Source organism: Nonomuraea sp. N2-4H (genome assembly GCF_045291505.1).
Lineage (GTDB): Bacteria > Actinomycetota > Actinomycetes > Streptosporangiales > Streptosporangiaceae > Nonomuraea > Nonomuraea fastidiosa.
In genome coordinates this window covers 2,112,791-2,170,141 of sequence record NZ_CP147987.1, presented here as the reverse complement: position 1 = coordinate 2,170,141, position 57,351 = coordinate 2,112,791, and the positions used below count along the sequence as shown (strand labels likewise).

Genomic DNA, 57,351 nt, shown 5'->3' with positions numbered 1-57,351 from the left:
CGATGCCGCCGGCCGAGCGGGGGAAGTACCTGTTCAGGATCGCGCGGATCATCCAGGAGCGCTCCCGCGAGCTGGCCGTGCTGGAGTCGCTCGACAACGGCAAGCCGATCAAGGAGACGCGCGACATCGACCTGCCGCTCGTCGCGCAGCACTTCTTCTATTACGCGGGCTGGGCCGACAAGCTCCGGCACGCCGGGTTCGGCACCCGTCCGCTGGGCGTGGCCGCGCAGGTCATCCCGTGGAACTTCCCGCTGCTCATGCTGGCGTGGAAGGTCGCGCCCGCGCTGGCGACCGGCAACACGGTGGTGCTCAAACCGGCCGAGACGACGCCGCTGACCGCGCTGGTCTTCGCCGAGATCTGCCAGGAGGCGGGGCTGCCGCCCGGCGTGGTGAACATCGTGACCGGCGCCGGCGACACCGGCGCGGCCGTGGTCGCCCATCCGGGCGGCGACAAGGTGGCCTTCACCGGCTCGACCGAGGTGGGGCGGCAGATCGCCCGCGCCGTGGCGGGCACCCGCAAGCGGCTCACGCTGGAGCTGGGGGGTAAGGGCGCCAACATCGTCTACGACGACGCGGCCATCGACCAGGCCGTCGAGGGCATCGTGTCCGGCATCTTCTTCAACCAGGGGCACGTGTGCTGCGCGGGCTCCCGGCTGCTGGTGCAGGAGTCCATCGCCGAGGAGCTGCTGGCGCGGCTGCGTGCCCGCATCGAGCTGCTGCGGCTCGGCGACCCGCTGGACAAGAACACCGACATCGGGGCGATCAACTCGGCGGCGCAGCTCGCCAGGATCCGCGAGCTGGCCGCCGCCGGCGAGGCGGAGGGCGCCACCTCGTGGTCGCCCGCGTGCCCGCTGCCCGAGCGGGGCTACTGGTTCCGCCCGACCGTGTTCACCGGGGTCACGCAGGCGCACCGGATCGCCAGGGAGGAGATCTTCGGCCCGGTGCTGTCGGTGCTCACGTTCCGCACGCCGGAGGAGGCCGTCGCCAAGGCGAACAACACGCCGTACGGTCTGTCGGCCGGTGTCTGGACGGAGAAGGGCTCCCTGATGCTGTGGACCGCGAGCCGGCTGCGCGCCGGCGTCGTGTGGTCCAACACCTTCAACGTGTTCGATCCCGCCAGTCCCTTCGGCGGTTACAAGGAGTCCGGTTACGGCCGCGAGGGCGGGCTGCTCGGACTGGAGGCGTACCTTGGCTGACATCCCGCCGCGCATCGCGGTGCTCAGGACGTACAAGCTCTATGTCGGCGGCGCGTTCCCGCGCTCGGAATCAGGGAGGTCCTACCCCGTGACGTCGGCGGACGGGTCCCACCTCGCCAACGCCGCGCTGGCCTCGCGCAAGGACGTGCGCGACGCCGTGGTGGCGGCGCGCAAGGCGTTCCCCGGCTGGTCGGGCCGCACCGCCTACAACCGCGGGCAGATCCTCTACCGGGTCGCGGAGATGATGGAGGGGCGGCGCGACCAGTTCGCCGCCGAGGTGGCCGCGGCCGAGGGCGTGAGCGCCGGCCGGGCGCAGGCGCTGGTGTCGGCGGCCGTGGACCGGTGGGTCTACTACGCCGGCTGGGCCGACAAGATCGCCCAGGTGCTGGGCGGCGCGAACCCGGTGGCGGGGCCGTTCTTCAACCTGTCGGAGCCGGAGCCGACCGGCGTGGTCGGCGTTTTCGCGCCCGCCGGGTCCTCGCTGCTCGGCCTCGTGTCCGTGCTCGCCCCCGTGATCACGGCGGGGAACACGGCCGTGGTGATCGCCGACGAGCGGGCGCCGCTGCCGGCGATCACGCTCGCCGAGGCGCTCGCCACCTCCGACCTGCCGGGCGGGGTCGCCAACGTGCTCACCGGCAGGACCGCTGAACTGGGCCCGCCGCTGGCCGGGCACGCCGATGTGAACGCACTCGACCTGGCGGGGCCGGCGAGCTGGCGGCCGAGCTTGAGGAGCTGGCGGCGACCACGCTCAAGCGCGTGCTACGGCCTCGGCCCGAGGACGACTGGGAGGAGCCGGATCCGGGGTTGGAGCGCATCCGGCCCTTCGTGGAGACGAAGACGGTCTGGCATCCGATCGGCCGCTGACCGCTCATCCGGCCGCTTCTGCGGCCGATCGTCCCGTCGCTTTCCGGCCGCGCCGGGTCTCCTGCCCGGCCGCGCCGGTCTCCTTCTCCCAGTCGAGGGCCGGGCGTCGTGCTCGGCCCGCGGCCGGGCTCTTTCCGGCCGCGCCGGGTTTGCGCTGCGGGCACCGGCGCGCGTCGACGTCCGGCATGACACGTGACGTCCGACTCTTTGACACAGACATGTCACAAATGGCTGGATGCCAGGGCTGTAACCGCTGATCTGCTGTTATGGTCGCGAACGTGGCCCCGGCCGCATGGCGCTGATGCGTCATGGACCGGTGATCCCCGGCAGGGACGTGCGTGATGGCGGCAGCCGCCCCGTTCCCTCCCCTGCGGCGGCGGCGCGCCCTTCCTGGTGTCGCGCCCGTTCCCTCCGGGGTCGCCCTGGCCCTACCAAGACCGCCCTTCCGGCAGGTCGCCCAGGCCGGGGGCGGACAGGTGCAGCACCTCGTACCGTTCGGTGCCGTCCGCGTCCTGCGCGGGATCGTCCGCCCACAGCGTGAAGCGTACGAGCCGCCAGTGGTGGGGATCGACGGCGAGCACGGTGGTGTGCACGCCGTCGTGGCGGGACAGCTCGCGCAGGTGCTCGGCCTCCTCCTCGATCAGCGCCGCGAGACTCGTTCCCGTGCCGTCCCGATCGTCGGGTACGGGGGTGAGCCGGCGCGTCGCGGCCAGCGGGGTCGCGCCGCGTGCGGGACCGGCGTGGCAGGCGACGCCCGTCCAATGGTGGACGACGGGGCGGCCGAAGTCGCGGACGATGTTCTGGAACCCGCCGCCTCCGACGAGGAAGTGGGCCATCGCTCTGGCGTCGTTCCACAGGTAGAAGGGGGCGTACTGGTTGACCGGCGAGCCTTCGACGCCGCGCTCGCGGATGACGTACGCCTTCATGCCCAGCCCGGCGCGGTCGTCGAAGACGTGACCGGCGCCGGCGACCCGCTTGCGGATGATCTCCATGTCGTAGTCGGCGGGCAGGGTGATCTCGTACTGCTTGGCGTACACGTGAGGGCTGCCTTCCTGGAAGACTGACGGGCCCTTACATACTAGTAGGTACAGACGCGTCGCAAGCCTCCCGCCGCCGGGCGGTTCGAGCGGTGGGGCGGCAGGTTGGGAAACCGCCGGATATTGACGCTCTTTTCCCCGTTCTTTCCAGGTGCGGGACATTCAGGTGCGGCGTGGCGCTCTCATCTGACTCGCGCCGACTGTGAGCATCGTACGGGCCTGGCCAGCGTGAGTGCTTCTCCGAGAGGAACGGTAGATGTTCACCCCGATACGTGAACTGGCGCGACCTGCCGCCCATGCCCTCCTCACGGTGGCGCTGCCTGGCGGAGAGCGAGGTGCGCGGCGGGCTCACCCCTCACGCGCGGAGCTGGTCGCTGGACTCGTACGAGCAGGTCGAGCCGTGGCTGCGCGCCGAGGTCGAGGCGCGGCACCCCCTCTACCGCAGCGCACCGTCCGAGCCGGGGCCGAGCCAGAACTCCTGGACGTCCTTCCACGCCGAGCAGCTCGGCGGCGGCGCCATCACGTGGGCGGACTGGTGCGCCGTGAACGGCCGCTGACGCATCGGCACACAGCCTTCGGATGCTCAGCGGCGGCGGCAGATCATCAGCTCGGTCGTGGGGCTCTCGCGCAGGACGCGGACCAGCCGCCGCTCCGCCAGCGCGAGCAGCCCGCCCGCGATCTCGCCGGTGGTCTCCGTGAGGGTGACGGCCCGCAGCAGGCCGCCCCAGAGCTTACGCCACACGGGGTTGGCGTCCACCTGAGCGTTCATGAGGACGAGCATCGGCACGCGGCGTACGACGTCGAACCCGGCGTCGCCGAGCGCGCCGGTGATCCAGGTGAGCGTGTGGTTGACCTGATGGTCGCCGCGCTGCTCCGGCCGGTGCAGGAAATTCTCCGACAGCACGAACGTACCGCCGGGCCGCAGGGCGCGGGCGATGGAACGCAGCGCGGAGCGGTACCGCTCGTCGTCGGTGATGTGGAACAGCATGTCCATGGCCGAGACCGCGTCGAACGAGCCGGGTTCGAGCGTTTCGCCGGGATCGGCGATGTCGAGCCGGAGGATCTCGGTGCCGGGGAAGCGGTCGCGCAGGCGTTCGGCGGCGGCGGCGGTCAGGTCGGATCCGGTGACCGACTTCGCGCCGAGCGCGCGCCACTGCCGCAGGTAGAAGCCGGTGCCCGAGCCCACGTCGAGCACGCGGGACGACGACAGGTCGAGGCCGAGCGCCCCCACCTCGCGGCGGAACACCTCGCCGCGCACCCGGTACATCCACGTGTTGAACGCCAGCCCCAGCCGCTGGTAGCCGACCCCGCTCTCCGTCCAGTCGGCGTGCAGGCGCTGCTCCCAGAAGTCCTTCAGTTCGGCGTGCTGTTTCATGCGGCGACGCTCCCGGGTGACGGGGGTTACTGGCGGATCGGCCCGTACGGTGAGTCCACACCGGCGCGCGTACGGTGAGCTGGATCGACGCATACGGCGAGTCCGGATCGGCCGCGTACGGTGAGTAGCGTCATGCCCCCGTACGCCCCGGCCCGAAACGTGCGACCCTCCCGCCCGCCGCTTTCCCTGTGCTTTCCCCTCAGCTTTTCGCGTCATCCGGTAAGCGCGCCGTCCAGATTCTTCTCGAAATGCACGGTCATCCCGTCTCCGCGATGCCGGTGAATCTCCACGAGATCGGTCAGCGCGTACATCAACATCAGGCCGCGCCCGCCCTCCGCGTCCAGCGGCACACTGGGCAGCGCGTCGGGCATGACGAAACCCGCACCGTGATCGGTCACTTCGACGACGCACCGATTGTGGCGCAGAGCCGCGTCCACCTGATATTCACGCTTCGTGTCCGAATGGCGGACGGCGTTCGTGCAGGCCTCCGTCAGCGCCAGCCCGATATCCTGACGAGCGTCCGGCGAGACGCCGCAGCGCCGCAGCGCGACATCGACCACATTTCGGGTCAGGGTTACGGACGCCTTCTCCATGGGAATCGACAGGGCAATTCCCAGTTCCATCCTGGTCACCTCCAGTTCATTACTCACCTGTGCCCGAGGCGACCTCTGACAAACCGTCTTCTACTCATTTATTCGCCGATTTTTCAGGACATGAGGTGCGGGCGTACCGCGCCGGCGCAGGGCCGCCACCTCAGCCGCGCCCGCCCTGCGCCCCCGCTTTTCTCCCGTTTTCACTCTCCCCCGAGACAGGCCGGTCGTCGCCCCCGTCAGCTCGTGATCGTCACGTCGCGCAGCAGGAAGTAGCTGACCGAGTCCGCCTGCATGTAGAGGTGGAAATCGTCGGCCTTCGCCTTGGCGGTCTTGTCGGCGGTGACGATGGTGACCACCACGTACTTCTTGGCCGGGTTCGTTCTGACCTTGCCGTACTCGAAGGTCGGCAGGGCCATGTCCCTGCGGATGTTGACGGTGTCGGTCTTGGACTCGGCCATCTGAGTGGCCGCCGTCGTGGCCGCCTTGACCGACGGGAACTCCAGCATCACCTGCACCGCCTTGAGGTGGCCCCGGTAGGCGGAGTAGGCGAGCTGGACGGCGCGCCGGCAGTCGTTCTTCTCCAGCAGGCCCTGGGCGTCCACCGGCTCGCACGTGTCGTACGTCCAGCCGCCGACCTTGTTCGCGTCGAACGTGACGCCCGAGACGGTGAACTTCCAGTCGTCGAACTCGGTGTGGGCGATGGGCGAGCCGGGCTGGGCGGCCGAGGAGGACGGTGACGGCCTCGTGGCGGGGCCGGTCGGCTCGCCCGACGGCACCTCTTCCGCTGACGGCCTTCCGGACGGTTCCCCTGCCGCCGACGGCTCGCCCTTCGGTGAAGCGCCGGCCGAGGGCGGAAGGCCGCCGCCCGCGTCGGCCTCGGCCGGCTCGTCCGACGGCCACGGCGCGGTCGTCGGTGGCGAGGTGCCGCCGCCGCTCGGCAGGGCCGCGGGTGTGCCGTTCGAGGACTTGACGTACGAGACCGCGCCGACCGTGCCGCCGCCGAGGAGCAGCACGCCGAGGGCGGCCGAGAGCGCGATGACCATGGTCTTGCCGCGCTTTCGAGGCGGGTCGAGCGTGGCGGGTGTCAGGTGGTCGTACCCTGCCTGGTGGCGCTGGTGGGTGTACGGGTCGTAGTGGCCGTTGCCGCCTCCGTGCAGGTACGGAGGGCTCAGGGGACCATGGTCGTCCTGGCGGCCGCCATAGGAGGCGTGGAGACCGTTGTACGGGTCCTGCTCGCCGTAGACGTCCCGGTCGCCGTAGACGTTCCGATCGGCGTAGGCGGCCTGCTCTGCGCAGGCGCTCCTGTCGCCGTAGGCGTCCTGTTCGCGGTGGGCGGTCTGGTCGCCGTACGAGGGGCCGTATGCGGGCAGACGACCGTACGGCTCCGGAGGGTCGTAAGACGCGTGAGGCCCGGACCCGGGGGTGTACGAGTCCTGCGGACTGTAGGGGTAGCCGTCGTCCGGTGGGCCGGGCTGGCTGTGGCGGCCCCGCCGTGCTCCGAAGCCGGGTGGCGGGCTGCCCTGGCTCGCGTGGGGGCCGTTGCCGGCGGGTGCCGGTCCCTGGACGCCGTGATCGGTGGTCCCTAACTCGTGGTCACCGTAACCTGCGTGGTCCGTGCCCGGGTGGCGCTGGGTGGGCGTGGCCGGGCGCCCGTACGGAGGGCGGCCGTGCTCGCGCCGTCCCGGCTCCGGCTGCCCAGGCGCTCGCGGACCCCACGGGTCCGGTGGTGAAGGGTGAGTCATTGCCCCATCATGTGGCGAGATTTCGGCGTTTCCGCCGGTACACCGCCATACGGCATGAGAGTGAACCGGCCTCGCGCACCAGCACGTACCAGTGCTAAGGCTCCCCCCGCCGGGACCCCGGCCATCGCCGTGGAACGGTACATGGGCGGCGCGGCCACCCCGACGTCGTTGTCGCGGTGGCCGCGCCGCCCGGTCATCGCCGCGCCCGGCTCACAACCGGCCGTGAACGATGACCCTTATCGGCACCTCGTCTCGACGGCACCGGCCGGAGGCGTTCGTCTCCCCTCCATGGCGGACGGTCCGTTGTCCCGGTGCGCCGGGGCCGGGCCCGTATAAGGGGCTCACTTCGACAGGTAAAGGGTCTTCCAGGTGCCGCCGTACCGGCAGTTCGCCGAAGGGCGGGAGGCGCGGGGCTCGGAGCAGACCTTGAGCTCGATCTGGTACACGTCGCTCTGGCGGAACGAGAAGCGGGTGGGGCTGCCGTAGGTGCAGTCGCGCACCCAGCGCTCGCGGAACGGAAGCTGGTCGCCGTCGCGGTACGTGATGCGGAAGAGGGCCCAGCCGCACGAGGAGCGGCGGGTGTTGTCGTACACCTTGCCGGAGATCCGGACGAAGTCGGCCGTGGGCAGGGTGGCGTGGTCCTCGCCGGTGATGGTCAGCGTGCCCAGCGCCTTGGCGGCGCGCCGGGGAGCGTAGTAGGCGCCCCAGGACTTGGCCGAGGTGCCGGCCGAGGCGGTGATCTCCGTGGCGGTCCCGGCCGTGGTGGCGGCGGTGGCGGGAGCGAACGCGGCCGCGGTGGCGTTGGCGGCGGGAGCGAACGCGGCCGCGGTGGCGGCGGTGGCGAGAGCGACTGTGGTCAGTGCGAGGGTCCGGGCGAGCGTCATGGCGGCGATCCTTTTCGGCTGGGGGCGTTCGTGAGATGGCATTACTGTGCATTGAGGCGATTTCAAGCGGCTTACGGGGGACGTCGGCTGATTTCAGGCGACTTGCGGGGTCGCTTCAGGCCGCTTGACGGACCGTGTCGCCCCCGATTCCCTCCGATAACCGGCCTACCGGGATCCGGCGATTTGGCCGGGCGGGTTCGATGCACTAAGAACCTGAGAGCAGGCTTTCACCGCGCTGCCCTGGGATCCACGCGCGTTGCCTGGCCGGCGGGGGTTCCGGCATCGACATATACGCAATCAAGGGGAAATGTGACGTGAGTGATTCACGTGAGGACGCATCCGCCGCGGCGGCGTCCGCAGCCAACGCCACCATCGCCGTAGCACAGGCCGCTACTGTGACGTGGTCCCCCGCGGCTGCCGTCCGTGCCGCCGATGTGGATGCGGCAGCCGGGCGGCTGGCGGGGATCGTGGCGACGACGCCGCTCGAGCGGAACCCGCGCCTGTCCCAGATGACCGGGGCCGAGATCTGGCTCAAGCGCGAGGATCTGCAGACCGTGCGCTCGTACAAGGTGCGCGGGGCGTTCAACCTGATCGCGCAGCTCGGCGAGGCGGCGCGGGCGGCCGGGGTGGTCGCGGCCAGCGCGGGCAACCACGCCCAGGGGGTCGCGTACGCCTGCTCGGCGCTGGGCGTGCGCGGCCGGGTCTACCTGCCGCGCCTGACGCCCAGGCAGAAGCGGGACCGCATCGCCGCGCTCGGCGGCGACATGATCGAGATCGTGCTGGGCGGCGAGACGTACGACGAGGCGTCCGCGGCGGCGAAGGCCGACGCCGCGGCGACGGGGGCGACGCTGGTTCCGGCGTTCGACGACGTACGCACGATCGCGGGGCAGGGCACGGTGCTGCGCGAGGCGGTCGAGCAGCTCGGCAGGACGCCGGACGTCGTCGTGGTCCCGGTGGGCGGTGGCGGGCTGCTGGCCGGTTCGCTGGCCTGGCTGCGCGAGCGGCATCCCGGCACCCGGGTGATCGGCGTCGAGCCGGCCGGGGCCGCCTGCGTGGCCGCCGCCGTCGCGGCCGGAGGTCCGGTCACGCTGGACGCGATCGACACGTTCGTCGACGGCGCCGCCGTGCGCCGGGTAGGCGACGTCACGTACCCGATCATCGTGAGCTCCGGCGTGGACCTCGTGTCGGTCCCCGAGGGTCAGGTGTGCAGCGAGATGCTGGCGCTGTACCAGACCGACGGCATCATCGCCGAGCCCGCGGGCGCGCTGGCCACCGCCGTGCTGCGCACGCCCGCGCTGACCGGCATCCCGGCGGGCGCCACGGTGATCTGCGTGCTGTCCGGCGGCAACAACGACGTCAGCCGGTACGCCGAGGTCGTCGAGCGCGCTCTCGTCCACGAGGAGCGCAAGCACTACTTCCTGGTCGAGTTCCCGCAGGAGCCGGGGGCGCTGCGCCGCTTCCTCGACGAGGTGCTCGGCCCCAACGACGACATCACGCTGTTCGAGTACGTCAAGCGCAACAACCGCGAGACCGGCCCCGCGCTGGTGGGCATCGAGCTGTCCAGCCCCGACGACCTGCCGGCGCTGCTGAAGCGCATGGAGGCCGCGCCGCACCGCATCGAGCAGATCGATCCGTCCAGCCCGCTGTTCCGGTTCGTCACCTGACGCTCCACCGCACAAGCGGCCGCACGTCAGGGGGGGCGGGTGGCGCATCAGGCGGTGGCGGGTGGCGCATCAGGCGGTGGCCCGTCAGGCGGCCGCGCGTCAGGCGGTGGCGCGGTCGAGGTATTCGAGCAGGTGATGGTACGTCCTGCCAGTGGCGCGGGTCATGCCGAGCTCGCACGTGCGGTTGACCGAGGCGTGCGCGGTGCAGCCTGAGGCCTGGACGGCGACGGCCTCCGCGCGGGTGGCCGAGGCGGTCAGCTCGGGGTGGAGCAGGCCGCGGTCGCCGGCGAAGGCGCAGCACTGCCAGCCCTCCGGCACGACCACCTTCTCGGCGATCGCCTCGGCGAGCCGCGTGATGGCGGCGTCGAGGCCGAGGCGGGTGGACGAGCAGGTGGGGTGCAGGGCCAGGTTCGGCAGGCGGCGCTTGACGGTCAGGCGGGGCAGGAGGTGCTCGGCGGTGTAGGCGACCGCGTCGAGCACCTCGACGCCGGGGAGCAGGTGGCGGAAGCCCTCCGTACAGGAGGCGGCGTCGCTGACGACCGGGATGCGCTCCCCGCCCGCGGCGCCCAGAGCCGGAGCGCCCGGAGCCGTGTCACCGGCCGGGCCACCGTCCTGCGCCGCGTCACCGGCCGAACCTCCGTCCGGCACGGTGTCCCCGGCCAAGCCCAGGCGGCCGAGGGCCGTGCGGACCTGCTCCGCCATCGTGGCGTGGCCGTCGCCGTACCCCTTGGACGACCACGGCGTGCCGCAGCACAGGCTCGCGATCCCCTCCGGGACGAGCAGCTCGACTCCGGCGCGGGCGGCGAGCCGCTGGAACGCGGTCATCACGCCGGGCCCACCGGCGGCGGGCGCGAACATCGTGTTCAGGCAGGACGGCAGGTAGATCGCGGCGGGCCGGCGCGACGGGCGGGGACGGCGGCGGGCGCCGCCCTTGGGCAGGTCGCGCGACCACTGCGGCACCGCGTCCGCTCCGGCCACCCGCCGCGCGGCACGGGCGGCGGCCTCGGACAGCGGGGCGGGGGCGACGGCGGCGGTGTCGAGTGCGAGGTTCATGGCCCGGGTGACGCCGTCCCAGTGGCGGGCGGCCGACGCCCAGCCCTTGTTCGCGAGGCGGCCGTGCCGCTCGGCGCGCAGCCGCTTGGTGAGGTCGCCGGTGTTGATGAGGACGGGGCAGGCGGTGGCGCACATGCCGTCCACGGCGCAGGTGTCGACGGCGTCGTAGCCGTACTCGGACTCCAGCTCGCGGGCGAGCGCGTGGTCGCCGGCGGCGCGGGCGGCGGCCAGCTCGCGGCGCAGCACGATGCGCTGCCGGGGCGTGGTGGTCAGGTCGCGGCTGGGGCAGACGGGCTCGCAGTAGCCGCACTCGACGCAGCGGTCCACCTCGGGCTCGACGCTGACGACCCGTTTGAGGTCGCGCAGGTGGGCCTCGTCGTCATCGGTGAGCACGACGCCGGGGTTGAGCGTGCCGGCCGGGTCGCACAGGCGCTTGACCTCGCGCATCACCTCGTACAGCTCGTCGCCGTACTGGCGGCGGACGAACGGGGCCATGACGCGGCCGGTGCCGTGCTCGGCCTTGAGCGTGCCGCCACGATCGAGCACGGCCGCCACCATGTCCTCGGTGAAGGCGGCGTAGCGGTCGAGCTCGGTGCCGAACCGCTCGTTGATCATGAAGTGCAGGTTGCCGTCCTTGGCGTGGCCGAAGATGACGCTGCGTTCGTAGCGGTGGGCGGCGAACAGGGCGGTGAGGTCGTCGCACAGGTCGGCCAGTGCGGCCACGGGGACGGCGACGTCTTCGAGCAGGGCGGTGGTGCCGCTGGGGCGGGCTCCGGCGACGGCGGCGTACAGGCCCTTGCGGATGTGCCAGAGCCCGGCCCGGCCGCCGGGGTCGCGGCTGAGCCTGGCGGGCACGGCGAGGCGCAGCTCGGCGAACGCCCGCTCGGCGGCGCGCTCGCGCTCGGCGAGCAGGTCGGCGTCGGACTCCTGCCACTCGATGAGCAGCGCGGCGTGGTCCTGGACGGCGAGCGTGCGCAGCACGTCGTCGGCCTTGGGGTCGGTCTGGGCGACGCGCAGGGACTCGGCGTCGAGCAGCTCGACGGCGGCGGGCTCGGCGGCGACCAGCGCGGGCATGGCGGCCATGGCCTCGCGCAGCGCGGGGAAGACGAGCAGGCCGGTGGCGGCCAGGCGGTGCGCGGGCACGGTGCGGAAGACGGCCTCGGCGACGAACCCGAGCGTGCCCTCGCTGCCGATGACCAGGTGGGCGAGGATCTGGGCGGGCGTGTCGTGGTCGAGGAAGCTGTTGAGGCCGTAGCCCATGGTGTTCTTCAGCGAGAACTGGGCCTGGATGCGGCGCACGGACTCGGGGTTGCCGCGCACGCGGTCGCGCAGGCGGGCCAGGCCCTCGAAGAGCGCGGGTTCGAGCGCGCGCAGCCGCTCGTCGGCGTCGGGCGCGCCGGTGTCGATGACGGTGCCGCTGGGCAGCACGAGCGTCATGGATGCGAGCGTCCGGTACGTGTTGGCGTGCGTGCCGCAGGTCATGCCGCTGGAGTTGTTGGCGACGACGCCGCCGATGGTGCAGGCCGACTCGCTGGCGGGGTCGGGGCCGAGCTTGCGGCCGTAGGGGGCGAGTCTGGCGTTGACCTGCCGGAGCACGGCGCCGGGCTGGACGCGTACGCGGGCGCCGTCGTCGAGCACCTCGATGCCGCGGAAGTGACGGCGGGTGTCGACCAGCAGCTTGTCGCTGACGCCCTGCCCGCTGAGGCTGGTGCCGCCGGAGCGGAACGTGATCGGCAGCCCGGCCTTGAGCAGCGCGGCGACCTGGGCGGTGTCCCGCGGCACCAGGACGGCCTGCGGGGTGAGCAGGTAGTGGGAGGCGTCGTGGGCCAGGCCGAGCCGGTCGCTCGCCCTCGTCCGGGCGATCCCCGGCACGGCGGCCTCGACCGCGGCGAGGAGTGCGGGGTCCGGCTGGTCGATCACGATGGGTGCTTCCTTAGCGTCGCGGGTCGATGTGGATCTTGGGTCCTGGGCCTTCGGGGCGGCGCCCGGCCAGCGCCTCGGCGGTCTCGGCGAGCCCGATCGTGGCGGCGACCAGCGGCCGGGCGTCCACCGAGCCGTCGGCGTAGGCCGCGGCGGCCCCGTCGAGTCCGGCTGAACCGCCGAGAATACCGACTGCCGTCACGTCCTTCAGCACCAGGTCACGGGTGTCGACCGTGGACGGGTCCGGTGCGAGGCCGATGTAGACGGCGCGGCCGCCCGGCTCGACCAGGTCGAGGGCGAGCCCGGGCAGCTCGGGCGCGGTGGAGGCGTCGATGACCGCGTGCCAGGGCAGGCCGGGCAGCTCGGCGCGGGTCCAGACGCCGGAGAAGCCGAGATCGGTGGCCAGGCCGAGCTGGGCGGGGTCGCGGCCGAGCAGGTGGACCTCGACGCTCTGGGCGCGCGCGAACAGCGCGGCGAGCAGGCCGATGGTGCCGGTGCCGAGGACGAGCAGCCGCTCCCCCGAGCCGAGCGCGGCGGCGCGTACGGCGCGCAGCGCGTTGCCGCCCGGCTCGACCAGCGCGCCGAGCGCGGGGTCCAGGTCGTCGGGCAGGGCGTGCAGCGCGGCGGCCGGTACGGGGAGCCGCTCGGCGAGCGCGCCGGGGCGGCCCCTGCTGATGCCGATCTCGGCGAGGTCGGCGCACACGTGGTGCCGCCCGGCCAGGCAGCGCGCGCACCGGCCGCAGCCGAGCATGGTGTCGCCGGTGACGCGGCGGCCGAGCCAGGCGGGGTCCACGCCGTCGCCGACGGCGCTGACCCGGCCGCACCACTCGTGGCCCGGCCGCAGCGGGTACCAGGCGCGCCCGGTGCTCAGGTAGCTCATCCGGCCGGTGAACAGCTCGACGTCGGTGCCGCACACGCCGGCCCGCTCGACGTCCACCACGACCTCGCCGGGCGCGGCGTGCGGCGGCTCGACGTCTTGGACCTCGGCCTTGCCCGGCCCGGTGAGCACCAGGGCGCGCATCTAGCGGGGTCCGACGACGGTCTGCCGCTGGCTGCCCAGGCCGTCGATGCCCAGCTCCATGACGTCGCCGGGCTGGAGCCAGATCTGCGGGTCGTGGCCCATGCCGACGCCGGGCGGGGTGCCGGTGTCGATGAGGTCGCCGGGCTCCAGGACCATGAACTGGCTCAGGTGGTGCACGATCACGTACGGGTCGAAGATCATGGTCTTGGTGTTGCCGGTCTGGCGGCGCACGCCGTTGACGTTCAGCCACATGCCGAGGTCGCGCACGTCGGGGATCTCGTCGGGGGTGACCAGCCAGGGCCCTGCCGGGTTGAACGTCTCGGCCGACTTGCCCTTGCTCCACTGCCCGCCGCGCTCCATCTGGAAGGAGCGCTCGCTGACGTCGTTGACCACGCAGTAGCCGGCGATCGCGTCCCTGGCCTCCTCGACCGAGTCGAGGTAGGAGGTGCGGCGGCCGATGACGATGCCCAGCTCCACCTCCCAGTCGGTCTTGGTGGCGCCGCGCGGGATGCGCACGTCGTCGTACGGGCCGACGAGCGTGTTGGGCGACTTGGTGAACAGGATCGGCTCCTTCGGCACCGCCTGTCCGGTCTCGGCGGCGTGGTCGCTGTAGTTGAGCCCGATGCACAGGATCTGGTGCGGCCGGGCGATGGGCGCGCCGACGCGTTCGCCGGCGAACTCGCGTACGTCGCCGCGGGCGATGCGCTCATCGACCACGGAGGCGATGGATGCGGGGCCGCCCGCCGCGAAGAAGCGCTCGTCGAAGTCGGGGGTGACGTCGGAGACGTCGACGTAGCGGGTGTCGTCGACGCGGACGACGGGCTTCTCGGCGCCGGGGGCTCCGATGCGCATGAGGTACAAGGCGGCTCGCCTCCAGGTCTCTGCTGACGACGGCGGTGCGACGGTTTTCCCCATTATGAGAGGCTGTCGTCCCGCGGTGGCCAGTGGTAGGCGGGTGCGGACCGCAGCGCGCCGAGCGCGTCGGGCACCGCTCCGGGAGGCGGGCGGCCCGCAGAGTCCGCTCTAGCCGTTCAGCGCCGGGCCGAGCCTGCGCCACTCATCGCGCGGGAAGCCCTTGGGGTCGTCGGTGAGCACCTGGACGGTCACGTGGTCGGCGCCTGCCGCGCGGTGCTCGTCCACCCGGCGCTTGACGGCCTCCTCGTCGCCCCAGGCGATGAGCGCGTCGAACAGCCGGTCGCTGACGGTCTCCAGGTCCTCCTGGGAGAAGCCGAGCCGCAGCAGGTTGTTGGCGTAGTTGGGCAGGGACAGGTAGCCGCGCAGCCAGTCGGTGCCGATGGCGCGCGCCTCGTCGCGGCTGGAGCACAGGATCGCGGTCTGCTCGGGCAGCAGCAGCGGGCCCGCGCCCAGCGCCTCGCGGGCCTGGCGGGTGTGGTCGACGGTGACGAGGTACGGGTGGGCGCCGCGCGAACGCTCCTTGGCCAGCTCCAGCATCTTGGGACCGAGCGCGGCGAGCACCCGGTCGCCGGGCCGTACGGGCCGCTCGGCGGTGTCGAGCCCGTCGAGGAAGGCCGACATGGCGGCGAGCGGGCGGCGGTAGCGGCCGGGCTCGGTCGAGTCGATGAGCGGGGCGTGGCTGACCCCGATGCCGAGCAGGAACCGGTCGCCGTGCGCGGCCGACAGCGACGCATGCGAGGCGGCGGTCTCCTCGGCGGTGTGCATCCACAGGTTCAGGATGCCGGTGGCGATCGTCGCCTGCCGGGTGGCCGACAGCAGCCGCTCGACCGCCTCGAACACCGGCCCTCCGACGTCGGGTATCCACAAGGCGGTGAACCCGAGTTCCTCCAGCTCGGCGGCCGCTTCGGCGGCCTCTCCCGGGTCACCGTGCCTCAGTTGCGTGCTCCAGATGCCCGCGCCCGCAAGATTCTTCATGATTCTCGTGATACCACGGCGGCCCGAAGGAGCGGCCGTACGCCACGCCTCCTCAGCGGGCCGGCGCGACGACGTACCGCATGGTCGCCCAGGCCGCGTACAGCAGCGGGGAGGCCAGCAGGAGCAGGCCGGCCACCGGCTTGACCAGGACGACCGCGACGGCGAGGCCGAGCACGACGAGGGTCGCCGCCGCCAGGTACCAGCGGCGGGCGACCAGGAACAGGCAGGGCAGCACCAGGGAGCGCAGCCGCGTGCCGGGCTCGCCGGCCAGCGTCAGCAGCGCGAACGCCACCGAGATCACCAGCGCGGCGGCGGTGCAGAAGAACGGCACCAGGGCCGGGCCCCAGCCGGTGCCCGCCACGGCCGCCGCGTCCACCGCGAGCACCGCGACCGCCGTCCCCGCCGCCGCCCACACGGCCAGGGCGCGCCGCCAGGCCCGCCGGTAGGCGCCCCAGAACGCGCGCAGCACGCCGGTGCCGCCCTCGTCCAGCGCCTCGAAGCAGCCGAACGCGCCCGTCAGCGCCGGCGCGCACAGCAGCGACAGCACGCCGAAGAACGGCCACGAAGCCAGCGGGTCGCGCACGACGGCCAGCGCGAACAGCAGCGGCGCGCAGGAGATCGCCAGCAGCACGTTCGTCATGAGGCCGACGTAGACGGTGGAGAACACCTTCTCGTAGGTCTCCTGGCGGGCGGGGCGCAGCAGCCGCCGTGCGACCCCGCCGCCCTCGGAGACGTTCCGCGGCGCGCTCATCCCTTGAGCCCGCTCGTCGCGATGCCGCGGATGAAGTACCGCTGGCCGAACAGGAAGATCACCAGGATCGGCAGCACCGACAGCACCGAGCCGGTCATGATCATCGCGTACTCGGCCTCGTACTGGCCGACGAACGAGCGCAGGCCGAGCTGCACCGTCCACAGCTCGTTGCTGGTCAGGTAGATGAACGGCCCCATGTAGTCGTTCCAGGTGTTGACGAACGTCAGCAGCGCCAGGCTGGCCAGCGCCGGTTTCGACAGCGGCAGCATGATGCGGCGGTAGATGCCGTACTCGCTGAGCCCGTCGATGCGCGCCGCCTCGCACAGGTCGTCGGGGATCGACATGTAGTACTGCCGCATGAGGAAGACGCCGAACGCGCTGAACGCCTGGAGCAGAATGATCGACAAGAACGTGTCGGTCAGCTCGGCCCGCTGCATCATGATGTACTGCGGCACCATGTACGCCTGCCACGGCACCGCGATGGTCGCGATGTAGGCGAGGAACAACCCGTCCCTGCCGGGAAAGCGCACCTTGGAGAAGCCGTAGGCGGCGAAGCTGCCGGTCAGCACCTGCAGCGCGGTGATCGTGACGGACAGGAACGCCGAGTTGCCGAGGTAGGTGAGCAGCGGGATGCGTTCCCAGATCTCCACGAAGTTCTGCCAGCGCAGCTCGTCGGGGATCCACTGGATCGGCACCGAGAAGACCTGGTTGTCGCGTTTGAGGGAGGACGACACCATCCACGCGAACGGCACCAGCACCAGCGCCGCGATCACGATCAGGCCGATGTAGGCGGGGACGGTGCGGAGCAGCCGCCGCGCGCGGCTGCGCCCGCCGCCGGCGCCCGCCTCGGTGGCGGCTCCTGGCAGCGCGGTCATGACGTGCTCCTGCGCTCGTTGAGTCGGAACTGAAGGACGGTCACCGTCAGCACGATGAGGAACAGCACCAGCGCGATGGCCGATGAGTAGCCGAACTGGCCCTCGCGGATGCCTTCGCGGTAGACGAGCTGGGCCAGCACGAGCGTGCTGCGCCCGGGGCCGCCGTCGGTCATCACCACGATCAGGTCCAGCACCTTGAAGCTCTGGATCGTCAGCATGACCAGGACGAAGAACGTGGTGGGCCGCAGGCAGGGCAGCGTGACGTTCCAGAAGCGCTGCCAGGCGCCGGCGCCGTCCACCCTGGCGGCCTCGTAGTACTCGCGCGGGATGGTCTGCAGGCCGGCCAGGTAGAGCACCATGTAGTAGCCCATGTCCCGCCACACGCTGGTGATGATGACGGCGGGCATCGCCCAGTCGGTACTGGCCACCCAGCGCGGCGGATCGGAGATGCCGATCGCCTCCAGGAACTGGTTGATCGGGCCCGCGGTCGGGTTGAACAGCATGTTCCACACGACCGCGACGGCGACCAGCGAGGTGATGTACGGGAAGAACGCGGCGGTGCGGAAGAACTGCACGCCGCGGATCTTCCTGTCGAGGACGATGGCCAGGCCGAGCGCGACGGCCAGCGTCAGCGGGATGTGCCCGGCCGCGTAGAAGAGCGTGTTGCGCAGCGCGACGTGGAAGTTCTGGTCGCGCCACAGCCGCTCGAAGTTCTCCAGCCCGACCCATTCGGGGGTGCTGTAGGAGTCCCAGTCGAGGAACGCCAGCGCGAACGCGGCCAGCATCGGCACGAGCGTGAACAGGGCGAAGCCGATGAAGTTCGGGAGGATGAAGCTCCAGCCGACGAGGATGTTGTGCCAGGAGCGTCGGCGGCGGGGCGGTGCGGCCGGCGGCAGCGGTCGCGTCATTGCCTGTGTCATGGTGTCCTTCGGAACTCTCCGTGAGGCGCCGGAGGGCCCGGACGGCGGCCCGGGCCCGCGACCGCCCTAGTTGAGTACTTCGCTCTTGACGCGCTCGTTCATGGAGCGGATGCCGTCGGCGATCGACTTGTCGCCGACCATGATCAGCTCGTGTTCCTCGTTGAGGATCGTGTCGATGTCGGAGGTGTGCTCGCTGACCGGCATCTCCAGCACGACCTTGTCGGGCTCGAACGCCTTCTTCGACAGCTCGTCCTCCGGCATGCCCTTGAGCCCGAAGTACGCCTCGGTGATCTCGGGCGTCTGCAGCGCCGGCACCACGCCGACCTTCGTGATCGCCTCGGCGCCGGCCTTGCTCGCGGCGAACTCGACGAACTTCTTGGCGGCGTCGGCGTGTTCGGAGCGCTTGTTGACGGCGAACGCGGTCGGCGAGCCGAACGTGGTGACGCCGGTGGCGCCGGGCCGCTGCGGCATGGGCGCAAGGCCCCACTCGACGTCGGTGGCGCCCTTCTCCTTGGCCTCGAGGATGCCGGAGATGTACCAGGTGCCCATGGGCATCATCGCGGTCTTGCCGCTCTCGAACTGGGTGCGGTAGTCGGCCTGCTGCGACTTGGCGGTGCCGAAGTCGAGCACGGCGCCGGCGTCCTGGAGGCCCTTGGCCACGTTGTACTGGTCGGTAAAGAACGTGTAGTCGCCGCCGAGCTGATCGCCGCCGGTCTGCGCGGCGGAGACGGCCTGCACGACCGAGCGCCAGGTGTGGTGGTAGGCGCCGTAGACCTTGTCGCCGCCCTCGCCCGACGTGAGCTGCTTGGCGATCTTGACGTAGTCGTCCCAGGTCATCGGCTCGGGCAGCTTGACGCCCGCCTTGTCGAGCAGCGTCTTGTTGTAGTAGAGCAGCCAGAAGTCCTGCCGGTACGGCAGCGCGTAGTACTTGCCGCCGACGTCGAAGGCGTCCAGGCCGGCGAGCTTGCTCGTGTCGGTCGACTTCACCATGTCGGTGAGGTCGAGGAGCTGGTTGCGGCTGGAGTAGCGGGAGTAGTCGGTGACGTTCTTCATCGTGATCACGTCGGTCTTGTCACCGCCCGCCAGCATGGTGGTGACCTTCTCCGGATAGTCATCGGCGAGGATGTCGACCGGCTTGATGGTGATGTTCGGGTTGGCCTGCTGGAAGGCGTCGAACAGCGCCTTGAACTCGGGCGTCTTGGCCAGGTTCCACACCGTGACGCTCAGCGTGATCTTGCCGTTGGGGTCGGCCGGCTGGGGTCGCCCGAGCCGCAGGCCGCGAGGGTGAGCGAGAGCGCGCCCGCCAGGGCCAGGCCCTTGACCGCCTGCCGCCGCGCACCGCCCTTGCCTGACGTGATCATTGATCCGGTCTCCTCTCCGTCGCAGGGGGGTTGGTCAGGCGCTGACGGCGAACTCGTCCGGCGTGACGGCCGTGCGCAGCGGCAGGCCGGCCAGGTGGCGTTCGAGTTCGTCGAGAGCGCTGTCGCTCATGCGCCGGGTCTCGCTGCCCAGCGAGCCGGCGATGTGGGGGGTGATCATGACGTTGGGCAGCTCGTACAGCACCGACTCGGCGGGCAGCGGCTCGGGGTCGGTGACGTCGAGGATGGCGTCGAGCCGCCCGGAGGCGCACTCGCGCTCCAGCGCGGCGGTGTCGAGCACGGCGCCGCGCGCGGTGTTGATGACGGTCGCGCCGTCGCGCAGCATGGCCAGCTCGGCGGCGCCGATGAGGTGCCGGGTGGCGGGCAGCGAGGGCACGTGCAGGGTGAGCACGTGGCAGCGGCGCAGCAGCTCGGGCAGCTCGACCAGGCGGCCGCCCGCGGCGCTCACCTCTTCCTGCGCCGCGTACGGGTCCGAGACCAGCACGTCCACCTCCAGGCTGCGCAGCCGTTCGACGACCCGGCGGCCCACCCGCGAGAAGCCGACCACGCCGACCGTGCGGCCGCGGTTGCTCAGCTCGCCGCGCTGTGAGGCGTAGGACCAGTCGTCGCGGTGCTTGCGCGCGTCCTGGGCGAGGAACGGCGCCTTCTTGCCGGCGAAGATGACCGCGGCGAGCGTGAACTCGGCGACCGGGATGGCGTTGGCGTCGGCGGCGCTGGTCACCACGATGCCGCGGCGCCACACCTCGTCGGTGACGAACGGGCGCACGGTGCCGGCGCAGTGGAAGATGGCGCGCAGGCGAGGGGCGTCGGCCAGCCGTTCCGTGGTCAGCGGCGGGCAGCCCCAGGAGGTCAGCAGCACCTCGCTCTCCCGCAGGCGGCGCCGTGCGGAGGGGGTGTCCAGGTCGTCGACGCAGATCGGGTCGCCCAGCTCGGCCATCTCGCGCAGCCGGTGCAGCTGCCGCTGCCCGAACTGCAGCCGGTAGGTGTCCGGGTTCATGACCAGCAGGGCCTGGGGTCGCGTCATCGGGACGCGCCCATGTGCCCGTTCGGCCGGCCGGCGACGCGGAATCTGCTGTTCAACCTGATGCTCCTTGTTACGCGATGACGTCAGGGGTGTCTCGGCACGCGCGCATGACGGCACGGCGAGAGAAGGGCGCCTGGATGGATCCGATCGGCAAACGATCAGCTTCGTTCATCTGTGATCGGTCGGCGTTGCCATGGAGTTAAGCGCGAGCATGTCGAAACAGTCAAGAGGCAATCCAATCGATCCGATCATCAACGTTCGGCTTAGATCACAACTGCTCAACAAAGCGGCCGGATGGGCTCGTGACCGCTTGACGGGCAACCGGGGCGCTGTAACCATCGCGTGAATCGATGGTTACGTAAACATCGTTCCGGCACGAAGGGACTCGTGAATGCCGCCCCTGGACGACCCGCGGCTGTCACCGTTCACCGGGTGGACGCGCGCACACTGGGCAGATCTGGCCGACCGCATGCTGCTGGCGGCCCGCCGCCACACCTCGCCGGGGCGCGCCAGGGTCTCCTTCCCCGGCCGGCCCGGCGGCTACGGCCCCGACGTGGACGCGCTCGAAGGCTTCGCCCGCACGTTCCTCGCCGCCGGCTTCCGCGTCACGGGCGAGAACGGCGAAGACCCGCTCAACCTCATGGAGTGGTACGCCGACGGCATCGCCGCCGGGACCGACCCGCACTCCCCCGAGCGCTGGGTCCGGCTCGACGAGCACGACCAGGCCAAGGTCGAGGCCGCCTCGCTCGCGCTCGTCCTGCACCTGACCAGGCCCTGGCTGTGGGACCGGCTCGATCCCGTCGTGCAGGAGCAGGTCGTCGACTACCTCAAGCCCGCCATCGGCTCGTGGTATCCGCCGATCAACTGGGTGTGGTTCCAGATCGTCGTCGAGCAGTTCCTCAAGTCGGTCGGCGGGCCGTACTCGGCGGAGGACATCGAGGCGGGGCTGGCGCTGACCGACGGCTTCGCCCGCCAGGACGGCTGGTACGCCGACGGCGAGGAGCGCTCCTACGACCACTACGCCGGGTGGGCGCTGCAGTTCTACCCGCTGCTCTGGGCCGAGATGGCCGCGGGCAGCCCCGAGGCGGAGTCCCGCCGCCCCGTCTACCTGCGGCGGCTCGAACGCTACCTGCAGGACGCGGTGCACCTCGTCGGCGCCGACGGCTCGCCGCTCATCCAGGGGCGCAGCCTCACCTACCGGTTCGCCGCGGCCGTGCCGTTCTGGACCGGCGCCAGGTACGGTCTCGACACGCCCTCGCCCGGGCTGCTGCGGCGGGCCGCGTCCGGAATCGCCCGCCACTTCGTCTCCCACGGCGCCCCCGGCGATGACGGGCTGCTGACGCTGGGCTGGCACGGGCCGTGGCGGCCGATCGCGCAGTCGTACTCGGGGCCCGGGTCGCCGTACTGGGCGTCCAAGGGGCTCTTCGGCCTGACCCTGCCCGCCGACCACCCGGTGTGGACGGCGGTGGAGGAGCCGCTGCCGGTCGAGCGCGGCGACTACGGCCGCGTCCTGCCCGCCCCGGGCTGGCTGGTCAGCGGGACGCGGGCCGACGGCGTCGTACGCGTCGTCAACCACGGCACCGACCACTCGCATCCCGGCTCGCATCTGACGGACTCGCCGCTGTACGCCCGCCTGGGCTACTCGACCGCCACCTCTCCCCTGCTCGCCGGCCCGCACGCCGCCCGGCCCCTGGACCAGTCGGTCACGCTGCTGTCGGAGGACGGCGAGCCGAGCCACAGGACCGGCTTCGACACGCTCCGCCTGGAACGGCTCGCCACCGGGACCGTCGTCGGCGGGTCGCGGTGGCGGGCGCACTGGGTGAAGCCCGACGAGGACGCCCCCGATCACGGCTCCGGGCGCTCCGGCGAGGTGCGGCCGGGGCCGTGGCTGGAGGTGCTGTCGGTGCTGCGCGGGGCGTGGGAGGTGCGGCTGGTCCGCGTACAGCCCGATCCCTCCGGTGATGGGGCGGCTTCTCAGGGGACGGCGCGGTTGCGGGTCGGCGGCTGGCCGCTGCCGGCGGACGGCCCGCACGAGGACAGCCCGCACGAGGACAGCAGGGCTTCCCAGGTGAGCAACGGCAAGACCTGCTCCGGGGTGTGGGACGCGGCCGGGCTGGACGCCGGCGGGGTCACCTCGGCGGACGACGCCTCGCCGCTCGCCCACTGGACGCTGGTGCCGTGGCGGGCGACGCGCGGCCCCGCCCGTACGGGCGTCTGGTACGCGGCGGCGATCCACCTCGGCGCGTCCGAGCCCGGCGAGCCGCCCGCCGTGGCGTGGGACGGCCCGCGCTGCCTGGTGACCTGGCCGGACGGCACGAGCGACGCCTTCGACCCCGCTCCCCTGCCGTCCTGACCCGCTCCCCTTGACCCGCCTGCCCCCGAGGTAGGCGGGTCAGGACGACGACTGGCGGACGATGAGCTGCGGCCCGACCACGACGCGGTGCGCGGGCCTGTCGGGGTTGCGCAGGCGTTCGAGGAGCAGCGTGAACGCGGCGCGCCCGATGTCGGTCTTCGGCGGCCGGATCGCGGTGAGCGGCGGGTCGCACAGCTCGGCCACCTCGTCGTCGTACGTGACCACCGCCAGGTCCTCCGGCACCCGGATGCCGCGGTCCTGGCACCGCTCGACCAGCGAGATGGCCTCGGGGTCCGAGTGCACGAGCAGCGCCCTGGTGCGAGAGGCAAGGCAGGCGTCGAGCACGTCGTCGAGCGCCTGTGCCCAGCCGGGGTCGCGGCGGTCCACCGTACGGGCCTGGGGCGTGCCCTCCATCTCCAGCCCCAGCTCCTCGCAGGCCAGCCGCCACCCGGCGCGGACGTGCGGGGCCGTGGGGCTGCTGATCGTGGTGATCAGGCCGACCCGGCGGTGACCGAGCACGGCCAGGTGGCGTACGGCCATCGCCGCGCCGAGCGCGTGGTCGCTGACCACGGACTCCATCGCCTCCCGGTAGGGGCCGACGGCCGCGGCCCGCTCGATCAGCACCACCGGCACACCGGCCGAGTGCAGCCAGCGGACCAGCTCCTCGCCCTCGTCGCTCTCGGTGGTGGGCGCGACCAGCAGTCCGTCCACGCCGACGGACTCGATGAGCGAGGCGAGCTGGCGCCGCTCGTCGGCCACCTGGTACGTGGCCCCGCGCAGCACCACCCGCACCCCGGCGGCGGCCGCCGCCTCGCGGACGCCGCGGATCACGTCGGGGTAGTAGTAGTCGAGCGAGGGGACGACCATGCCCACCGTGAGCGGGCCGCCCTGCTGCGCGGGGGCCTCCGACGGCTCGCGGGCGGGCTGCGGCTCGGGCGCGGGCGGCTCGGTGAGTGCGGCGCCGCCGCGTACCCGGCGGATGACGCCCTCCTCGGCGAGGAGCGTGATGTCACGTCTGATGGTGATCGCCGACACCGCCAGCTCGGTGGCCAGGTCGTGCACGCGCATGATGCCGCGCCGCCGCAACAGCTCCACCAGCCGGTTGCGGCGCTCGTCCGGCAGCCTGCCCGCCGCGTCGGAGCCGGCGCGCGCCGGCGGCTCGGCCGTTCTGCTGCTCGGCCTGGTCTTCGGCAGGTGATGCGCCCGTGGCCACGTTGGTCATACTCCTCCTTGCCGACGGCCATAGTACCGATCGAAACTGATCAAAGGTGAATTAACAAGTAACAGACATGATTCGTTTGTGACGACCCCTGGACGGCGATAGGGCCGCACCGATAGGCAAGATCGGCCGGCGCGTTGCCCCGCCTACCGTAGTGCGCGCTGATCGCCGTGACAGCCGGGAACGCCGTCGCCGACACGTCCGGCGTGGCCGGTGAGGCGAGGCGAGCACTCCCCCGCGCTGACCTCCGGAACGGCGCCGGCGCGTCCGGCAGGCGCCCAGGACCAGGCCGGCGCGGGCCCCGCCGCCACCTCCAGAGCGAGATCGCCCCCGTCCCACCCACGAGAGGAAACGCCGTGCTTACGGCGTACGGCCAGGGGTAGGCGGCCCGGAAGCGACGTCATGTGAAGGGGGGACCCATGACCTCTGGTGATTACTGGCACTACGGCTATGGCCCCATGGACGAATTGCTGGCCAGGTTCTTCGGGTTCGGGCCGCCGCCGTACAACCGGCGGGTCGATCTCGAACGGCTGCTCAGCGAGGACGCCATCGAGTTGCTGCGCACCGCCGCCCAGAAGGCGGCATCCTGGGGCGCCGCCTATCTCGACACCGAGCACCTGCTGTGGGCCGCCACCCAGGTGGCGGCGACCCGGGCGATGCTGGAGAACGCCGGGGCCGATCCGGAGGCGCTGGCCAGAGAGGTGGAGCAGAACGCCGACAAGCGTGAGCCGCGCGAGGGCCCGGTGCGCCTGGCGCCCGCCGCCAAGCGCGCCCTGCTGGACGCGCGGCAGGCCGCCAGGGCCACCGCGGCGTCGTACATCGGGGCGCAGCACCTGGTGCTCGCGCTGTCGGCCAACCCGCTGTCGGCGGCGGGACGGCTGCTGCGCCATGCCCGGCTCACCCCCGAGTCGTTCATCCAGGAGGGCAGGAGCGCCGCCGAGCCGATGCAGCACCAGCCGCCGCAGCCGAGCACCACGCCGACGCTCGACCAGTTCGGCATCGACCTGACGGCCGCCGCCGACGAGGGCGGCATCGACCCCGTGATCGGCAGGGACGACGAGATCACGCAGGCGGTCGAGGTGCTGTCGCGGCGTACCAAGAACAACCCGGCGCTGCTCGGCGAGCCCGGCGTCGGCAAGACCGCCATCGTGGAGGGCCTCGCGCAGCGCATCGTCAGCGGCGAGGTGCCCGACACGCTGCGCGGCAAGCGGGTGGTGCAGCTCGACGTGGCCGGCCTGGTCGCGGGCACCAAGTACCGCGGCGAGTTCGAGGAGCGGCTGAGCAAGCTGATGGAGGAGATCCGCGCCCACAGCGAGGAGCTGATCATCTTCATCGACGAGCTGCACACGATCGTCGGCGCCGGCGGCGCGGAGGGCGCGATCGACGCCTCCAACATGCTCAAGCCCGCGCTCGCCCGCGGTGAGCTGCACGTCATCGGCGCGACCACGCTCGACGAGTACCGCAAGTACATCGAGAAGGACGCCGCGCTCGAACGCCGCTTCCAGCCCATCCTGGTGCCCGAGCCGACCGTCGAGGACACCATCGAGATCATGCGCGGCCTGCGCGACCGGTACGAGGCGCACCACCAGGTCAAGTTCACCGACGACGCGCTGGTGGCCGCGGTGGAGCTGTCCGACCGCTACATCCCCGACCGGTTCCTGCCCGACAAGGCCATCGACCTCATGGACCAGGCGGGCGCCAGGGTGGCGCTGCAGACCGGGACCACCCCGGCGGGCACCCGCGAGCTGGAGGAGGACCTGGAGCACCGGCAGCGCGAGAAGGACCAGGCGGTCGAACGCGAGGACTACGACCGCGCCCGCGAGCTGCGCGACGAGATCCTTGAGCTCAAGGCCCGCATCGAGCAGGCCAGGAGCAACCGCTGCGGCTTCGCCGAGGTCACCCCTGAGGACATCGCCGAGGTCGTCTCCCGCGCCACCGGCATCCCCGTCGCCCAGCTCACCCAGGAGGAGCGCGAACGGCTGCTCGGCCTCGAAGAGCACCTGCACCGGCGGGTCATCGGCCAGGACGAGGCGGTACGGGCGGTGGCCGAGGCCGTGCGCCGCTCCCGCGCCGGGATGAGCGACCCCAACCGGCCCATCGGATCGTTCCTGTTCCTCGGGCCGACCGGCGTCGGCAAGACCGAGCTGGCCCGTGCCCTGGCCGAGGCGCTCTTCGGCGAGCAGGACCGGATGATCCGGCTCGACATGAGCGAGTTCCAGGAGCGGCACACGGTCTCCCGTCTCGTCGGCGCGCCGCCCGGCTACGTCGGCTACGAGGAGGCGGGACAGCTCACCGAGCAGGTGCGGCGCAGGCCGTACTCGGTGATCCTGCTCGACGAGATCGAGAAGGCGCACACCGACGTGTACAACCTGCTGCTGCAGGTGATGGACGACGGGCGGCTGACCGACTCGCAGGGCCGCACGGTCGACTTCAGGAACAGCGTGCTGATCATGACGTCGAACATCGGCGCGGACCTCATCATGTCCCATCCCGGCGAGGCCTCCCGTGAGCTGCGGGGCCAGCTCATGCGGCTGCTGCAGCAGCGGTTCAGGCCCGAGTTCCTGAACCGGATCGACGAGATCATCATGTTCCGCGGCCTGGACGCCGAGCAGCTCCGCGAGATCACCTCGCTGCTGCTGGAGGAGACCAGGCGGCGGCTGCACGCGCAGGGCGTGGAGCTGGAGATGGAGCCCGCCGCGATCGACTGGCTGGCCCGCGAGGGCTACCAGCCGGCCTTCGGCGCCCGGCCGCTGCGCCGGATGATCCAGCGCACGCTGGACAACACGTTCTCCCGGCTGCTGCTCAACGGGACGCTCCGCGAGGGGCAGCGCGCGCACGTCGCGGTCCGGGACGACGACCTCACCATCACCGTCCTCGACCCGGGCGCCGAGGCCGGCCCGGAGACCCGCCCGAACGCGGTCGCCAAGGCGACACCGCGCACGCCGCAGGAACGGCGCGAAGAGAACATCGGCCACTACCTCTGACCGCGAGCCCGAGCCCTGGTTGCCGGCTCGGCCTTCGACGTCGGGCTCGGCCTCGGATCCGGGCTCAGGCTCAAGTTCGGAGGCTCCAGCGCGCAGGCTTGGCCGCGCAGGCTCGAGCGCGCAGGCTCGGGCGCGGCCTGGGAAGGCGGGGCATGCCTTTTCCCACTTCCTGGGCTATGGTCGGCCGTATGACGGGACCAGGGATCACCTCACGGAGGTTCATCTCGCCGCGCGACGGCGTGATGGGCCTGGTCCTGCTGTCCCTGCTGGTGGCCGGCGCGTTCTCCGTCGCCTGGTACGGCGGCGGGCCGGCGGGCCTGTCCGGCACGTCCGCCGGGCAGGTGTGGCTCGCGGGCGCGTACAAGGACAAGCTGTCCAGCCTGCCGCCGCAGGCGGGCAACGCCCGTGAGCACCACACGCTGTCGCTGTGGCCGCCGTTGCGCGGCACGCGCAACGGCGAGGCCGCCCACCTGGCGCTCCTGCCCTCGCCCGGCTCCGACGGCCCGGCGATCCGCGACCCGCAGCAGGTCGGCCACCGCACCGCGGGCTCCCGCAGCCCGCCGCTTTCCTGACCCCTCCTCCCTTCGCGACCCGCGACATCCTCGGCCCGGCCCAGCCACGCTCTGACAGGCCCGGAACGCGCATGCCCGGACCGGAGCAGGCGTGACACGCCGTGCCCTCGCCGTTCGTGACTCGGCGAGACCGGCGCCGGCACGTCTCGGCGAAGCTGGGCGTTCGGCGTGCTCCGGCTGTGCTGGAGCGCGGGACTGACCGGCACTAGGGGATGTGGCGCTTCGGCTGACCGTCCCGCAGGTGCTCCCGGGCAACCGGCGCCTCACCGGCCCGGAGGTCCGGCGCTCACCCCTGCGCGCACTGGTTGCGGCCGATCGCCAGAAGCTCCGATCGGCACGCTCCCGACGTCTGGCCGCGTGACCGGCCGGTGATCCGGCGCGTGCAGGAACGCCCTGCGCGCAGAGCATGCCAGTCCGGCCGTGGCCCGGACGGCTCGCCCGTGTCCGGCCGGTGAGCGGCTCCGCGAGCCGGCGTCCGGCCTGCCGGCCGGCGTCGGGCCGGGAGCGCGATGACCGGGCCGGCGGGCCGGACGCCCTGCCCTTGGGCCGGACGCTCGCGCGCTGGACGTCGAGGGCCGTGGTGCGGCCGGCGCGGGATGCCGGGGCCGCCCCTGCGCGGGTTCGCGGTGGGAAGGAGGGGCGGGCGGTCGAGTTCGTGGGGCGGCGATCGTGCCGTTCCCCGTCGTTTCGCTACAGCAAGGAGCCAGTCAGTCATGGCCGTGATCAGGTCATTGCAACAACGGACCAGCGGAGTCCGGTGGGATCGACGTCGCGCAGGAGGCGGGGCATGAGCCCGGCGCAGGAGTCCGCGAAATACGGGGGCGGCTTCGTGGCGTTGGACCTCGGTACGGCGTGGACCCGCACCTCGCGCGGAGCCGCCATCGCCGGCCGTCCGTCGGAGGTGCTCGCCGCCTCGTCCCAGGACCCCGAGGCCCGGGTACGCCCGCTTCGCCACGGCATGGTCGCCGACCCGGCCGCATGCCTCCGGCTGGTACGCGAGGCGCTCCAGGACGCAAGACCTCCCGACGACGAACCCGTGGAACGGGTGCTGGTCGGCGTCCCGCTGGCGGCGACCCAGAGCGACCGCCGCGCCGTGCACGCCGCCGTCATCGAGGCCGTCACGGGCCGCCCCGCCACCACGCCGATTCCCGCCACCGTCGGCGGGAGAGCGGGCGGGATCGGTGGCCCGGCAGCCGGCGATCCCGCCCGTCACCCGGCGGCCTCCCCTGCCGGTACCTCTCCCGGTGACTCGGCCGTGGACTCCGAGGACGTGAGCGGCGTCGCGGGTGGGGTGGCGGTGTGGCTGGTGGATGAGCCGGTGGCCGCCGCCGTCGGGGCCGGGCTGGACGTTTCAGGGCCGCAGCCGTTCCTGCTGCTCGACGTGGGCGCGGGGATCGTGGAGGCCGTGGCGGTGTGCGGCGGCTCCGTGTGCGACGCGGCCGCGCTGCAGCTCGGCGCCACGACGAGTGCGGGGCTGCTGCCGTACGCGCTGGACGGGGTCGTGGAGATGACCGCGGCGCTGGTGCGGCGGCTGCCCGACGACGTACGCCGGGCCGTGCCGTCCTTGACCGTCACGGGAGGCGGTGCCCGGCAGCAGCGGCTGCTGCAGCGCCTGCAGCCGGCCCTGCGCATGCCGGTCCACGCGGCGCCGGAGCCCGAGCACGCGACCATCCGCGGCCTGTCCCTCATCGGCCGGCGGCCGGACCTTCTGCCGGAGATCACCCGGTACGGCCGATGAACGCACCGCGGCACGACCCGCCGTGCTCCTCCCGGTGCTCCCACAAGCCAGTCCCCCCAACCAGTCCTCTAGAAAGGGGAATCGTCATGACCGACTCTCACCTCAGCAGCGTGCAGCTTCAGGAACTGCGCGAGGAGCTGCAGCAGCAGCTCGAACGGCGCAGCCGGCAGCTGCTCGGCCTGCAGGCCGAGGCGGAGGGCGGCACGGGCGCCGACGCCCAGTACCAGGAGCTGATGGTGAACCTGGCCGCCGCCGACCGCGCGATCGCCGAACTCTCGCAGGCGCTGGAGCGGGTCAAGGACGGCACGTACGGCCGGTGCTCGGGCTGTGAGGCGGGCATCCCGTACGAGCGGTTGAAGATCCGGCCGCTGGCCAAGTTCTGCATCACCTGCCAGCGTCGGTACGAAGCAGCCTAAAGCGGGCAGATTCGCGTGGCGGGACGGCGGCAGCAAGCCGTCCCGCCACCCTCGCACACGCGACGAGCAGGAGGTCGAACGCCCGTGGTCAGACTGGACCGCCTGGTCAACGTGCTGGGCGGGTACGGCGTGCGCCTGGCCGGCAGGACGGACGCCCGCACGGTGCAGCTGCGCAGCGTGGCGATGCCGGACCCCACGGACGAGCGCCGGGTGGTGGGCGACGTGCTGCTGGCGGTGGGCGCGGCCTCGGTCGCCGAGGCGATCGCGTGGGCGCGGGAGGCCCGTGCCACGGCGGTGCTGGTGCGCGCGGGCGATGAGGCGGCGCGCGAGGTGCCGCAGGACGCCGGGGTGGCGGTGCTGCTGGTGGATCCGGCGGTGTCGTGGAGCCAGCTCGCGGGGATCGTGTTCGGGCTGGTGCTGGAGGGCAGGGAGACCGAGTCGGGGCGGGGCCCGACGGACCTGTTCGCGCTGGCCGACAGCCTGGCGGACGTGGTCGGGGCGGCGGTGACGATCGAGGACCGGCTGTCGCGGGTGCTGGCGTATTCGCGCTCGCAGCAGGCGGGCGACCCGGCGCGGCTCGAGACGATCCTGGCCCGGCAGGTGCCCGAGCGGTTGCGTGAGCTGTTCGAGGCGCGCGGGGTGCTGAGCCGGCTGGCCGCGTCCGACGAGCCGATCTTCGTGGAGCCGGACCCCGAGCACGGGCTGACGGGGCGGATGGCGGTGGCGGCGCGGGCCGGGCGCGAGGTGCTGGGCACGGTGTGGGCGACGTGCGACCGGCCGCTGACGGGCCGGCGGCTGACCGCGCTGTCCGACGGAGCCCGTACGGTGGCGCTGCACCTGCTGCGCTCGCGTGCGAGCGCGGACCTGGAGCGGCAGGTGGAGTCGGATCTGGTGATCCGGCTGCTGGAGGGCAGCGCCGACGCGGTGACCGCGCTGAGCCAGCTCGGGCTTGCGCCGGGGCCGATGCGGGTGATCGCGGTACGCGCGGGCGCCGCGAGAGACCGGGCGGCCGCTTTGCTGCTGGCGTTCGACCGGGCCACCACGGGGTTCGGCTGGTCGCGGCCGGGCCGCAGCACGCTGCTCGGCAACACGCTGTACACGATCCTGCCGGGCGAGGAGGCGCAGGGGGCGCTGGCGTGGGTGGCGGCGCTGCAGGCGGCGCTGCCCGCGGAGGTGGAGCTGGTGGCCGGGATCGGCGCGCCGGCCGGGGCGGCGGAGCTGCCGGCCGGGCGGCAGGAGGCGGACGAGTGCCTGGCGCTGCACGAGAGCGCGGGCGGCGCACCGCCGGTGTACGACGAGTCGTGGGGTGACATCCTGCTGCAGCGGCTGCGGGCCGCCGCGCGTACCGGACGGACCCCGGCGCGCGGCCCGGTCGGCGAGTTGCGGCGGCACGACGCCCGGCACGGCACCCGCTATGTGGCGACGCTACGGGCCTGGCTGGAGGCGCAGGGCGACCCGGTCGCGGCGGCGGAGCGGCTCGGCGTGCATCCCAACACGGTCAGGAACCGGCTGCGCAAGATCGGCGAGATCACCCCGCTCGACCTGGACGACGCCCGCCAGCGCCTCGCCATGATCATCCAGCTCGCCGCGCTCGGCGAATGACCCGGTTGTGGGAAGCGCACAATCGGCGCGGCTGAATTGTCCTGATCGCACAGCGCTCACCCGCCCGCGGACGGTCATCCTGTCACCGTAAGAAGCGAGTCTTCCGAAAGCTGGAAGGAGACGGCGCCATGGTCGACGGCACCAGCGGCTGGCCGCGCAAGGTGATCGTGGTGGGCGCGGGCATCGTCGGCCTGTCGACGGCGTGGTTCCTGCAGGAACGCGGGGTCGAGGTCGAGGTGGTCGACCGCAAGGGCGTGGCGGCCGGTGCGTCCTGGGGCAACGCCGGGTGGATCTCCCCCGGGCTGGCCATCCCGCTCAACGAGCCCTCCGTGCTGCGGTACGGGCTGCGCTCGCTGCTGAACCCCTCCGCTCCGCTGCACGTTCCGGTCACCCTCGACCCTGGGCTGTGGTCGTTCCTGCTGAAGTTCGCCGCCAACTGCCGGTGGCCGTCGTGGACCCGGGCCGTGCGCGCCAACCTGCCGCTCAACGAGGAGAGCATCGAGGCGTTCGACGTGCTCACGTACAACGGCGTACGTGCGCCGCTCGTGCACGCCCCGATCACGGCGGCGTTCCGCACGCCGAAGCAGGCGCGGGCGCTGCTCAACGAGCTGCGCCGCATCTCCGCCGCCGGGCAGCAGGTCGCGCACGTCCCGCTCGGCAGGGAACGGCTGGTCGAGCACGTGCCGCTCGCGTCCGATGCGCTGACCGCCGGCGTGCGGCTCGACGGCGAGCGGTACGTCGATCCCGGCGCGTTCGTGCACGCGCTCGGCGACTCGGTGATGAAGCGGGGCGCCACCGTGTACGCCTTCGAGGTCACCGACGTGCGCAGCGACGGCAGGCAGGTCACCGTGAGCTCGGCCAAGGGCACGACGCTGACGGCGGACGCGGTGGTCGTGGCGACCGGCGCGTGGCTGCCTCGCCTGGCCGCGAAGTGGGGCGTGCGCACGCCGGTCCGCGCGGGCCGCGGCTACTCCTTCACGGTGCCGGTCGATCGTCCCGTTCCCGGGCCGATCTACCTGCCGGAGGTCCGGGTGGCGTGCACGCCGTACCAGGGCAAGCTGCGGGTGGCCGGGACGATGGAGTTCCGCTCCCCCGACGCGCCGCTGGTGCCGGCCCGGCTTGAGGCGATCATCGCCTCGGCGCGGCCGCTGCTCGACGGTGTCCGGTGGGAGGAGCGCACGGACGTCTGGGTGGGTCCGCGGCCGGTCACGCCGGACGGGCGCCCGCTGGTCGGCGCGACCCGGCTGCCCGGCGTGTACGTCGCGGGCGGGCACGGCATGTGGGGCATGACCCACGGCCCGGCCACCGGGCGGCTGCTGGCCGAGCAGATCACCACGGGCAAGCAGCCCGCCGCGCTGCGCGAGTTCGACCCCCTGCGCTGAGCCCGGCCCCGCAAAGCTCCGCCCCGAGGTGGGTCCGGCGCGGTGTGACGCATCGCGCCCTCGGGGCGGCCTGTCTCCGCCGCGCGACGGCTTTCCCCGACTTCTGGGGTGACCCACCGTGATCGGATGCTAGCGTCCGGTTATGCACGATGACGACATGTCAGGGAGGCCGCCGCTGGGCCGCCGCGTGCTGGTCGTGGCGGGGGCGGTGCTGCTGACGCTCGCGTACGTGCTCATGGGCGCCGCCTCGTTCGCGCTGATCACACGTGAACTCGGCTGAGACCGCCGCACCTCCGACCGGCCCGGCCTACGACGCCGGGCGCTCCAGCCGGACGATGACCGACTTCGAGGTCGGGGTGTTGCTGCCGTCGGCCACGCTGTCGAGCGGCACCAGGACGTTCGTCTCCGGGTAGTAGGCGGCGGCCGAGCCGCGCGCGGCCGGATAGGCGACCACGGTGAAGCCGGGCGCGCGGCGCTCGACGCCGTCGTGCCAGACGCCGACGAGATCGACCACGTCACGGTCGGCGAAGCCCAGCTCGGCCAGGTCGTCGGGGTTGACGAGCACGACACGGCGGCTGTGGCGGATGCCGCGGTAGCGGTCGTCGTCGGAGTAAGGAACGGTGTTCCACTGGTCGTGGGAGCGCAGCGTCTGCAGGATGAGGTGGCCGGGCGGGGCCTCCAGCTTGGTGAAGGCGTTGGCGGTGAAGACGGCCTTACCGCTCTCAGTGCGGAAGACCCGCTCGTTGACCGGGTTGGGCAGGCGGAAGCCGCCGGGCTCGGCGACGCGCGCGTTGAAGTCCTCGAAGCCGGGCACGACGCGGGCGATGCGGTCGCGCACGGTGCCGTAGTCGGCCTCGAACGTCTCCCACGGGATGTCCGGATTGTCGCCGAGCACGCGGCGGGCCAGCCGGCTGATGATGGCGACCTCGCTGAGCAGGTGGGGCGAGGCGGGGTCGAGCCGGCCGCGCGAGGCGTGGACCTGGCTCATGGAGTCTTCGACCGTGACGAACTGCTCGCCGCTCGCCTGCACGTCGCGGTCGCTGCGGCCGAGCGTGGGCAGGATGAGCGCGGTCTCGCCGCAGACGGTGTGGGAGCGGTTGAGCTTGGTGGAGATGTGGGCGGTCAGGCGGCAGGCGCGCATGGCCCGCTCGGTGACGGCGCTGTCGGGGGTGGCGCGGACGAAGTTCCCGCCCACGCCGAGGAACACCCGGGCGCGGCCGTCCAGCATGGCCTGGATGGCGCCGACCGTGTCGAAGCCGGGCTTGTGCGGCGGCGTGAAGCCGAACTCCTTCTCCAGCGCGTCGAGGAACGACTGCGGCGGGCGTTCCCAGATGCCCATCGTGCGGTCGCCCTGCACGTTGCTGTGGCCGCGCACCGGGCACACGCCCGCGCCTGGCCGGCCGATGTTGCCGCGCAGCAGCAGGAAGTTGACGATCTCGCGGATGGTGGCCACGCCGTGCTTGTGCTGGGTCAGGCCCATCGCCCAGCACACGATGATCTTCTTGCTGCTCAGCACCATCTCGTGCACGCGCTCGATCTGCGCGCGGTCGAGGCCGGTGGCGGCGAGCAGGTCGGGCCAGCCGAGGGTACGCGCGTGCGCGGCGAACTCGTCGAACCCGGTCGTGTGCGCCTCGATGAAGGCGTGGTCGAGCACCGTACCCGGGCGCTCGTCCTCGGCCTGGAGCAGCAGCAGGTTGAGCGCCTGGAACAGCGCGAGGTCGCCGCCCGGCCGGATCTGCAGGAACTCGTCGGCGATGCGGGTGCCGCGCCCGATGATGCCGCGCGGCTTCTGCGGGTTCTTGAAGCGCATCAGCCCGGCCTCGGGCAGCGGGTTGACCGCGACGACGCGCCCGCCGGAGCGCTTGGTCTCCTCGAGGGCGGAGAGCATGCGGGGGTGGTTGGTGCCGGGGTTCTGGCCGACGACGAAGACCAGGTCGGACTCGTGGATGTCCGACAGGCTCACGCTGCCCTTGCCGACGCCCAGCGTCTCGATGAGCGCGTGGCCGCTGGACTCGTGGCACATGTTGGAGCAGTCGGGCAGGTTGTTGGTGCCGTACGCGCGGGCGAAGAGCTGCAGCAGGAACGCGGCCTCGTTGCCGAGCCGCCCAGAGGTGTAGAAGAGCGCCTGGTCGGGGTCGTCGAGCGTGCGCAGCTCGCCGGCGAGCAGGCCGAGCGCCTCGTCCCAGCCGATCGGCTCGTAGTGGTCGCTGCCGGGGCGCTTGACCATGGGCTCGGTGAGCCGGCCCTGCTGGTTGAGCCACTGGTCGCTGCGGCCGGCCAGCTCGGAGATCGGGTGCTCGCGGAAGAAGTCGCGGGTCACCCGGCGTGAGGTGGCCTCGTCGGTGACGTGTTTGGCGCCGTTCTCGCAGTATTCGTTGCGGTGCCTGCGGCCCGGCTCCGGCCAGGCACAGCCGGGGCAGTCGATGCCGGCCGTCTGGTTGACGTTGAGCAGCGTCAGCGCCGTGCGCCGGACGGTGGTCTGGCCCAGGGAGTACTGCAGCGCGTGGGTGACCCCGGGCAGACCGGCCGCCCACGTCTTGGGCGGCGTGACGTGAAGGTGCTTGTCGCCTTCGGCCCTGTTCATCGGTGACCATCTCCTCGCGGCTTGCTGCGTAGGTTACCGCCGGTCCGGAACAGGTCGGATCACCGGCCGGGGCCGCCCGGAGCGTCGCGCATGTGAGTGGTGCGCTTTTTGATGAAGATGGTGCTGGTCGATCGAGCCGTTTCCCTCGGATTTCCTTGGAGGCAGTACGCATGCGCATCGGTGTCGTCTTCCCGCAGATCGAGCTCGGCGGCGACGTGGGCGCGCTGCGCGCCTACGGCCAGGGCGTGGAGGAGCTCGGCTACGCCCACGTGATGGCCTTCGATCACGTGCTCGGCGCGGACCCCGCGGTGCACACGGGCTGGGACGGCCCGTACGACGTGCGCACCACCTTCCACGAGCCGCTGGTGATGTTCGGCTACCTCGCCGCGATCACCAAGCTCGAGCTGGTCACCAGCATCATCATCCTGCCGCAGCGGCAGACGGCGCTGGTCGCCAAGCAGGCGGCGGAGGTCGATCTGCTCGCCGAGGGGCGGTTCCGCCTGGGCGTCGGGCTGGGCTGGAACCGGGTCGAGTACGAGGCGCTCGGCCAGGACTTCTCCACCCGGGGACGCCGGGCGGAAGAGCAGATCACGCTCATGCGGCGGCTGTGGACCGAGCAGTCGATCACGTTCGAGGGCGAGTTCGACCGCGTCACCGGAGCCGGGCTGGCGCCGCTGCCGGTGCAGCGGCCGATCCCCGTCTGGATCGGCGCGCAGTCGCCGGCCGCCTACCGCCGTGCGGGGCGGCTGGCCGACGGCTGGTTCCCGCAGATGTCGCCGGGGCCGCGCCTCGACGAGGCGAAGGCGGTGGTCGAGGAGGCCGCCGCGCAGGCGGGACGCGACCCGGCCGCGCTCGGCATGGAAGGGCGGCTCCCCTGGCGGGGCGATCCCGACGAGGTGGCGCGGCTGGCGGATCGGTGGCGCGAGTCCGGGGCCACCCACATCGCCATCGACACCATGCGGGCCGGGCTGGCCACGGTCGACGACCACCTCGCCGCCCTGGCGACCGCCGCGGAAGCCCTCGGCCTCCGCCGCTGACCGGTCGGCCCGTCGCGGGACGGCGCCGAGCGCGTTGCGAGGGGTCGGCCCGATCGCCCGCGTCACGGCCGCGCCGGGCCGCGGCTTTCCGCCGCCCGGACGGCTGGGCCGGGCGGTCCGGGAATTCGGCCGGACATCCCGCTCGCACCTCCTGTTCGGCGCAATCTAGAACGCCGGGACCGCGGCTTTCATGAGGCGGAAGGGCCGCTTGAAGGGGCTCGTCAAGGCCCGCCGGGCCTGCCTTCTGGGCCGGTGGACGAGGCATTTGCGAGCACGCGAAAAGGCCGGGCGGAAAGGCGGTTCCCGCGTACGGGACGACAATTCAGAGAGATTTCTGTGCACTATCGGTGAGTTGTCGGCTTGGGTAGCCTGTGTTAACACTCACGTAACCCGATCAACGGACAGGCAGGTGAGCAGGTGACTGTCCTGGCAGACCGGTCCGCGGAGTCCCATCGCCTGACATCGGCGCAGCGAGTGCTGTCCATACTCGGCGTGTTCGACGCCGAGAACCTGGCGCTGTCGCTCAGCGAGATCAGCCGCCGGTCCGGTCTCACGCTCAGCACCACCCACCGGCTGCTCAACGAGCTGCGCTGCTGGGGCGCGCTCATCCGGCACAGCGACGGCAAGTACAGCATCGGCCTGCGCATCCTGGAGCTGGGCACGCTGGCGCCCCAGGGCGGTCGGCTGCGCGAGATCGCGCTGCCGTACCTGCACGACCTTCAGCACGCGCTGCGCGCCAACATCCACCTCGGCGTGCCCGACGGGCATGACGTGATCTACGTCGAGTCGCTGCGCGCCCGCGACACCGTCCCCGTGCCGAGCCGTCAGGGCGGGCGCTGGCCGCTGCACGCCACCGGCACCGGGCTGGTGCTGCTGGCGTACGCGCCGCAGGAGTTCCAGGAGGAGCTGCTGGCCTCCGAGCTGCGCAGCTACACCGCGAAAACGCTGACCGACCCCGACGAGCTGCGGCGCTTCCTCGCCGAGGTGCGCAGGTCGGGGGTGGCCGTCGTGGAGAGCCAGCTCACCTACGGGGTGATGGCCGTGGCCGTGCCGATCAGGGGGCCGCGCGACAAGGTGGTGGCTGCGGTCGGCGTCACCGTGCCGAGCGGCTCCGCCTCACCGCACGCGCTGATCCCGGCGATGACGACGACCGCGCGCAGCATCTCGCGTGCGCTCGGCGCGCCCTCGGCCGGGGCTGCGGCGCCGCGCCCGCACTGGCGGGTACACGAGGCCACCCGCCCGCTCACTCCCCCGGGGGCCCGGAGGTGACCGGCTCGCTGTCGTAGTGAGGTTGACGGTCATGAGCCGGTCGTAGTGCTCGGGCGTGGTGTCGAACACGCCGCTGCGGTCACCGGACGCGACGCAGTTGACGGCCGCGTCGAGCGTGCCGAACGCGACCACTGTCTCGGCGACCGCGTCCGCGCAGGCCTGGTCGGAGGTGACGTCGGCGATGACGGGGACGGCCGTGCCGCCCTCCCCGGCGATGGCTCTCACAGTACGTGCGGCGGCCTCGGCACCCCGGGCCGGACGGGCGCCCTCACCCGCCCGCCCGCCTCGCACGCTTTTCACCGGTAGGTGATGTCGGATTCGCGGTAGAGGCAGTGGGTGCCATCGGGGCCGGAGCCGATCTTGGTGGGTTCCTGGCCCTTGGGGACGCCCTTGTAGCGCTCGCAGATGGTGGCGCTGCCGTATACGGTGATCCGGCTGAAGCGGGCGGTGTCGCCCCAGTTGGAGTTGATGCCGGCCAGCACCTTGGTGGAGCGGGCGGTGATGCCGTCCATCACCACGTGCCGCTGGTAGGAGGTCGAGCAGTTGCCGCAGGCCCGGTAGAGCTTGCCGGAGTTGTGCACCTGGAAGTTCTTGATGGTCAGCGTGCCGGCGCTGTTGTGCTGGAACACCTTGTCGCTGCCGGACTTCGCGCCGCCGCCGTCCACCAGGTACGTGGCCGAGGAGCTGGAGCTCTTGAACGTGGCGGCGTCCTCGCCGACGTCGTTCCACCAGACGTTGCGGATCGTGCAGGAGCCCTCGCAGTGGATGCCGTCGCCCGCGGGGGCGTCGATGATGACGTTCTGGATGGTGCCGCCGTTCGGCACGACGAACATCGGGTCCTGGCTCTCGCTCTGGCCGCCGTCGCCGATGCCGTAGTAGCGCTTCATCCCGCCGTCGAAGAACGAGCCGAGCCGCTGGGTCTCGGTCAGGCGCACGCTGCCGGTGTCGGACGGCCACGGGCCGCTGCCGTCACCGTCGCCGCTGGTCGGCGTCACGGTAGGGGTGGGGTTGGGGCCGGGGTTGCCGCCGCCTGCCGCCCTGAGCGTCCACTGCTTGGTGGCGGCCGAGTCGCAGGAGTTCTGCTGCAGCGCGGCACCTGACGAGGTGGAGTTGTCCTTGACGTTCAGGCACTTGCCGCCGTTGGAGTTGACGACCCGGTAGTTCGAGCCGGACTCGGTGAGCTGCCAGGTCTGGGAGGCGGCGCCCGTGCACGTCTCCTGCTGCACGGCCTTGCCCGCGCTGGTGGAGGCGTCCTTGACGCCGAGGCACTTGCCACTGTGCGCGGCCTTGATCTGGTAGCCGCCGCCGGACGCGGTGACCGCGAACACCTGCCCGGCCCCGCCCGAGCAGGACGCCTGCACGAGCTGGACGCCGTCGCCGGTGCTCTGCCCCGGCACCGCGGCGCACAGGCCGCTGCCGGCGTTGACCAGCGTGTAGTTCCCGTTGGACGGTGCCGCCGATGCGGCGGTGGCGAGCACGGTCACCATCCCGCTGCCCGCGACGAGCGCCGCGGCCAGCGCGGTGGCCAGCCTCCTGTTTTTACGCACGGTGAACTCCCTCTCGCGATACGGCATGGGGCATCGAGCGGCGCGCCCGGTGTCCGGCGCCGCCTGGGGAGCGGCTTGGCAAGCGCTTACCGACTTACGGTAAGCGCTTTCCCGTCCGCAGGAGCAGTGAAGCACAGGGCCGCAAGCCCGCAAAGCACACCGCTTGCGGATGGGGGCGTCATCGCAGGTCAGATGCTGTGCGCCAGTTGCAGGACGGCGCTGAAAGTTTCATGGCCGCCCTGTGGCCCGGTGAGACCCGCCCTGCCGAGGACGAACGCTCGCCGCGGCCACCGGAGCGCGAGGCTTGACGGGCGTCCGTTGGGCAGTGCGGGGTCAGCGGAGGTCGACCAGGAGGCTGCCGTCCTCCCACACGACCTTCGTGCCCAGCGCGGCGGAGACCGCCGTGAAGCGGCTCGCCAGCCAGGCCCGCTCGTCGCCCCTGGCCAGGGTCGTACGGCAGTAGTCGAGCTTGAGCGGCACCGCGCGCAGCTGGAGTGGCCCGAGCTCGTCGATGGTGACCAGGAACAGCAGCGACAGGTCGTTGCGCAGGTCGGGGTCCACGGCGTAGTCGTCGAGGAAGTCGCCCATGTCGTACAGGACGGGCGGCGCCACCCCGTGCGGGACGTGCGCGGAGTGCCCGGCGATCAGCGTGGCGCCGGCGCTGGCCAGGATGCTCGCGGCGGACCGGATGTACGGCAGCGGCTCGGTCGTCATGTTCGGCCCCCAGTGCGGGCTGACCAGCACGACGTCCGCCTCCGCCCGCGCCCCGGACACCGTGCCGGTCAGCCAGGAGGGCACCCCGGCGGGCAGGTCCGCGTAAGCCACGCCGGGCCGTTGGGATGTGGCCGCGAAGTCGTCGGGATGGTCGGTCACGGAGATCACGGCCAGGCGCAGTCCGCCCACGTCGAGCAGCACGGGCTCGCGCGCCTTCTCCAGGTCGGGCCCGGCTCCGGCGGCGCGGATCTCCACCCGTCGCAGGTGGGCGAGGGTGTCCAGGAGCGCGTCGTACCCGAAGTCGAGCGCGTGGTTGTTGGCCAGCGTCACGCAGCCCACGCCCAGCTCGGCGAGCAGGTCGGCGGCTCGCGGCGGGCCGCGGAAGTGGAAGATCTTGCCCGGCGCCGGCCACGGGCTGCCGCGATCGGACAGGCAGCATTCGAGGTTGAGCAGCGTGAGATCGGCCTCGGAGAGGTACGCGCGGACCGCGTCCGACACGTAGTCCCCGGGGTCGGTGGACTTCGCCAGCAGATCGGCGACGCCCCGGCCGAGCATCGTGTCACCCGCCAGCGCAAGCGTGACGCTCACCCGGCTCCCCTTCCCACCCCACCACCCCCAAACCCGCCCCGAGGGGCCGGACCAGCGGGGGCGCGGCGGCCCCTCCGCGCCCCCGCAGCGGCCCACGCTTTGAGAGCGAGGCGTACCAGGAGGCGCTGACCGTCAACCGTCAGCCGCATCGCAGATCGCCCGCGCGCCGCCGCGCCGTCCGCCGTCGCCATGCCGCCGTCACGCCGTAGCCGGGTCGGATGAGCGCGCGCCCACCCAGTGCGCCGCCCTCCCATCCCCCCGCGCCGTCAGGGCACGCCAGGCCCGCACTGTCCGGGGGGCGGTTCGCCTGTAACGGTCGAGGGGCGCCACGCTCCCGCCGTCGAGGCATGCCACGCCCGTGCCGTCAGGTGGCTCCACCCCCGTGCCGTCAGGAGGTCGCTCGACAGCGCCGTCACGGGGCGCCATGCCCCCACCCCCGAAGGGGGCGCCACGCCCGTGCCGTCGCGAGGTGGCTCTCCCGCGCCGTCGGGGGCTCTCCCGCGCCGTTGCGGAGCGGCACGCCCACGCCGACGGGAGCGGCCCCCGGCCATCCAGGGGAACGGCGACGGCTGCTTCCTCCCCTTACGGGCCGGGGATGAGGGGGACGAAGGATGCGGGTGTCACCTCGCGGATCTGCGCCAGCCGTCCGCGTCGCTTGGTGAAGAGCGTGACGATGTCGGCGATCTGCCCCATGACGGGCATGATGAGGCGGCCACCCTCGGCGAGCTGCTCGGCCAGCGGGGCGGGCACCTCGGGGGCGGCGGCGGAGACGATGATGCCCTCGTACGGCGCGTGCTCGGGCAGCCCGGCGGTGCCGTCACCGACCAGCACTTCGACGCCGGTGATGCCCGCGGCGGCGAGGTTGGCGCGGGCGTGCGCGGCGAGGTCGGGCAGGCGTTCGACGGAGTAGACGCGCCAGGCGAGCCGGGCCAGCAGCGCGGTCTGGTAGCCGTAGCCGGTGCCGATCTCCAGGACGGTCTCGCCGCCCGACAGCCGCAGCGCGTCGATCATCTGGGCGACCAGGGACGGCTGGCTGGTGGGCTGGCCGTGGGCGAGCGGGATGGGCTCGTCCGCGTAGGCGCGCGCCACTGAGCGCGGCGGCACGAACAGCTCGCGCGGCGTTGCGGCGATGGCCGCAAGCAGGCGCAGGTCGCGCACACCGACCTCCTCCGCCGCCACCACCAGGTCGGCGGCGCGGCAGTCCCGTCCGGCGGCCTCGGCCAGGTCCAGGGCATGCGGGTCCCCCGCCCGCCTCGCCGCCCTGATCAGGCTCCGGAGGCGGGGGTCCCCCGCCTGCCTCGCGGCCGTCATCACGCGCTCCCCCAACGACCGTCATCTCTCCGCCACACGGCTGACACCAGGTCCCCGTCACGACCTTCTCCGCCCAGTGGCCGGCACTTCTCCGCCCAGTGGCCGGCACCGAGCCCCTGTCCCGACCGTAACCGGGGTCTTCGCCCGGCCCGGGTCGGCGGGCAGGGCCGCCGCCCGCCGATGAGAGGCGCCGTGCGGCGTCGCTTCCGGCCGTGCAAGCCCCCTACCCGTGAGGGCCGGTCTCACCGCTCGTCAGCCGGTGACCTGCCGCCAGGTGGCGTCGGCGCGGGCCTGCGCGTCGTTGATCGGGTCGAGCCGTAGCAGGTAGTCGTAGTGGCGCAGGTAGCGGTCGGGGTAGTTGACCGACTGGTACGAGGTCCACGAGGAGTCGGCGAGCCCGGCGACCGGCCGGAACGTGGCGTCGGCGGCGAAGGTGCCGCTGCCGTCGTCGGCGGCCAGCGTCAGGTCGAAACCGTAGTGGCGCAGGTAGTAGCCGGGGTAGTTGACCGAGGCGAACGACACGGTGCCGGACCCGCCGGCCAGTCCGGGCACCAGGCGGAACTGGGCGTCCTGGGCGGGGCTGACGTTCGCGTCGATGCGTACGTCGAAGTCGGCGTGCCGGATGTAGCGATCCTGGAAGTTGTAGGACTGGATGCGGCTGATGGGCACATTGTCGCCCCAGCGGCCGAGCACCCGGCTCTCCTCGGCGGCGGTGATGCTGAGTATCGAACCGTGCCGCTTGCGGTTGCCGCCCATGGAGTAGTCGCTGCGGGTGCGGAAGTTGCGGGTGCTGCCGAGGTCGGTGGAGGTGATGGGCATGTAGCCGCGGCCGGTGGCGAACTGGTCGAGCCACAGCGCCCATTCGTCGCGGTCGTTGAAGCGGGCCCACATGGGGCCTTCGACGACGGTGCCGCCGCCGGTGCCGTTGGTGATGCCCATGTGGGAGAGGTCGCCGAGGGTCGTCCATGTGCCGAGGATCGAGTCGGACGCCTCGATCGTGATGTGGCCGTCGGCGGAGGCCCGGTAGTAGCGGTATCCGCCGGCGCCGCTGGGCACCTCGATGATCTGGGTGTCGATGATGCCCTGGGTGCCGCCGCGCTCGATGTAGAGCTGAGGCGTGGTGAAGGAGCGGAAGTCGCTGGTGCGGACGTACCAGATGCGGTGTTTCTTGACGCCGTTGACGGGCGAGTTGGTGGCCCAGTAGAGCACGTAGTCGCCGGTCGCCGGGTTGTAGATGGCTTCGGGCGCCCAGGCGTTGCCCGCGCCGGGGATGGCGCCGGCCACGTTGATGAGCCAGGGGGACGACCAGTTCACGAGGTCGCGCGACTCCCACACGACGAGCGAGGTGCTGCCGCGGTTGGCGGCGTCGTCCCAGGAGGTGCCGCCGGCGATGCGCAGGTCGGTGGCGACGATCCAGTAGCGGTCGCCGTTCGGGGAGCGGACGAGCGAGGGGTCGCGCACGCCGCGGGTGCCGACGGTGGAGCGTAAGACGACTTGCCCGTTGTTGAGGTCGGTCCAGTGCAGGCCGTCGTCGCTGTGGGCGAGGTAGATCTGCTCGCCGTTGGCGGACTCGCCGGTGAAGTGGGCCATGAGGTAGCCGGTGAACGGTTCGAGCGCGGTGGCCCGCTTGGGGGCGACGGCGGCCAGGCAGGTGAGCAGGAGGCAGGCCGTGGCGAGCACCACGGCGGTCCTGCGGGGCAGGGTCGCGGACATGCGTCTCCTTCTGAGGGGCACGACGCTTCTGTTAGCGTTAACATTCCTGCGCCGCCGGACAACGCATGCACATCGGCGGCGCCCTCAGTGTGATCGCCGGGCTCCGCAGGGTCAACGACTTCTGCAAACGGCTGCAAACGGCCGCGACACGGCGGAACGGGGCCGCGCGGCGCACTCGCGCGCGACCCCGTTCCCCGGGAAACGCCCGTCCTCAGCTCTTCGGCTGCGGCTCCTCGGCCGGGCAGCGGATGCCCCGCTTGGGCACGGTCAGCGAGATGAGGTAGGCGTCCATGACCTTGGTGGTGCACTCGGTCATGCCGTAGATGCCGTGGCCCCACCCCTCGTACGTGAGCAGCGTCGCCTTCGGGCCGAGCTGCCTGGCCACGTTCGCCGACCACTGGTACGGCGTGTCGGGGTCGTGCTTGGACGTGGCCACCAGCAGCGGCGCCTTGCCCTTGTAGCGCAGCCGGTGCTGCGCATTGGTCACCGGGTGGCCCTGGCAGATCGGCATGTCGCCCATCGGCATCGGGTTGTAGCGGACGTCGGGCGCCACCGCGTTGGCGGCCCGCATGATGGCGGCGTACTCCTTGTCGCGCAGGCCCAGGTCGAAGTCCTGGCACAGGATCGCGGTGGGCAGCTCGGCCCACCTGCCGTTCACCGGGCCGTTGCCGGGCGGGCCCGGCATGTCGTCCGGCACGGGACCGCCGTCCAGCGCGAGCAGCACCTGGGCCTCCAGATGCCAGTTCGGCGCCTCGTTCATGATCACGGCGAGCCAGAGCAGGTTGTGGGCGCTCACTTTGTCGTCGCCGCCCGGCCAGACGAGCTGTCCTCGCTCGGCCTTGGCGAGGAGCTTCTTCCACAGCGCGCGGATGTCGCGGCCGTTCAGGACGCAGTCTGCGGAGCGCTCGCACCAGGCCACGAACTCGTCGAAGCTGTCCTGGACGGTGGCCGCCTCGCTCACCTGGAACGCCTTGACGTTCAGGCTGTGATCCATGTTGCTGTCCAGCACCATGGCGCGGATGCGGTTCGGGAACAGCTCGGCGTACATCTGCTGGGCGAGCGTGCCGTAGGAGACGCCGTACGAGGTCAGCTTCGCTTCGCCCAGCGCGGCGCGGATGGCGTCCATGTCGCGGGCGACGTTGACCGAGTCGAGGTGGTCGTAGAGGGGGCCGGTGCGCTTGCGGCAGTCGGCGCGCAGCTTCTTGTCGAAGGCCAGCCACTTGTCGAAGTCGGCCTGGCTCTTCATCACCGGGTCCGGCATCTGGTTGTAGACCGAGGCGGTGCAGGTGACCGAGCCGCTGCGGGCGACGCCGCGCGGGTCGTAGCCGACGATGTCGAAGCGCTTTTGGATCTCCTCGCTGAACCCGCTGGGGCGCAGGATGCCGTCGACGCCGGAGTTGCCAGGACCGCCGGGGTTGGTGAGCAGCGACCCGATCCGCGCGGAGGGGTCCTTGGCCTTGCGCCGTGCCAGAGCCAGGTCGATGGTGGGCCCGTTGGGCTTGGACCAGTCGACGGGCACTTTCAGCGTGGCGCACTCGACGCTGGGCTCCTCCTTGCACGGCCGCCAGGTGACGCCGCGTTTGCCGACCGCGTCCGTGACGTCCTTGCCTGTCACCGACGCGGTCGCGATGGGGGCCGTCAGCGTGGTGCCCATCATCACGAGCGCGGTGGCGAGCAGGGAGGTCTTTCTCAGCACAGTTCTCCTAACGATGGGGGCCCCTCCGTGATCAATGACCCACGAATGTAACAGCCAAGAGGGGCACACCTGACATCAATTAAGAAAACGGGCAAATGACTACACGGTGGACTCGCGGCTCACCAGCTCGTACGGCGCCACGAACCGCCCCGTCGGCCGCCCGGGGTCGGCGATGCGGGCCGTCACCAGCTCGACCGCCTTCGCGGCCATCCAGGCGTGGTCGGGCGCCACGGTGGTGAGCGACGGCACCAGGTACGCCGCCTCTGCGATGTCGTCGAACCCGGCGAGCCGCACGTCGTCCGGCACCCGCAGCCCCGCGTCGGCCAGGCCGCGCAGCACGCCGATGGCGACGGTGTCGGTCACCGCCACCACGCCGTCGAACGGCCGCCCCGAGGAGGCCAGCCGGTGCGCCGCCTCCCGGCCCGCCTCCATGGTGAGCGTGTCCAGCTCCACGCGCAGCCCGGGGTCGGCGTCGAGGCCGCGGGCGGCCAGCGCCGACAGGTAACCGTGGTGGCGGGCGGTCACCATGTTCAGCCCCCAGTCGAGGCGGCCGGTGACGATCGCGACGGCGCGGCAGCCCCGGTCGAGCAGGTGGGCGGTGGCCGCCGCGGTGGCCTCCTCGTTCGGCATGGCGACATGGTCGAAGCGCCCGGCGAAGTCCTGCTCGCCGAGCATGACGATCGGATGGTCGCCCTCGGGCGGCACCCGCTCGCGGCCGTCCAGCCCGACCGCGCTGAGGATCAGCCCGTCGAACTGCAACGTCCGCGCGTGGGCGATCGCGTCGATCTCGCCGGACGCCGCCGCCCCGGTCTGCTCGATCGCGACGTGGAAGCCGCGCCGCCCGGCCGCCTCGATGACGTGGGAGGCGAGCCGCCCGAAGTAGGGCCGGTCGATCTCGGGCACGGCCAGCCCGATCACGCCGGTGCGCCCCGACCTGAGCGTGCGGGCCGAGACGTTGACCCGGTAGCCCGAGCGCTCGATGGCCTCGCGCACGCGGCGGCGCACCGGCTCGCTGACTCCGCCGCGGTTGTTCACCACGTTGGAGACCGTCATCTTCGACACCCCGGCCAGCCGGGCGACGTCGTCCATCGTCACCATGCCGCCGAGAGTAGCGCCGCGGCTCAGGCCGGGCGCGCCTGCACGGCGGCGAAGGCTCAGGATGGGCTCGCCTCGACGGCGACGAACGCTCAGGCCAGGCGCGCTCAGGCCAGGCGCGCCTCCACGGTGACGAAGGAGTGTGCCGGCAGGTGCACGCGCAGCCCGGACGCGGTCGCCGTGACCTGCTCGTGCGGGCGCGGCGCCACCGCTTCGGGCGCGTCCGGGGTGTTGTGCGCGCGCAGCTCACCGGCGGTGAGGATGCGGGCGCGCGGCTCGGCGATCGCGCCGCCGCGCAGGTCCAGCTCGACGTCGGCGGCCTCGCCCGCGTCCACGTTCGACAGCGACACCAGCAGCCTGCCGTCCTTCCTGCTGGCCGACAGCGACACCGTGCGCAGCTCCGTCCCGTCCACCTGCCGGGCGGGCAGGCCGCCGGGCAGGTCCACCCGCAGCGAGGCGGCGTCCTGGTGGCCCTTGTTCATCTCGAACACGTGGTACGTCGGCGTGCGCACCAGCGCGCCCGAGTCGGGGTCGGTGAGGATCATCGCCTGCAGCACGTTCACGGTCTGCGCGATGTTGGCCATGACCAGGCGGTCGGCGTGCTTGTGGAAGACGTCGAAGTGCAGGCTCGCCACGAGCGCGTCGCGCAGCGTGTTCTGCTGGTAGAGGAAGCCGGGGTTGGTGCCGGGCTCGACGTTCCACCAGGTGCCCCACTCGTCCAGCACCAGGCCCACGTTCTTGCCCGGGTCGTAGCAGTCCATCACGTTGGAGTGACCGGTGATCAGCTCGTCCACGCGGGCGGCCTGCACCATCGTGCGGTAGTGGTCGTCCACGCCGAACTCGGTGGCCGAGCCCTTGTCCTGCCAGGTGCCGGGGATCGTGTAGTAGTGGAACGACAGCGCCTGCATGAACGGCGCCGGCCGGTAGGCGCAGCCCAGCTCGCCGAGCTGCTTCATCAGCGTCTCGGTCCAGGCGTAGTCGGCGCCGTTGGCCCCGGCCGCGATGCGGTAGAGCTTGTTGTCGCCGTGGTCGCGGCAGTAGGTGCCGAAACGGCGGGCCTCGGCGGCGTACTGCTGGGCGCTCATGTTGCCGCCGCAGCCCCACGCCTCGTTGCCCAGTCCCCAGAAGCGCACCCGCCACGGCTTCTCGCGCCCGTTGGCCTTGCGCAGCCGCACCATCGGCGAGTCGCCCTCGCGGGTCAGGTACTCGACCCAGTCGCTCATCTCCCGGACGGTGCCGGAGCCGACGTTGCCGCTGATGTACGGCTCCGCGCCGAGCAGCTCGCACAGCGCCATGAACTCGTGGGTGCCGAAGTGGTTGTTCTCCTCGACGTTGCCCCAGTGGGTGTTGACCATGACGGGACGGCTCTCCTTGGGGCCGATGCCGTCCATCCAGTGGTACTCGTCGGCGAAGCAGCCGCCGGGCCAGCGCAGGTTGGGGATGTTCAGGGCGCGCAGCGCCTCGACGACGTCGAGCCTGATGCCGCCCTCGTTGGGCAGGTCGCTGTCCTCGCCCACGTAGAAGCCGCCGTAGATGCAGCGGCCCAGGTGCTCGGCGAAGTGGCCGTACAGGTGGCGGCTGATCACGGGACCTGGGACGTCGACGTTGATGATGGCGGACACGGTGACAGGGCTCATCGAACGCTTTCCTCGCGGTTAGGGTGCCGGTCGGAGCGACTTTATCGATAAACCTCCCTCCTTGACCATCCCCGGACACCAGTGCAGACCCTGGACTTCCAGGGACGGCGCACCCGCACCGTCCGGGTCAGCACGCCGCTCTCGCTTTCCCGAGGCAACGCTCACCGCTCCACCTCCCAGCGCGCGCCCGCCGCCCGAGCGGCGGGCGAAGGCGAGCAGCAGCGCTTCGAGCGCGGCAACCCGGTAGCGCGGTAGCGCTGCGGGCGGCGGCAGGGCGGGGCGAGAGGCAGCGGCGCAGTGGCACGGCGGGCGGCGGCGCCCCGGTGGCGCGGCGGCATGGCGGCGTGGCGGCGGGTCAGGTGCCGCCGGTCAGGTCGCGCCGGCGGCGTAGCAGCGCAGCGCGCTGGACGTGCGCCCTGACGGTCAGCGCCAGCGCCACCACGACGACCGGCGCACCGGCCCCCAGCGCCACCCCGAGCCCTTCGCCGCGCTGGACGGCCAGCACGATGAGGAGCGTGGTCGTCGAGGCGGAGGCGACCAGCGCGAGCCACCCGGCCACCACCCGGTCGGTCGCGAACAGCGCCACCCGCCGCCGCAGCAGCCACCCGCCGTAGCAGGCCCAGCCCAGGCAGAACGCGGCGAGCAGGCCGAACGCCAGATGCGTGCGTCCCGGCAGCGGCCCGGGCTCGGTCGCCCACAGCCCCACGACGAACAGCGCGCCCGCCACCCCGGCGATCAGCGCGGCCATCGCGCGGATGCGCCGGGCGGGCGACAGCGCGGGTTCGAGCCGTTCCAGCAGTTCACGCGCCGGCAGGCGCGGCTCCTCGTTCGTCATGGCCGGTACCCCTTCTCCTCCAGGCGGGCGCGCATCAGCCGCCGCGCCCTGCTCAGCCGGGACTTGACCGTGCCCGCCGGGATTCCGCAGATCTGCGCGCAGTCCTCGACGGGCAGGTCCTCCAGGTAGTGGAGGACGAGGATCTCCCGCTCGGGCGGAGGCAGCAGCGCCAGCGCGGCGATCAGCTCGGCGCGGTCGAGCGCCGCGCCCGCCGGGTCGGCGGCGGTCTCGTCCCCGGCCGGGGCGGGCGGCTCGGCGTACCGGCCGCGCAGCCGGTCCATGACGGACCTGCGGGCGATGGTGAACAGCCAGGGCGCGAACCTGTCCGGCTCGCGCAGGCGCGGCAGGCCGCGCACCACGGCCAGCCATACCTCCTGGCTCACGCCGTCGGCCCGCTCGGCGTCCAGCATGCGCCGCACGTACGTCCACACCGGCGTGCGCCAGCGGGACACGAGCTCGGCCAGCGCGTCCCGCTCACCTAGCTGGGCGCGTACGACCAGCAGCTCATCGGTCATCTCGTCCTCCTGTCACCCTGCTCAGTCGGGCGGGAGGCCGATCCGGTTCACGGGGCGGTTCAGCAGCCGGTCATTCTGCGGCGCAGACGGGCGCGAGGGCCAGGGTCAGGGCGTCGCGGTGCAGGCGGTCGAGCCCGGCGCGGGTCTCGGCGGCGCGGCGGGCCTCGGCGAGGGCGGGCGTGCAGCGCCGCGGCACCCCGCGTACCGGCTCGGTCTCCTTGAGCAGGCGGAGCAGGCGCGGGGTCAGCAGGTCGAGCCGCGGGCGCACGTCGGCGGCCAGGTCGGGGCGCGGGTGCGGGAGCAGGGCGGGGCGGGCCCGCCAGCGTTCGTGCAGGCCGCGCCGCACGTGCTCGGCCGCCGCGATCTGGGCGCGGAAGAACCCCACGCCGGTCGGGACGGGCAGGCCGATCTCGACGGAGTGCTCGGCCACGGCGTCGAGCAGCTCGCGCTGCCCGGCCGGGTCGGCGACGAGCGTGGCGGTGCCGAATTCGGCGGCGGCGACCGCGTCGGCGAGCAGCAGCCGGCGTACGGTCAGGTCGGCCAGCTCGGGCAGCTCCTCGAGCCCTGCGGGTCCGGGCAGCGCCGGGTCGTCGGCGGCGGTGCGCCCGGATCCCTGGGTGGGCGCGGTGGTGACGGCGAAGAGTACGGCGGCGATGGCCGCGGCGTGGCAGGCCAGGGGTAGCGCCTGACGAGGCATGAGGACGACTCCTGTGCGTGAATCCTTGACAACGCACCGTACATGCCCTCGGCGCCGGTCCACCATCCGCCCATGCGCCTCGTGACGGCGAGGACACCCCGGCATGGCCGTTTCAGGACGATTCACCGCGCAAAATCCGCGACTTATGACAAACTTCCCTCTCACCTATCATCTCACCCATCAAGGTGCAAAGGTGGCGAATCGCTATCTGTATCTGGCACGGCACGGCGAGGCGATCGACGAGGGCGAGCTGAGCCCGATCGGGCGCGAGCAGGCCGAGCTGCTGGGACGGCGGCTGGCGGAGCACCCCATCACGGCGGTGCACCACAGCCCGCTCCCCCGGGCCGCGGCCACCGCCGAGATCGTGGCCGCCCATCTGCCCGGCGCCGCCGTACGATCCGGCGAGGTGTACGGCGACTACGTGCCCGCCGCGCCCCCGCGCGAGGAGCTGCCGCCCCGGCACGCCGCGTTCCTCGACGGCTTCACCGAAGCGGAGCTGGCCTCGGGCCCGCCGCTGGCCGCCGAGGCGATCGCCCGGCACGCCGGCCCGGCCGCCGCCGAGACCCACGAGCTGATCGTGACGCACAACTACCTCATCGCCTGGTTCGTCCGGCACGCGCTGGGTGCGCCCGACGCCCGGTGGATGGGGCTCAACCAGGGCAACTGCGCGCTCACCGCGATCCTCTACCGTCCCGAGGCGCCGCCGTCGCTGCTGTTCTTCAACGACATGAGCCACCTGCCCCCGGATCTGCGCTGGACCGGCTTCCCCGCAGCGCTGCGGGCGTGAGCCGTCTACGGTTGGAACTGCGACGCCCGGCACGACCCTCGGGCGCGGCCACGGAAGGAAGCGACCCCGCCATGGGCCTGGAGATGGAGAGCCGGCGCTCCGACTCGCCGTACATCGAGCGGGTCTGGCGCAGCCGCAGCAGCGGCGTCTCGCAGATGCTGTCGGTCGCCTCCGCCCGCCTTGAGCTGGTCTTCTGGGAGCAGCAGGGCCGGATGAACGTGGCCGTGCAGGGGCCGGAGACGCGGGCGAGCCGGGCGCCGGTGCCCGAGGAGGCCACGTTCATCGGGATCAGCTTCGCGCTGGGCGTGTCGATGCCGCACCTGCCGCTGGCGGAGCTGGTGGACGGCAACCTGGTGATCCCCGGAGCCACGCGGCGCTCGTTCCACCTGAAGGGGTCGTCGTGGCAGGTGCCGGGCTTCGACGACGCCGAGTCGTTCGTGGAGCGGCTGGTGCGCGCGGAGGTGCTGGTGCGCGATCCGCTGGTGGCCTCGGGCGGAGGCCCGGTGTCCATGGTGTCGGAACGTACGGTGCAGCGGCGCTTCCTCGCGGCCACCGGGCTGACGAGGAACGCGGTCCGGCAGATCGACCGCGCCAGGGCGGCGGCGGTGCTCATCCAGGAGGGGGTGCCGGCGGTCGAGGTCGTGCACCGGCTCGGCTACTTCGACCAGCCGCACCTGGCACGGTCGCTGGCCCGCTTCGTCGGCCGCACCGCCACCCGCCTCGCCGCGCCGGACGCGTCCGAGCCGCTCTCCCTCATCTACCGCAGCGAGGGGTTCTGAGGCGCGTCGTCCCCGTCGAGGCCGCGATGCGCCCATGCCGACCCGATCAGCAGGGTCGCGACGGTGACGACCGCGACGGCGATCACGGCGCCGTACATGCCGTCGCCTGAGACGAAGGACACGGCCGCGCCGGCCGCCAGGACCACGGTGAGAAGGAACGCGATCGGCGCGAAGCGCCTGTGCACATGCCGCCACGCGGCATCGCTCGCCATGGAGCGCCGCGTCCGCAGGCGCGAACGTACCAAGCCGAAGCGAGACGGCCTGGAGCCCGCACGGAATCGCATTCACGAGCGCTTTCCCGGCGCCGTTTCACCGGCCTCGCGCCGCACGATTGACAACGATGTCTTGACAATGCGTTCACCGCTTGAAACTTTCCTTAGTGATCGGGGCTGACAACGTTGTCAAGCAATCCCGCGCAAGAAAGGTGACCCCCCGTGAAGCGCCCTCTCATCACGGCGGTCTTATCGCCCGTCGTCGCCCTCCTCATCGCCACCCCGGCCGCGTACGCGCTCTCGTCGGGAGCAGCGGGCCCCGAGCCCGTTCCCAACCCGGGACCGTCCGGCACCCCCGCACCCGGCCCCTCCTACAGCCCGCCGCCCGCCCCCGCGCCGTCCGAGCCGCCGCCGCCCGAGCAGGCGCAGCGCAGGGCCGCCCAGGACGGCCAGGCCCTGGCCAAGGACGAGGGCGCGGCCTTCGCCAGCTCCTTCGAACCCGGCGACCCCGCACCGGCCTGGACCGACACCTCCGAGAAGTCCCGAGGCGTCACCGGCGCCATGCCCGGCATCATCGAAGGCAGCATCGTCGAGAAGATCTCCCAGGTGACCTCCAGCGGCGAGAACGCCTCAGGCGGCGAGGTCCGCGAGAACCTGGCCGACAGTGACGCCGGCACCAAGTGGCTGGTCTTCTCCGGCACCGGCTGGGCCGCGTACGCGCTGTCGGAGCCCGTCGCGGTCACCCGCTACGCGCTGACCTCCGCCGACGACTCCCCCGAACGCGACCCGCGCGACTGGGAGCTGCAGGGCTCGCAGGACGGCACGACCTGGACGACGCTCGACACCCGCACCGGCGAGACGTTCACCGCCCGCCACCAGCGCAAGGAGTACCGCTTCCCCAACACCACCGCCTACGCCCACTACCGGCTGAACGTCACCCGCATCGGCGGCGGCTCGACGCTGCAGCTGGCCGAGTGGGAGCTGTCCGACGGCAGCACGGGCGCGCCACCGCCCAGCGACATGCGCAGCCGGATCGGCACCGGCCCCACCCGCGGCCACACCGCCAAGCCGCGCGCCGGCTTCACCGGCCTGCACGCGCTGCGCTACTCCGGCGGCACCACGCGCAAGAACGGCGGGCACGCCACGAACAAGGTGTTCGACGTGGACATCCCGGTCACGGCCACGACCGAACTGTCCTACGTGGTCTTCCCCGAGTTCACCGGCGCCGACCTGCGCTACCCCAGCACGTACGTCTCGATCGACCTGGCCTTCGCAGACGGCACCTACCTCAGCGACCTGAAGGCGACCGACCAGCACGGCGTCCGGCTCGACCCGCGCGCGCAGGGCGAGTCGAAGACCCTCTACGCCGACCAGTGGAACTACAAGCGGTCCAGGATCGGCGAGGTGGCCAAGGGCAAGCGCATCAAGCGCATCCTGGTGGCCTTCGACACGCCCGCGGGCGAGGCCGGGTTCCGCGGCTGGGTGGACGACATCAGGATCGTCTCCGAGCGCAAGCGCCGCCCGTACGAGGGGCGCGGCGAGCGCCGCACCTCGCCGTCGCAGTACGTGGTCACCACCCGCGGCACCCACTCCACCGGCGGGTTCTCGCGCGGCAACACCTTCCCGGCCACGGCGGTGCCGCACGGCTTCACCTTCTGGACGCCGATGACCGACGCCGGCTCGACCCGCTGGCTGTACGAGTACCACCGTGGCAACAACGCCGCCAACCTGCCGGAGATCGAGGCGTTCACGGCCAGTCACGAGCCGAGCCCGTGGATCGGCGACCGGCAGACGTTCCAGTTCATGCCGTCGGCCGCCGAAGGGGTGCCCGACCCGTCGCGCACGGCCCGCGCGCTCCCCTTCCGCCACGAGCGCGAGGTGGCGAGCCCGCACCTGTACGCGGTCACGTTCGAGAACGGGCTGAAGACCGAGATCGCGCCCGCGGACCACGCGGCGCTGGCCCGCTTCGCCTTCCCCGGCGACGCCGCCAAGCTGATCTTCGACAACGTCGACGACCGCGGCGGCCTCACCCTCGACGTCGAGAACGGCGTCGTCACCGGCCACTCCGACGTGCGCACCGAGTCGTCGAACGGCGCGACCCGCATGTACTTCTACGCCGTCTTCGACCGCCCGGTCACCGGCGGCGGCAAGCTGACCGGCCAGGGCCGCGACAACGTGCTCGGCTACCTCGCCTTCGACGCGGGCAAGAGCCGCCAGGTCAGCATGCGCATCGCGTCCTCGCTGATCAGCGTGGAGCAGGCGCGGAAGAACCTGGAGCTGGAGATCTCCGCGTCCGACACGCTGGAGAAGGTCAGCGAGCGCGCCCGCAAGGCGTGGGACGCCAAGCTCGGCGTCATCGAGGTGGAGGGCGCGAGCGAGGACCAGCTCGTCACGCTCTACTCGAACCTGTACCGGCTGTTCCTGTATCCGAACTCCGCGCACGAGAACACCGGCACCGCCGAGCGGCCCGTCTACCGGCACGCCGTGCAGTCCTCCACCTCCACCGACATCCCGGCCGAGCCGCGGGTGGCCGACGGGAAGGTGTACGTCAACAACGGCTTCTGGGACACCTACCGCACCACCTGGCCGGCGTACGCGCTGCTCACGCCGAAGGCGGCGGGCGAGATGGTGGACGGGTTCGTGCAGCAGTACCGGGACGGCGGCTGGATCGCCCGCTGGTCCGCGCCCGGCTACGCGGACGCGATGGTCGGCACCAGCTCCGACGTCGCCTTCGCCGACGCCTACCTCAAGGGCGTGTCCGGCTTCGACGCGAAGAAGGCGTACGAGGCGGCGGTGAAGAACGCCACCGTCACGCCGCCTGCCCGGCACGTGGGCCGCAAGGGGCTGTCCACCTCGGCCTTCCTCGGCTACACGTCGATCCAGTCGACCGGCGAGGCCATGTCGTGGGCGCTGGACGGCTACATCAACGACTTCGGCATCGCCAACATGGCCGAGGCGCTGGCCGCCCGCGCCAAGGGCGCCGAGCGCGCCCGCTACCTGGAGGAGGCCGAGTACTTCAGGAACCGGGCGCTCGGCTACGTGCACATGTTCGACCCGGCGACCCGCTTCTTCCAGGGCCGCAACGCCGACGGCTCCTTCCGCCGCCCGCCGCAGGAGTACGACCCGCGCGTCTGGGGCTTCGACTACACCGAGACCAACGGCTGGAACATGGCCTTCCACGTGCCGCAGGACGGCGCCGGCCTGGCCGCGCTCTACGGCGGCAGGGACGAGCTGGCGGCCAAGCTGGACGCGTTCTTCGCCGATCAGGAGACGGCGCTGTTCCCCGGCTCGTACAGCGGGGTCATCCACGAGATGCGCGAGGCCCGCGACGTGCGGATGGGCCAGTACGGGCACAGCAACCAGCCGTCGCACCACATTCCGTACATGTACACCTACGCGGGCCAGCCGTGGAAGACGCAGGCCAAGGTCCGCGAGGCGCTCTCGCGGCTGTACCTGGGCAGCGAGATCGGCCAGGGCTACGCCGGTGACGAGGACAACGGCGAGATGTCGGCCTGGCAGGTGTTCTCGGCGCTCGGCTTCTACCCGCTGCAGATGGGCAGCCCGTACTACGCGATCGGCTCGCCGCTGTTCGAGAAGGCGACGCTGCGCCTGGAGAACGGCAGGAAGCTGGTGATCAAGGCGCGCAACAACAGCGCGCGCAACGTCTACGTGCAGGGGCTGAAGGTCGACGGCAAGCCGTACGGCAAGACGTACCTGCCGCACGACCTGCTCGCCAAGGGCGCCGAGCTGGAGTTCGAGATGGGGCCGCGGCCGTCGCGCTGGGGCACCGGCAAGGACGCCGCGCCGCCGTCGATCAGCCGTGGCGACCGGGTGCCCGAGCCGCTGGGCGACCTGACGCGGCCCGCCGACGCGCCGGGCGAGGTCGCCGCGCTGTTCGACGACGACTCCGCGACCCGGGCGGCGCTGCCGGAGACGGTGACGTACGCGTTCGGCGAGCGGCGGCGGGCCGCCTTCTACACGCTGACCTCCGGCGCCGAGGAGGCCGGCGACCCGGCCGGCTGGGTGCTCGAAGGGTCGAACGACGGCACCCGGTGGAAGGTGCTGGACGAGCGGTCGGGCGAGAGGTTCGCCTGGCGGCTGCAGACCCGGCCGTTCAAGATTCCCAAGCCTGGCGCGTACGCGCAGTACCGGATCAGGTTCACCGGCGGCGGGTCGCTGGCGGAGATCGAGCTGCTCGCGCCCGCGCCGCCCGCGACCTCGCCGATCGCGCTGACCGCTCCCCCGGCGGTGGCCGGGCCCGGCGAGCAGGTGAGCGTGCCGGTGACCGTGGCCAACCACTCCCGCGGCTCCGCCAAGGGTCAGGTCGTCGCGGGCGTGCCCGAAGGCTGGACGGCCGAGCCCGCGTCGGCGGCGTTCGGGCCGCTCACCTCGGGGGCGTCACAGACGGTGACGTTCCGGGTGAACGTGCCGGCCTCGGCCGCGCCCGGCGCGCATCGCGTACGCTTCTCCACCGCCGGCACCGGCCTCGGCGTCGCGGAGAAGCAGGTGACGGTCATCGTGATCGGCGACACCGTGGAGTTCACGCCCGGCACCGCGGCGGAGGAGCCGTGGCTGCTCGACGAGGACGGCTCGCAGCTCGACGGCGAGGTCTTCGACGGGCGGGCCCGCTTCACCGACGGCGACAGCCACGCCGTCTACCGCTTCGCGCTGCCGTCCGACGTGCGCGGCGGCACGCTCACGCTGGACATCGGCAACCAGTTCCTGGTGGACGTCTCCACCGACGGCGAGAACTGGCGGACGGTGCTCCGGGAGAGCGAGAACGTGCGCGACCTGTCCAACCGCTCGCCTCGCACGCTCGACCTGGGCGAGCTGCTGGGCGACGGCCACACCTTCTACCTGCGGATCGGCGACAGCCGCCCGGAGGACGGCTGGGGCTCCTGGCTGGCCAGGGTCCGCCTCGACCTGACCCGCACCACCTGACCCCCGGCAAGGGGCCGCCCGCCGCTCCGGCGCCTGACCGGCGCGGCGGGCGCCCCCGCACCCCATCTCACTGGAACGCGGGCGCGGCACCTCCCCGCGCCCCTCCTTGAACGGCCCACCGGTTTCGATCACCCCGACAGCCACTCCGCATCCCACGCCCCTTGCGCCCGCACCCCTCGCGGCACACGTACCCTCGGCCCTCGCGCCCCGCGTCACGCGGCCCTCGCGTCACGCGGCCCTCGCGTCACGCGCGCCCGGACCCGCGCTCCCCGAGCATCACCGCAGCGGCGGACAAATACCAGAAAGGATTCGTTATTCGCCCGCAATAAGCACACAATAAACAATTTATTTTAGGCTGCTATGATGGTTTTGGAGTGGTGATTTGCGCGCTTAACATCAGCGTTCCCGAACATTTCCTGAAAGGAACGCACCGTACATGCGAGACGCGCAACCAAGCCAGACCGCGCTCATGGCCGCCGCCGCCCGCGCCGCCCACCTCATCGTGGACGCCGAGCCGTTCCTTTTCCGCGACACCCTGGCCGCCCGGCTGCTCGGCGCCCTGGCCGACGAGCCGATCGGCTACCACCGCCGCTTCGGCGAGCACCCCATCCTGGCGGGCACCCGCGCCCAGGTGACCACCCGCAGCGCCTACATCGAGCGGCGTGCGGCGGAGGCGGCCGAGGCGGGCGTGCGCCACCACGTGCTGCTGGGCGCGGGGCTCGACACCTACGCCTGGCGGGCGCGGCCGGACGTCAGGGTGATCGAGGTGGACCACCCGGACACCCAGCGGTGGAAGCGCGAGCTGATCGCCGCGGCGGGCCTCGATCAGCCGTCCGGCCTGACGTTCGCGCCGCTCGACTTCGAATCCGGCGACCTGCCGCAGGCGCTGCGCGAGGCCGGGCTCAGCGACGGCGAGCCCGCGTTCGTGAGCTGGCTCGGC

General features: G+C 72.3%; 47 protein-coding genes and 2 pseudogenes (2 of these 49 only partly in view). 20 read left to right on the top strand and 29 right to left on the bottom strand.

Annotated features, from left to right (window positions below):
• A protein-coding gene (locus WBK31_RS09820) for an aldehyde dehydrogenase family protein (protein WP_364065932.1) crosses the window boundary here: on the top strand, window positions 1–1,196 show its 3' portion. The gene continues 226 nt to the left of window position 1, outside the view; only the last 1,196 of its 1,422 coding nucleotides appear in the window; its start codon lies off the left edge, out of view; the stop codon is at window positions 1,194–1,196.
• Window positions 1,189–2,060 (top strand): annotated as a pseudogene (locus tag WBK31_RS09815) (aldehyde dehydrogenase family protein). The gene WBK31_RS09820 and the pseudogene WBK31_RS09815 overlap by 8 nt, the downstream one beginning before the upstream one ends.
• Before the next feature lie 428 nt (window positions 2,061–2,488).
• Here the strand turns inward: WBK31_RS09815 and WBK31_RS09810 are convergent.
• A complete protein-coding gene (locus tag WBK31_RS09810; protein WP_406674664.1) occupies window positions 2,489–3,097 on the bottom strand; it encodes a DUF4865 family protein in 609 nt (202 codons plus the stop codon).
• Between the two features lie 272 nt (window positions 3,098–3,369).
• On the opposite strand from WBK31_RS09810, the gene WBK31_RS09805 reads away from it, so the two are divergent.
• On the top strand, window positions 3,370–3,654 hold the full coding sequence (locus WBK31_RS09805; RefSeq protein WP_364065158.1) for a hypothetical protein: 285 nt from the start codon (window positions 3,370–3,372) through the stop codon (window positions 3,652–3,654).
• A 26-nt stretch (window positions 3,655–3,680) separates the two neighbouring features.
• On the opposite strand, the gene WBK31_RS09800 is transcribed toward WBK31_RS09805, so the two are convergent.
• The 4 genes from WBK31_RS09800 to WBK31_RS09785 form a co-directional block, all read right to left on the bottom strand.
• Window positions 3,681–4,472 (bottom strand): class I SAM-dependent methyltransferase, encoded by a 792-nt coding sequence (locus WBK31_RS09800; RefSeq protein WP_364065161.1) that lies wholly within the window; start codon window positions 4,470–4,472, stop codon window positions 3,681–3,683.
• Between the two features lie 212 nt (window positions 4,473–4,684).
• Complete coding sequence (locus WBK31_RS09795) at window positions 4,685–5,095, bottom strand: ATP-binding protein (RefSeq protein WP_364065164.1); 411 nt, start codon at window positions 5,093–5,095, stop codon at window positions 4,685–4,687.
• A gap of 206 nt (window positions 5,096–5,301) precedes the next feature.
• Window positions 5,302–6,807, bottom strand: coding sequence for a hypothetical protein (locus WBK31_RS09790; RefSeq protein ID WP_406674663.1), 1,506 nt, complete (start codon window positions 6,805–6,807; stop codon window positions 5,302–5,304).
• A gap of 341 nt (window positions 6,808–7,148) precedes the next feature.
• Complete coding sequence (locus tag WBK31_RS09785) at window positions 7,149–7,691, bottom strand: hypothetical protein (protein WP_406674662.1); 543 nt, start codon at window positions 7,689–7,691, stop codon at window positions 7,149–7,151.
• Window positions 7,692–8,005: 314 nt separating this feature from the next.
• Between WBK31_RS09785 and ilvA the strand changes: the two genes are divergently transcribed.
• On the top strand, window positions 8,006–9,355 hold the full coding sequence (gene ilvA, locus WBK31_RS09780; RefSeq protein ID WP_378790016.1) for a threonine ammonia-lyase IlvA: 1,350 nt from the start codon (window positions 8,006–8,008) through the stop codon (window positions 9,353–9,355).
• A gap of 99 nt (window positions 9,356–9,454) precedes the next feature.
• Here the strand turns inward: ilvA and WBK31_RS09775 are convergent, their stop codons facing one another.
• The 10 genes from WBK31_RS09775 to WBK31_RS09730 all read right to left on the bottom strand — a co-directional run bounded on the left by WBK31_RS09775 (window position 9,455) and on the right by WBK31_RS09730 (window position 20,188).
• A complete protein-coding gene (locus WBK31_RS09775) occupies window positions 9,455–12,328 on the bottom strand; it encodes an FAD-binding and (Fe-S)-binding domain-containing protein (RefSeq protein ID WP_406674661.1) in 2,874 nt (957 codons plus the stop codon).
• A 13-nt stretch (window positions 12,329–12,341) separates the two neighbouring features.
• A complete protein-coding gene (locus tag WBK31_RS09770) occupies window positions 12,342–13,349 on the bottom strand; it encodes an alcohol dehydrogenase catalytic domain-containing protein (protein ID WP_364065179.1) in 1,008 nt (335 codons plus the stop codon).
• Complete coding sequence (locus WBK31_RS09765; protein WP_378790020.1) at window positions 13,350–14,201, bottom strand: fumarylacetoacetate hydrolase family protein; 852 nt, start codon at window positions 14,199–14,201, stop codon at window positions 13,350–13,352. It lies immediately after the preceding gene.
• Window positions 14,202–14,372: 171 nt separating this feature from the next.
• The gene (locus tag WBK31_RS09760; RefSeq protein WP_364065184.1) at window positions 14,373–15,239 is read right to left on the bottom strand and encodes an LLM class F420-dependent oxidoreductase; all 867 of its coding nucleotides are present in this window, start codon (window positions 15,237–15,239) and stop codon (window positions 14,373–14,375) included.
• A 52-nt stretch (window positions 15,240–15,291) separates the two neighbouring features.
• Window positions 15,292–15,990 carry a hypothetical protein gene (locus WBK31_RS09755; protein ID WP_364065187.1) on the bottom strand — a complete coding sequence of 233 codons (699 nt, stop codon included), beginning with the start codon at window positions 15,988–15,990 and terminating at the stop codon, window positions 15,292–15,294.
• Entirely contained in the window at window positions 15,987–16,865 is an 879-nt protein-coding gene (locus WBK31_RS09750) for a carbohydrate ABC transporter permease (RefSeq protein WP_378790022.1), read from the bottom strand. Before WBK31_RS09750 ends, WBK31_RS09755 begins: the two co-directional genes overlap by 4 nt.
• Window positions 16,862–17,773 (bottom strand): carbohydrate ABC transporter permease, encoded by a 912-nt coding sequence (locus tag WBK31_RS09745; protein ID WP_406674660.1) that lies wholly within the window; start codon window positions 17,771–17,773, stop codon window positions 16,862–16,864. Before WBK31_RS09745 ends, WBK31_RS09750 begins: the two co-directional genes overlap by 4 nt.
• A 78-nt stretch (window positions 17,774–17,851) precedes the next feature.
• The gene (locus tag WBK31_RS09740; protein ID WP_378790025.1) at window positions 17,852–19,000 is read right to left on the bottom strand and encodes an ABC transporter substrate-binding protein; all 1,149 of its coding nucleotides are present in this window, start codon (window positions 18,998–19,000) and stop codon (window positions 17,852–17,854) included.
• 8 nt (window positions 19,001–19,008) lie between these two features.
• Entirely contained in the window at window positions 19,009–19,146 is a 138-nt protein-coding gene (locus tag WBK31_RS09735) for a hypothetical protein (protein WP_378790026.1), read from the bottom strand.
• Between the two features lie 34 nt (window positions 19,147–19,180).
• Window positions 19,181–20,188, bottom strand: a complete 1,008-nt coding sequence (locus tag WBK31_RS09730; protein WP_364065196.1) for a hydroxyacid dehydrogenase — start codon at window positions 20,186–20,188, stop codon at window positions 19,181–19,183.
• 391 nt (window positions 20,189–20,579) lie between these two features.
• On the opposite strand from WBK31_RS09730, the gene WBK31_RS09725 reads away from it, so the two are divergent.
• Window positions 20,580–22,541 carry a DUF2264 domain-containing protein gene (locus tag WBK31_RS09725; protein WP_406674659.1) on the top strand — a complete coding sequence of 654 codons (1,962 nt, stop codon included), beginning with the start codon at window positions 20,580–20,582 and terminating at the stop codon, window positions 22,539–22,541.
• A 39-nt stretch (window positions 22,542–22,580) separates the two neighbouring features.
• Here the strand turns inward: WBK31_RS09725 and WBK31_RS09720 are convergent, their stop codons facing one another.
• On the bottom strand, window positions 22,581–23,609 hold the full coding sequence (locus tag WBK31_RS09720) for a substrate-binding domain-containing protein (protein ID WP_378790030.1): 1,029 nt from the start codon (window positions 23,607–23,609) through the stop codon (window positions 22,581–22,583).
• Here WBK31_RS09720 and WBK31_RS09715 point away from each other — a divergent pair.
• From WBK31_RS09715 to WBK31_RS09680, 8 genes are all read left to right on the top strand, one after another.
• Window positions 23,608–23,739 (top strand): hypothetical protein, encoded by a 132-nt coding sequence (locus WBK31_RS09715; RefSeq protein ID WP_378790032.1) that lies wholly within the window; start codon window positions 23,608–23,610, stop codon window positions 23,737–23,739. The two genes, WBK31_RS09720 and WBK31_RS09715, sit on opposite strands and share 2 nt — an antisense overlap.
• 440 nt (window positions 23,740–24,179) lie before the next feature.
• Window positions 24,180–26,744, top strand: coding sequence for an ATP-dependent Clp protease ATP-binding subunit (locus tag WBK31_RS09710; RefSeq protein WP_406674658.1), 2,565 nt, complete (start codon window positions 24,180–24,182; stop codon window positions 26,742–26,744).
• A gap of 188 nt (window positions 26,745–26,932) precedes the next feature.
• On the top strand, window positions 26,933–27,316 hold the full coding sequence (locus tag WBK31_RS09705; protein WP_364065206.1) for a hypothetical protein: 384 nt from the start codon (window positions 26,933–26,935) through the stop codon (window positions 27,314–27,316).
• Window positions 27,317–28,103: 787 nt separating this feature from the next.
• Entirely contained in the window at window positions 28,104–29,054 is a 951-nt protein-coding gene (locus WBK31_RS09700; protein ID WP_378790036.1) for a rod shape-determining protein, read from the top strand.
• Between the two features lie 86 nt (window positions 29,055–29,140).
• On the top strand, window positions 29,141–29,470 hold the full coding sequence (locus WBK31_RS09695; protein WP_364065211.1) for a TraR/DksA C4-type zinc finger protein: 330 nt from the start codon (window positions 29,141–29,143) through the stop codon (window positions 29,468–29,470).
• 84 nt (window positions 29,471–29,554) lie between these two features.
• A complete protein-coding gene (locus WBK31_RS09690; protein ID WP_364065214.1) occupies window positions 29,555–31,072 on the top strand; it encodes a helix-turn-helix domain-containing protein in 1,518 nt (505 codons plus the stop codon).
• A 128-nt stretch (window positions 31,073–31,200) separates the two neighbouring features.
• Window positions 31,201–32,454 carry an FAD-dependent oxidoreductase gene (locus tag WBK31_RS09685; protein WP_364065217.1) on the top strand — a complete coding sequence of 418 codons (1,254 nt, stop codon included), beginning with the start codon at window positions 31,201–31,203 and terminating at the stop codon, window positions 32,452–32,454.
• Between the two features lie 142 nt (window positions 32,455–32,596).
• Window positions 32,597–32,734 (top strand): hypothetical protein, encoded by a 138-nt coding sequence (locus WBK31_RS09680; protein ID WP_364065220.1) that lies wholly within the window; start codon window positions 32,597–32,599, stop codon window positions 32,732–32,734.
• 27 nt (window positions 32,735–32,761) lie between these two features.
• Here the strand turns inward: WBK31_RS09680 and WBK31_RS09675 are convergent, their stop codons facing one another.
• Window positions 32,762–35,038: an FdhF/YdeP family oxidoreductase gene (locus tag WBK31_RS09675; protein WP_364065222.1), complete on the bottom strand. Its 2,277-nt coding sequence runs from the start codon at window positions 35,036–35,038 to the stop codon at window positions 32,762–32,764.
• A 170-nt stretch (window positions 35,039–35,208) separates the two neighbouring features.
• Here WBK31_RS09675 and WBK31_RS09670 point away from each other — a divergent pair, with 170 nt between their 5' ends.
• Both WBK31_RS09670 and WBK31_RS09665 read left to right on the top strand, forming a co-directional pair.
• Entirely contained in the window at window positions 35,209–36,075 is an 867-nt protein-coding gene (locus WBK31_RS09670; protein ID WP_364065225.1) for an LLM class F420-dependent oxidoreductase, read from the top strand.
• Between the two features lie 417 nt (window positions 36,076–36,492).
• On the top strand, window positions 36,493–37,344 hold the full coding sequence (locus tag WBK31_RS09665) for an IclR family transcriptional regulator (protein ID WP_406674657.1): 852 nt from the start codon (window positions 36,493–36,495) through the stop codon (window positions 37,342–37,344).
• A gap of 18 nt (window positions 37,345–37,362) precedes the next feature.
• Here the strand turns inward: WBK31_RS09665 and WBK31_RS09660 are convergent.
• The 8 genes and pseudogenes from WBK31_RS09660 to WBK31_RS09625 form a co-directional block, all read right to left on the bottom strand.
• A pseudogene (locus WBK31_RS09660) lies at window positions 37,363–37,635 on the bottom strand (SDR family oxidoreductase); the annotation flags it as partial.
• A 5-nt stretch (window positions 37,636–37,640) separates the two neighbouring features.
• A complete protein-coding gene (locus WBK31_RS09655; RefSeq protein ID WP_406674656.1) occupies window positions 37,641–38,891 on the bottom strand; it encodes a pectate lyase in 1,251 nt (416 codons plus the stop codon).
• A gap of 333 nt (window positions 38,892–39,224) precedes the next feature.
• Window positions 39,225–40,193: a CapA family protein gene (locus WBK31_RS09650; protein ID WP_406674655.1), complete on the bottom strand. Its 969-nt coding sequence runs from the start codon at window positions 40,191–40,193 to the stop codon at window positions 39,225–39,227.
• Window positions 40,194–40,775: 582 nt separating this feature from the next.
• Window positions 40,776–41,504 carry a protein-L-isoaspartate(D-aspartate) O-methyltransferase gene (locus tag WBK31_RS09645; protein WP_406674654.1) on the bottom strand — a complete coding sequence of 243 codons (729 nt, stop codon included), beginning with the start codon at window positions 41,502–41,504 and terminating at the stop codon, window positions 40,776–40,778.
• Window positions 41,505–41,756: 252 nt separating this feature from the next.
• A complete protein-coding gene (locus tag WBK31_RS09640; protein WP_364065239.1) occupies window positions 41,757–43,217 on the bottom strand; it encodes a glycoside hydrolase family 43 protein in 1,461 nt (486 codons plus the stop codon).
• 211 nt (window positions 43,218–43,428) lie between these two features.
• The gene (locus WBK31_RS09635) at window positions 43,429–44,913 is read right to left on the bottom strand and encodes an alpha/beta fold hydrolase (RefSeq protein ID WP_364065242.1); all 1,485 of its coding nucleotides are present in this window, start codon (window positions 44,911–44,913) and stop codon (window positions 43,429–43,431) included.
• A gap of 99 nt (window positions 44,914–45,012) precedes the next feature.
• Window positions 45,013–46,011 carry a LacI family DNA-binding transcriptional regulator gene (locus WBK31_RS09630; RefSeq protein WP_364065245.1) on the bottom strand — a complete coding sequence of 333 codons (999 nt, stop codon included), beginning with the start codon at window positions 46,009–46,011 and terminating at the stop codon, window positions 45,013–45,015.
• Between the two features lie 104 nt (window positions 46,012–46,115).
• The gene (locus WBK31_RS09625; RefSeq protein ID WP_406674653.1) at window positions 46,116–47,645 is read right to left on the bottom strand and encodes an alpha-N-arabinofuranosidase; all 1,530 of its coding nucleotides are present in this window, start codon (window positions 47,643–47,645) and stop codon (window positions 46,116–46,118) included.
• An 81-nt stretch (window positions 47,646–47,726) separates the two neighbouring features.
• On the opposite strand from WBK31_RS09625, the gene WBK31_RS09620 reads away from it, so the two are divergent.
• Window positions 47,727–47,900, top strand: coding sequence for a hypothetical protein (locus WBK31_RS09620; protein ID WP_378790050.1), 174 nt, complete (start codon window positions 47,727–47,729; stop codon window positions 47,898–47,900).
• A 100-nt stretch (window positions 47,901–48,000) separates the two neighbouring features.
• Here WBK31_RS09620 and WBK31_RS09615 read toward each other — a convergent pair whose 3' ends face one another.
• From WBK31_RS09615 to WBK31_RS09605, 3 genes are all read right to left on the bottom strand, one after another.
• Window positions 48,001–48,480 (bottom strand): hypothetical protein, encoded by a 480-nt coding sequence (locus WBK31_RS09615; RefSeq protein ID WP_364065251.1) that lies wholly within the window; start codon window positions 48,478–48,480, stop codon window positions 48,001–48,003.
• Window positions 48,477–48,995 (bottom strand): sigma-70 family RNA polymerase sigma factor, encoded by a 519-nt coding sequence (locus WBK31_RS09610; RefSeq protein WP_364065254.1) that lies wholly within the window; start codon window positions 48,993–48,995, stop codon window positions 48,477–48,479. Before WBK31_RS09610 ends, WBK31_RS09615 begins: the two co-directional genes overlap by 4 nt.
• A 70-nt stretch (window positions 48,996–49,065) precedes the next feature.
• Window positions 49,066–49,692 (bottom strand): hypothetical protein, encoded by a 627-nt coding sequence (locus WBK31_RS09605; RefSeq protein ID WP_364065257.1) that lies wholly within the window; start codon window positions 49,690–49,692, stop codon window positions 49,066–49,068.
• Between the two features lie 193 nt (window positions 49,693–49,885).
• Here WBK31_RS09605 and WBK31_RS09600 point away from each other — a divergent pair, with 193 nt between their 5' ends.
• Together WBK31_RS09600 and WBK31_RS09595 are read left to right on the top strand one after the other, a co-directional pair.
• Window positions 49,886–50,479: a histidine phosphatase family protein gene (locus tag WBK31_RS09600; RefSeq protein ID WP_406674652.1), complete on the top strand. Its 594-nt coding sequence runs from the start codon at window positions 49,886–49,888 to the stop codon at window positions 50,477–50,479.
• Window positions 50,480–50,550: 71 nt separating this feature from the next.
• Complete coding sequence (locus WBK31_RS09595) at window positions 50,551–51,258, top strand: AraC family transcriptional regulator (protein WP_364065263.1); 708 nt, start codon at window positions 50,551–50,553, stop codon at window positions 51,256–51,258.
• Here WBK31_RS09595 and WBK31_RS09590 read toward each other — a convergent pair.
• Window positions 51,237–51,542 carry an SdpI family protein gene (locus WBK31_RS09590; protein WP_406674651.1) on the bottom strand — a complete coding sequence of 102 codons (306 nt, stop codon included), beginning with the start codon at window positions 51,540–51,542 and terminating at the stop codon, window positions 51,237–51,239. The genes WBK31_RS09595 and WBK31_RS09590 overlap by 22 nt on opposite strands.
• Window positions 51,543–51,692: 150 nt before the next feature.
• Between WBK31_RS09590 and WBK31_RS09585 the strand changes: the two genes are divergently transcribed.
• Both WBK31_RS09585 and WBK31_RS09580 read left to right on the top strand, forming a co-directional pair.
• Complete coding sequence (locus WBK31_RS09585; protein WP_406674650.1) at window positions 51,693–56,411, top strand: GH92 family glycosyl hydrolase; 4,719 nt, start codon at window positions 51,693–51,695, stop codon at window positions 56,409–56,411.
• Between the two features lie 436 nt (window positions 56,412–56,847).
• Window positions 56,848–57,351, top strand: the 5' portion of a protein-coding gene (locus WBK31_RS09580; RefSeq protein WP_378790055.1) for a class I SAM-dependent methyltransferase. Its footprint extends 348 nt past the window's final position; only the first 504 of its 852 coding nucleotides appear in the window; it begins with the start codon at window positions 56,848–56,850; its stop codon lies off the right edge, out of view.

Bases quoted from the DNA above. Each gene is read 5' to 3' on its own strand.
- WBK31_RS09610 (WP_364065254.1), bottom strand. From the start codon at position 48,995: ATGACCGATGAGCTGCTGGTCGTACGCGCCCAGCTAGGTGAGCGGGAC.
- WBK31_RS09725 (WP_406674659.1), top strand. From the start codon at position 20,580: ATGCCGCCCCTGGACGACCCGCGGCTGTCACCGTTCACCGGGTGGACG.
- WBK31_RS09645 (WP_406674654.1), bottom strand. From the start codon at position 41,504: ATGACGGCCGCGAGGCAGGCGGGGGACCCCCGCCTCCGGAGCCTGATC.
- WBK31_RS09685 (WP_364065217.1), top strand. From the start codon at position 31,201: ATGGTCGACGGCACCAGCGGCTGGCCGCGCAAGGTGATCGTGGTGGGC.
- WBK31_RS09730 (WP_364065196.1), bottom strand. From the start codon at position 20,188: ATGACGCGACCCCAGGCCCTGCTGGTCATGAACCCGGACACCTACCGG.
- WBK31_RS09745 (WP_406674660.1), bottom strand. From the start codon at position 17,773: ATGACGCGACCGCTGCCGCCGGCCGCACCGCCCCGCCGCCGACGCTCC.
- WBK31_RS09670 (WP_364065225.1), top strand. From the start codon at position 35,209: ATGCGCATCGGTGTCGTCTTCCCGCAGATCGAGCTCGGCGGCGACGTG.
- WBK31_RS09770 (WP_364065179.1), bottom strand. From the start codon at position 13,349: ATGCGCGCCCTGGTGCTCACCGGGCCGGGCAAGGCCGAGGTCCAAGAC.
- WBK31_RS09705 (WP_364065206.1), top strand. From the start codon at position 26,933: ATGACGGGACCAGGGATCACCTCACGGAGGTTCATCTCGCCGCGCGAC.
- WBK31_RS09640 (WP_364065239.1), bottom strand. From the start codon at position 43,217: ATGTCCGCGACCCTGCCCCGCAGGACCGCCGTGGTGCTCGCCACGGCC.
- WBK31_RS09715 (WP_378790032.1), top strand. From the start codon at position 23,608: ATGATGCCGCGCCGCCGCAACAGCTCCACCAGCCGGTTGCGGCGCTCG.
- WBK31_RS09765 (WP_378790020.1), bottom strand. From the start codon at position 14,201: ATGCGCATCGGAGCCCCCGGCGCCGAGAAGCCCGTCGTCCGCGTCGAC.
- WBK31_RS09590 (WP_406674651.1), bottom strand. From the start codon at position 51,542: ATGCGATTCCGTGCGGGCTCCAGGCCGTCTCGCTTCGGCTTGGTACGT.
- WBK31_RS09605 (WP_364065257.1), bottom strand. From the start codon at position 49,692: ATGCCTCGTCAGGCGCTACCCCTGGCCTGCCACGCCGCGGCCATCGCC.
- WBK31_RS09720 (WP_378790030.1), bottom strand. From the start codon at position 23,609: ATGCGCGTGCACGACCTGGCCACCGAGCTGGCGGTGTCGGCGATCACC.
- WBK31_RS09710 (WP_406674658.1), top strand. From the start codon at position 24,180: ATGACCTCTGGTGATTACTGGCACTACGGCTATGGCCCCATGGACGAA.
- WBK31_RS09750 (WP_378790022.1), bottom strand. From the start codon at position 16,865: ATGACCGCGCTGCCAGGAGCCGCCACCGAGGCGGGCGCCGGCGGCGGG.
- WBK31_RS09785 (WP_406674662.1), bottom strand. From the start codon at position 7,691: ATGACGCTCGCCCGGACCCTCGCACTGACCACAGTCGCTCTCGCCACC.
- WBK31_RS09615 (WP_364065251.1), bottom strand. From the start codon at position 48,480: ATGACGAACGAGGAGCCGCGCCTGCCGGCGCGTGAACTGCTGGAACGG.
- WBK31_RS09760 (WP_364065184.1), bottom strand. From the start codon at position 15,239: ATGAAGAATCTTGCGGGCGCGGGCATCTGGAGCACGCAACTGAGGCAC.
- WBK31_RS09755 (WP_364065187.1), bottom strand. From the start codon at position 15,990: ATGAGCGCGCCGCGGAACGTCTCCGAGGGCGGCGGGGTCGCACGGCGG.
- WBK31_RS09735 (WP_378790026.1), bottom strand. From the start codon at position 19,146: ATGATCACGTCAGGCAAGGGCGGTGCGCGGCGGCAGGCGGTCAAGGGC.
- WBK31_RS09800 (WP_364065161.1), bottom strand. From the start codon at position 4,472: ATGAAACAGCACGCCGAACTGAAGGACTTCTGGGAGCAGCGCCTGCAC.
- WBK31_RS09695 (WP_364065211.1), top strand. From the start codon at position 29,141: ATGACCGACTCTCACCTCAGCAGCGTGCAGCTTCAGGAACTGCGCGAG.
- WBK31_RS09675 (WP_364065222.1), bottom strand. From the start codon at position 35,038: ATGAACAGGGCCGAAGGCGACAAGCACCTTCACGTCACGCCGCCCAAG.
- WBK31_RS09700 (WP_378790036.1), top strand. From the start codon at position 28,104: ATGAGCCCGGCGCAGGAGTCCGCGAAATACGGGGGCGGCTTCGTGGCG.
- WBK31_RS09680 (WP_364065220.1), top strand. From the start codon at position 32,597: ATGCACGATGACGACATGTCAGGGAGGCCGCCGCTGGGCCGCCGCGTG.
- WBK31_RS09630 (WP_364065245.1), bottom strand. From the start codon at position 46,011: ATGGTGACGATGGACGACGTCGCCCGGCTGGCCGGGGTGTCGAAGATG.
- WBK31_RS09790 (WP_406674663.1), bottom strand. From the start codon at position 6,807: ATGACTCACCCTTCACCACCGGACCCGTGGGGTCCGCGAGCGCCTGGG.
- WBK31_RS09795 (WP_364065164.1), bottom strand. From the start codon at position 5,095: ATGGAACTGGGAATTGCCCTGTCGATTCCCATGGAGAAGGCGTCCGTA.
- WBK31_RS09595 (WP_364065263.1), top strand. From the start codon at position 50,551: ATGGGCCTGGAGATGGAGAGCCGGCGCTCCGACTCGCCGTACATCGAG.
- WBK31_RS09625 (WP_406674653.1), bottom strand. From the start codon at position 47,645: ATGAGCCCTGTCACCGTGTCCGCCATCATCAACGTCGACGTCCCAGGT.